The sequence below is a fragment of the Sulfurimonas sp. genome, assembly GCF_047622445.1.
In the GTDB taxonomy this organism is placed as follows: Bacteria; Campylobacterota; Campylobacteria; order Campylobacterales; family Sulfurimonadaceae; genus Sulfurimonas.
Genome location: NZ_JBLHOE010000001.1, coordinates 1 through 57671 on the forward strand (window position 1 = coordinate 1; position 57671 = coordinate 57671).

A 57671-nucleotide genomic window follows, 5' to 3' on the forward strand; every position below is an offset into this window, starting at 1 on the left:
GTCAAATATGAGTTTTGAAACTTATTTCACTGACCTACCTAATGGCATAGAATTTGATGAAAAACCCCAAGAAGTTACCCCTGCACATGAATCTTGTATGTGTTCTTTTTTAGATGATAAAAACCGTACTTTAGATGGAATCATCAACAACCTTATTAAGATGCTTCAGCAAAGAGTTAGTACAGATACAGCAAAACCTGTAGAAGAAGATAATGTAAATGGTTATGTTCGTATGTCCTACATGGAAAAGTACGAGGAACATGAAAGCCTGAGTTTTTCAACAATAGGTAATATTCAGACAGATAAAGGTTCTCTAGATATAAATCTTAATTTTTCAATGAGTAGAAATTTTGTAGTAGAAAATAATATTGATGTATATTCTGCTTTTGATCCACTTGTAATTAATCTTGATGGTGCTATCCCACAGTTACTCGATGATACTTTTTCATTTGATTTAGATAATGATGGAAAGAATGACCAAATATCCAAGCTTGGTTCAGGCAGTGGATTTTTAGCATTGGATAAAAATAAAGATGGTAAAGTAAATCAAGGAAGTGAACTTTTTGGAACCTTAACTGGAAATGGTTTTGGCGAGCTAAGTGCTTATGATGAAGATGCAAATTCTTGGATAGATGAAAACGATTCGATTTTTGATTCTTTACAAATTTGGCTTAAGAACGAAGATAAGAATGAAAAAGAATTAGTAGGTCTTGGTGAAGTAGGAATTGGAGCTATATATTTAAATTCTGAGTCAAGTGAATTTACCTATAAAACAGCGCAAAACCAAACACTTGGAGAGATGAAAAGTTCAGGAATATTTTTACATGAAGATGGAAGAGTTGGAAATGTTTCACAAATTGACTTCGCATCGCTAAAAAATAGGGCTGTAGTCGACAAAGCTCAAGAAGCTACAGAGGACACCCCCTCGAAAGAGCATTTAGCCACACTCCTACAGGCTTAATATATTGTGTGGAAATGGATGTCCACATTGCTAATAGCAAAATCATAAATATTCTAAAATATTTATAGCAAGAAAAATAATTCCAAGAAAAACAAATGAAGAGATAAACACTAAGATTGTAACTAGCTTTGGTTTGCAATTATATAAAGAAGCTAAGTTTACATTTGCAACTGCCAAAGGCATCATTAATTCTATAAAGATAATTCCTTTCACCATCTTATCTAGTTCCAAATTTATCAAGACAAGAAAGGCAATAAGCGGAAGAACTATAAACTTAAAACTTAAAACCCAAACAACTAATGTATAGGAAACCTCTTTAATCTTCGATCCGTAAAGATAAATTCCAAATAAAAATAGCTGCATAGTCATTGAAGCATACGCACCCATCATAAGCATGTTTAAGATAGCACCATCGGGTCTATATCCATAAGAACTAAGCGTAATCGCAAGAATAGCTGCCCAAAGTATAGGAAGTTTAACGATGTTTTTCAAAGACGTTTGTGTATCGAAACTCCCTCGTGAGTAGTAAAACACACCGATGGTGTAAACGACGAATACATTGACCAAATTTATCACAGTAGTGTAGGGGATAGACTCTGTGCCAAATATAGCAATATTAATCGGGATACCTAGGTTTCCAGTATTTCCAATAATTGCAGCTACGGTCGCAATGGAGTACTCTTTTTTATCCTCAAAGAGTAGCTTTGCAACAAATGCTGAGACTATAACAACAAGAAAAACTATTCCAAAGTATATAGATGGAGCAAATAAGAGTGAAATGTTGATAGGTTTAATTAAAAGACCCCAAAAGGTAAGAAAAACTTGTAGGAAATAAACATTTATAAGGGTAATTGTTTTATCATCAATTTGCTCTTTAAAGCTCATTTTAGCAATGAAGCCAAGAAGAATAAAAGTGTAAATACTAAGGACTGAAAAAATTATTGAACTCATGATAAGAATTATAGTGTGAGCTCGATAAGAGAGAACTTTTTATGATACAATAATATCAACATGAAAAAGTTTTTTATTTATTTTACTCTCTCACTTGCTATAGCCGTATCGAGTATCTCTCTTTATATATTTCTACCAAGTACCTTTGAACCTTTTGATAATAAACTACGTGATATGCTCTTTATAAACCGAGGTGTTATTGAGACAACTGGTAATGTTATTATTATTGATATTGATGAAAAATCATTAGCTGAGATTGGACAGTTTCCATGGAGTAGAGATGATTTAGGAACCCTTTTGGTTCATCTTACTAATGCTGGTGTCCTCGCTATTGGTTTTGATATTATGTTCCCTGAACCAGATGGAACAAGTCCGAAGAAAATTATTAATGATCTTGGTATTGCAGATATAGTTCCAGATGATAAAGAAATTGATTTTGATGAAATTTTTGGATCTATAATAGCGCAAACACCAACGATCTTAGGCTATACATTTGACTTTAATAATCATAGTCAGTACAAAGATTTAGAAGCTCCAAATATTCCTGCTATTTTTTTAGAAAAAGGGAAAAAAGCTAGAGAGTATTTACTGCAACCAACCGGTGTCATTAAAAATATTCCTATCATTCAAAATAATTCTTATTCGAGTGGCTTTTTCAATGCAACTCCTGATGCTGATGGAGTTATCAGGAGTGTACCTCTTGCCGCAAGTTACGATATGGGAGTGTATCCATCTTTAGCACTTGAACTTGTTAGGGCGATTAAGGGTGTAAAAAAAGTAAGCGTGCTTTATGATGACCTTGGTGTGAAGAACATTAAGCTAGGAAATATTTCTATACCTACAGATAAATTTGGTCGTATCGCCGTAAATTTTAGAGGGCCTGGTTTTACTTTTAAGTATATTTCTGCGAGTGACATTATTAAAGGAACGTTTGATCAAAAAGATATTCAAAATAAGATAGCGCTCATAGGAACTTCAGCTAGTGGTTTATTGGATTTAAGAAACATCCCTTATGACACTTTGTATCCGGGGGTTGAAGTACACGCAAATGTTATAGACAATATTTTACACGAAGATTTTTTATTTATTCCTCCTGAAGCGATACTTTATAATATAATTCTTATATTTTTTATGTCAATACTCGTGGTAATGAGTGTTGGGTATAGTGGGGCTCTTTTACTTCCATTTATTATAATAACTCTTGGTTTAGGATTTGTCTATGTTATCAACTATATACTTTTTACACAAGGGATGATTTTAAATCTGTTTTATCCTATTTTTACACTTGTGTCCGGAGCACTTCTCTCTGTGATTGTAAACTATTTTTTAGAAACGAGACAGAAGAACCTAATTAAGGGGAAATTTGCTTCAAAAGTTTCACCACAAGTTATGGAAGATATTATCAAAAATGCTGTAAATAGGGATGATGCGTTCATTGCAAAAGAGCATGAGATAACGGTAACATTCTCAGATGTAAGAAACTTTACAAATATCTCTGAGGCGGCAGAAGATGCTCAAGTACTCATCGAATTTTTAAATGAGTATATGGATGAGATGACGACTATTATTATGAACTATGAAGGAACAGTAGATAAATTTATAGGTGATGCAATTATGTCATACTGGAATGCTCCAGTAGTAGTTCAAAATCATGTAGAAAAAGCAGTAGACGCTACACTAGAACAGCTTCATGCAGTTAGTCCTCTTAATGTAAAGGTTAAGCAAGATAAACGTTTTAAAGCTATCTGTAACATGTCCGCAAAGAATGGACTAGAACCACTTGAAATTGGAATAGGGATTAATGTTGGTAAAGCAATTATTGGAGAGATGGGAAGTAGCGGTAGAAGTGACTATACTGCTATTGGTGATCCTATAAACTTGGGTGCGCGTCTTGAATCGTTATGTAAATTCTATAATTCAATGTGCAATATCTCAAGCTATGTAAAGATAAGAATCCCAAATGAAAAATATATTTTTAGATTTTTAGATCTTGTAACTGTAAAAGGGCAGTCTGTACCAGTTGAAATATGGCAGATTCATGATTATGCAGAGCTTCCAGTTAAATACAAAGACTCTCGATTATATGATGGGGCAAAAGAGCAACTCTTAGAAGAATTGGAATATTATCATACTGGAATAGAGGCATACAAAAATGCAAAATTTGAAGAAGCACTTAAAATATTTAAAGAGATAGAAAGTTGGACAAATAAAACAAACAAAAATATATATAAAATATATATCCAAAGGTGTGAGCATTATATAGAAGAACCACCAGTAGATTTTAATGGTGTATTCGCTCATAAAACAAAAGCTTAAAAAAGAGGAACTTAAATGCAAACAGTAAGTAATATAGAAAAAACGATTAAAGAAAATTTAGCAGTGATGGTGTATTTTTCAGCACCAACTTGTAATGTATGCCATTCACTTAAACCGAAGCTACTTGAAGCACTTGATGTAAACTTTAAAGAGTTTAAAATAGAGAGTGTAGATATATCTGTATATGAAGACATTGCACCATATTTTGGAGTTTTTGCTATACCAACAGTCTTAGTATTTTTAGATGGCAAAGAATTTTTGAGAAAATCTCGCCATATGAGTGTTGGTGAAGTTATTTCTGAAATAAAAAGACCGTATGAGATTATGACTTCGTAAAGCTTTTTGGGAGTATAATAGCTGAAACCCAAAAGGATTTTATATGAGTAAACAACATGTTAAAAAAATTGAAAAAATATTTGAACATCCTGTTGCTACAAACGTTGATACAAATAAATTGATGTCAGCACTAGAACACTTTGGCTGTGGAGTTGAGCACAGTAAGACAAATAAGATTAAAATATCTTTTGATGGAAGAGATATCGTTTTAGGATTCCATCATTCAGGAAGTCTTTCTAAAGACGAGGTACTAAAGTTACGTCACTTCCTTGAAGAGATTGGTTTAACACCAGATAGGATACATAATTTTTAATGTATCCTAATTTTGCATAAATGCAATAAGTGAAGCTGTAACTGCAACGTTTAAAGACTCAACACCACGTTTCATTGGAATCGAGAGAGAGTCATTACACAGGGCTTCTACTTCACGACTTACACCATCACTTTCATTTCCTAAAACAAATATACTTTTATTATGGTTCTCGATTGTATAAATTGTATTTTTTGCATGAGAAGACAGAGCATAGATTTTTGTATCATTTAAACTACTAAAAATTTCATCAAGTGTATTACAAAAGTAGATAGGTAATTTAAAAAGTGTTCCAGCACTCGCTTTTATAACAAGTGGCGAAATTTTTGCAGAATCTTTTTTAGGTAAGATAATGCCATCAACATTTCCAGCGGCACAAGACCGGATAATCATTCCAAGATTTTGAGGGTTTTGAATTCCATCAAGGGCAATGAGTTTAAAAGTATCTAAGTTTTTAATTTCATTTACATTTTTGTAAGATTGTGCGATTATATCTATTGCCACACCTTGGTCTTGTTTGGCATTCTTACTAATTCTACTAAGAGATTTCTTTGCGTGATACGTAATCTCTATATTTCTTTGTTTTGCTAAGTCTAAAATGGTTTGTATAGCCCCATCAGTTTTGTTCGAATCTGCCATATGAAGTTTATGTACTTCAATATTTGAGTCTTGTAAAATTTCTATGACTACATTTCGGCCATATAATGTAATTACCTTTTCGAAAAAAGCTTTTTTATCTTTATATTCTTGTGAATCTTCCACTATTGATATCCTTTAATTAATCTACTATATTATAGATGACTTCTGTTTTGTTTTTTGTAACTTTTATTTCTTCTACTTGTAGTGTATCTATTTCTAAAGCCATAAACTCTTCGATAGAAGATATGTTGTGTTTAGCCAATTCTCTTAAAACTTTACCACGATACGCTTTGGCCCAATGACTTACAGCTTTTCCATTTTTTAAAAACTTGAGCGTAGTATATGGTTTTGTGACTTTATAAAATTTATCGTAATATCCAGCTCGTAAATCTAAAATCTCATCTTTAGTCAAATAGAGATCAAGCTGATATGTAAATCTCTCTTTATAGAACTTATCGGGTACTATTTCACCGATGTTGTTACCTTGTTTTACTTTATAATTAGCAATTGTATCGCCGCCCAAAATTGGACCATATAGATTTGAGAAGATTATTGTTTGTGATTTCAAATACTCTTGCGCTTTTGTATCTAGTGTGTTGTACTCGAGATAGTTATATGCGACCCCTTGGTATCTTTGTATAGCACACATAAGCTCAGAAGTATGAATATCATTTATATAAGGCTCACAATCGGAGAATTTTTTAATCCCAAATAGAGTCTTTATTTGATCTTCATCATTTGAGAGCACAATTGAATTGTAGGCATTTAAAATATCATTTCTTGCATCATCTGCACCGAATAAACTTTTGTTTCCTTGCGAACCACCAGAGTTCTTGCCTTCTGATGGCGAAAATAAAATTCTTAGCATTTAGTGATTAAATTAAGGATATGATTGTCCTGGAGCTGCTACTTCTGCCGCTGCCCTTATTGCTGCTTCTACTGCGGCAGCATGAGCTGCAAGACGAGCTGCTTCTTCAGCGGCAAGACGAGCTGCTTCTTCAGCGGCAAGATGAGCTGCTTCTTCAGCGGCAAGACGAGCTGCTTCTTCAGCGGCAAGACGAGCTGCTTCTTCAGCGGCAAGACGAGCTGCTTCTTCAGCGGCAAGACGAGCTGCTTCTTCAGCGGCAAGACGAGCTGCTTCTATCTGCGTCTCAGTAATTTGCTCTATCTCAATATCTTGTGAAATTGCTGCTTCTTGAACAGCAGTCTGTATTATTTCTGAAATACTATCAATTATTGCAGATTCAGATTCTTCTCTTGTATTATCTAGCTGTGTATTATTCTTAGAATTTAGAATTTCTTCTTGATGATTTGTATTTTTTGTAGGATTAGCTTTTCCTTCACTTGTTGCGAAGTTTTGTGTTTGTACTTGTTTCAGGTCCACCGGTGTAAATTCTTTAATCTTCACTTTCCCCTGTGATGTAAGAGTTAAGAGGAAACCTTGATCTACAATATATGTAGTTCCGGCAATTGAAACACTTATGGCTCCATACGTACAAAATACTTGAGATGAGCCATCTTCATTTATAAATACGCTAAAGTTTGTTCCTCTAATCCCAATAGTTACTGTTTTTGTAGCGACAGTAAATTTTTCTGGAGCAATTTTACCAATCTTACCTGTTATAGTCCTCATCGCACCTTTTAGTATACCAAATTTGGCAATAGGCACTTGTGTATCTCCAAAAAGATACTCTTCTATAGAGAAATCACTATTCTTACCTAGACTAATTATAGTCTCATCTTTAAAAATAATCTGAACTTTTGTATTATTTTTTGTTGTTATCCTATCTTTAGATTCTAAAACAGAACCAAGTTTTGCTAAAGTAATAATCCCATCTCTATGGATATTTGCTTCACCTCGTAAAGCGGTAATGTTCGCAACACTTTTGGCAAATAATATTTGACTCAAAAGTATTATTGAAAAAAGTATAATTTTCATTTTATTCTCCTAAAAAGTTTTTACTAAACCAGTAACAGCTGTATACTTTTGGTAACTAAACCTATTCTGGTTGGAATGGACATATTGGTATGTAGTACTAAGTTTAAATCGTAAATTCGGGATAATAATCATAGTTAGCCCTAGTGTTCCGGAACTACCAATATCTTGACGCCTTGAGTTGAATCCAGCGTCGAATTCTTTATATTTTTTAGAACTTATCTGAGCATGTAGGTTAAAACTATACTTTGATGTAAACTGATTTGCATAGCTTGCATCGAATTTCAGTTGATTGTAACTAACATTTGTATTTATACCACGAATTTTTTTTTCAGAAATATATCTAAAATTACCTTGGAGATAAGAACGAGGAGTTAAGATATCTTGTAGCCCATATGCTAGTTCAATACGGTTGGCATCTAAATCAAACTGTGCTTTTTGTGCAAATTCTTTTTTTTGATATTTTATGTACATGAGACTCTTTAGTGTATTTGTATGATTATATTGGAGCTGTGGAGATAAAGATATAGAAGATAAATATTTGCTACTGTTAACTTCGAGTAGATCGAGCCCTAATGCAAGTTCAGCAGTAAATAATGATTCTTTATAAAGTAAGCTTGGTATATAGTTAAAGTATTGAATATTATATTTGTTATTTATAGTGTCACTATAATCTTTAAGGTACATTGATACTGAATTCTTGATAGCAAATCCATTTTTATATCCAATATCATATACATTAGTAATGTTCGCAAAAATTTGAAGAGCTGTGTCAGATATTGCACTACTTTTATTAAAATCATTACCATCGTATGTATAATCATTAAGTGAAGCATAGTTTACATTTGAATCGTAAAGTATATCTCCCTTAAGTGTTGCATAGGTAAAAGACTTTTTTTGAACGTTGGAGACTCTCGCCAAAGCCAATTCTATATCGGTTCTTATATTGGACGGTAAGTTAGGGTTTTTCAATACATCTCTATAAGTGTTTTCAGAATCTTGATACATTTTCAACATAGAGAATGCCCGAGCCATTTCTAATTTATTCTGAATATTTGAAGTGTCATTCATCTCAACTCTTTCAAAAGCAGCTAAAGCATTTTCGTAGTTACCCGTTTCGTAAGCACTTTTTCCAAAATAAAAATTGAACTTTTGATCTGCGAGTTTATATAGATAAATGTTTTTAAAATATCTATAACTCTTCGTAAAATCATTTTTTTTGTAAAATGACAATCCTTTTTGATAAGAATTTTCAATGTCTTTAGGAGTATACACGGAATTGGAAAGTAAATAGACTGGAAGAATGAATAATAATACTAATAAGATTTTCATGGTTAGTCCTAAATATTTAAATGCATATATAGTATATCAAATAAATGGTAAAGAAAATTTTATTTTAATAATTATAAATATATAATGATAAAAAGCATACAATTGGAATCATAATGAAACATGCAAGAAGTTTAAATCCAAATGAAATTTTAGAACTTATATTTATATATTTGACAGAAGTCTCTGCTTTGCGAGATTATGATGATATTTTAGCGGTATTAGCAAATATGGGCAGAGCATTAACATCTTCTGATCGATGTACAGTATGGGTAGTAAGTGATGATAAAAAAACAATATGGACGAAAGTGGCCCATGGTATTGATGCTATAGAGTTACCAATTGATTCAGGGATTGTTGGCTCAGCAATTGTGAATGAAGAAAAAATTATTATAAAAGATGTATATCAAGACAAACGTTTTAATCCAGATATAGATAAAAAAACAGGTTATATTACAAAAAGTATGATGGTAATTCCTATGTTTGATAATGATGATGAAATAATTGGGGCATTTCAGGTTATTAACCATCAAGGGGAAAAAGAAGCTTTTGACGATAATGATATGAAGAGACTTATGCTTGCAAGTACCTATGCAGCTGAAACTTTAGTTGCTGTTAAAATGACACAAGAGATTGAAGACACGCAAAGAGAAGTTGTATTTACCATGGGTGCTATTGGTGAAAGTAGAAGTAAAGAAACTGGAAATCATGTAAAAAGAGTCGCAGAATATTCTAAGATTTTAGCACTTGCATATGGACTTCCAAAAGAAGAAGCAGAATTATTAAAGCAAGCAAGTCCAATGCATGATATTGGAAAAGTTGCAATTCCAGATGCTATTTTAAATAAACCTGGTAGATTTAATGCTCAGGAAAGAGCTATTATGGATACACATGCTGAGCTTGGTTATCAGATGACAAATAACTCAGAGAGACCGCTTTTAAAAGCTGCTTCTATAGTCGCTTATGAGCATCATGAGAAATGGAATGGAACCGGATATCCACAGGGCAAGAGTGGTAAAGATATACATATTTATGGACGTATAACAGCTATAGCTGATGTATTTGATGCATTGGGCTCTGATAGAGTATATAAAAAAGCGTGGGAAGATGAGAAAATTTTAAAACTTTTCAAGGACGGAAGAGGAAAACATTTTGATCCTGACCTTATAGATATATTTTTTGAAAATATTGATGCAATATTTGACGTCCGGGAAACTTTTAAAGATGTGTATGTAGAGGTTAAAGAAGATACAGAAGAAAATGAAAAGAATATTAAAGTTTTAGGTGCATATGGTACAAAAGCAAAAGGCTTTGGTACAAGTTCATTTTATTTAAATGAAAAAAATGTCATAGATGCCGGTAATCTATTAGTAGGTCTTGAAGAAAAATCTGCTAAAATTAATAATATATGGTTAACTCATTCACACTTAGATCATATATCTGATATAGCTTATATCATAGATAATTATTTTGATAATTTGCAAGAACCGATAACTTTATGTGGATTGCCAGCAACATTAGAAGCTATACAAAAACATTTTCTCAATGACATTATATGGCCAGATTTCTCAAAAATTAAATTACTCAATGGTAATGGCATGTGTATACAGTATAAAGAAATTGAATTTGATAAAGAATATACACTCTCAGATACAGAATCAATACGTCCAATTAAAACAGATCATACTGTTCCAAGTTGCGGTTATATATATAGAAAAAATGAAACTGCAATACTTATGACTGCAGACACATATTCTATAGAAAATATAGTTGAAATTTTAAATGAAGATGAATCTATAACATCAGCACTCATAGAATGTTCTTTCCCCTCAAGGATGAAAAGTCTGGCAAAAGAAAGTAAGCACCTGACCCCAAAACTACTTGGAGAAAGATTAAAATCTTTAAAAAGAGATAATATCTCCCTCTATATAAATCATATAAAACCTTTATACTTAGAAGAAATGACACAAGAAATCGAAGAATATTGTGGGCATTTAAATGCAAAAATTGCCAAAGATGGTGAAATTATTAAATTTTAATCAAAAAGCCTTGACATTAAGAATCTTAGAGGCTATAATTCTGGCTCAATTTCGATGCTGACATAGCTCAGTTGGCTAGAGCAGTTGATTTGTAATCAACAGGCCCGGGGTTCGAATCCTCGTGTCAGCACCATTGAAATTTGAATATTAGAAACAGTGTTAGACCAGAAAAGATATAGTTATTATACGATGGTGGGATAGTCAAGTGGCCAACGACGGCAGACTGTAAATCTGCTCCCTATGGGTTCAGAGGTTCGACTCCTCTTCCCACCACCACTTTTGTTTTAGATGCGGGTGTAACTCAGCGGCTAGAGTTCCTGCCTTCCAAGCAGGCTGTCGAGGGTTCGAATCCCTTCACCCGCTCCATCAAAAAAACAAAACTTCTGGAAGCTGAAGTACAATTTTCGTTAATTAACTTCTATATATAGTATATTATATAATTATCTATATAGCTTGCATCTCTACATAAAAATCTAATAATTTATTATCATTGTTAAAAATAAAAATCATGCAATTATTGCTTACATTACATCTCTTTTAGCTGTCGTGGCTCAGGGGTAGAGCACTTGCTTGGTAAGTAAGAGGCCGTGGGTTCAAATCCCACCGTCAGCACCAGTATATAAAAATTTATATACTTTAAGCAATAATTGAATGATTTTTGGATATAATTCCATTTCAATTCACAAATTAAGCTAGGAGAACACTATGGCAAAAGAAAAGTTTCAACGTAATAAACCGCATGTTAACATCGGTACAATTGGACACGTTGACCACGGTAAAACAACATTAACAGCTGCAATTACAGCAGTATTAGCAGTAACTAACGGCGCAGAACTTATGGATTATGATGCAATCGATAATGCTCCAGAAGAAAGAGAACGTGGTATTACTATCGCTACTTCACACGTTGAGTACGAAACTGATGCGCGTCACTATGCACACGTTGACTGTCCAGGTCACGCGGATTATGTTAAAAACATGATTACTGGTGCTGCACAAATGGATGGTGCTATTTTAGTTGTTTCTGCAGCTGATGGTCCTATGCCACAAACTCGTGAGCATATACTTCTTTCTAAGCAAGTTGGTGTTCCTTACCTAGTTGTTTTCATGAATAAAGAAGATATGGTTGATGATGAAGAATTACTTGAACTAGTAGAGATGGAAATCCGTGAACTTCTAGATATGTATGAATTCCCAGGTGATGATACTCCAATTACAATTGGTTCAGCTCTTAAAGCTCTTGAAGAAGCAAAAACTGGTACTCTTGGTGAGTGGTCAGAGAAAATTAAAGCACTTATGACAACTGTTGATGATTATATTCCTGAACCAGTTCGTGAAACTGACAAAGAATTTTTAATGCCAGTTGAAGATGTTTTCTCAATTTCTGGTCGTGGTACAGTTGTTACTGGACGTATCGAGCGTGGAACTGTTAAAATTGGTGAAGAAATTGAAATCATTGGTATCCGTGATACTCAAAAAACTACTGTAACTGGTATAGAAATGTTCCGTAAAGAAATGGACCAAGCACTAGCTGGTGATAACTGTGGTGTTCTTGTTCGTGGTATTGGTAAAGACGATGTTGAACGTGGTCAAGTACTATGTAAGCCAGGTACTATTACTCCTCACACTACATTTACTGCAGAAATCTATGTTCTAAGTAAAGATGAAGGTGGACGTCATACTCCATTCTTTAACGGTTACCGTCCTCAGTTTTACGTTCGTACTACTGATGTTACAGGTGCAATCACATTACCAGAAGGTACTGAGATGGTTATGCCAGGTGATAACGTAAGTATTACTGCTGAGTTAATTCACCCAATTGCAATGGAAAAAGGTACTAATTTCGCTATCCGTGAGGGTGGTAGAACTGTTGGTGCTGGTGTTGTTGCTGAGATCATTAAATAAATCGCTTTTGCGATTTGTTTAATTCTTTAAAGGTAAAAATAATATGAGAGAAGCAATTCACTTAGGTTGTGAGAAATGTACAAGACGTAATTATCACACAACTAAGAATAAGAAAATTCATACTGAAAAATTTTCAGTAAGAAAATACTGTAAGTTCTGTAGAGAACATACAACTCATAAAGAGATGAAACTGTAATCAGTTTCTCTTTTTAGATTAGGGCTTGTCCCTTTTAGGCGTATAGCTCCAATGGTAGAGCACCGGATTCCAAATCCGGGTGTTGCGGGTTCGAGTCCCCCTACGCCTGCCACATTTATTATTAGTAAAGCTTACGAGCTTTATTTATAATCAATGAATTGTCACTCTAGGATAAAGATAAATGAATTTAAACACACATATTAGAAATGCAAAAGCAGAATTAACTAAAGTTATCTTTCCTACAAAAGGTCAGGTTAAGCAAGCATATATTGCTGTAATTATTGTTGTTACAGTTATCGCCGCATTTTTGGCTCTCGTTGATTTATTTATGTCCTCAGTAATGTCAGCAGTTCTAGGTTAAGGGGAAATTATGGCACACCAATGGTATTCGATTCAAACTTACGGAAATGACAGACTAGTGAGAGATGCAATCTTTAACATGATTGAAGAGCATGGATTACAAGAATTTATAGAAGAAGTAATAGTTCCAACTGAAGATGTTATTGAAGTTAAAGATGGCAAGAAAAAAGTAACAGAGCGCTCTTTATATTCAGGATATGTTTTTGCAAAAATTGACTTAAACACTGAAGTACAACACATGGTTCAATCTTTACCAAAAGTATCTGGTTTTATTGGTGAAGCAAATATTCCTACACCGTTAAGTGAGCATGACATTAATGTAATTCTTGATCGTGTTAACAACCGTGCAGCACCAAAACCAAAAGTTTATTTTGAAAGTGGCGAAACTGTTCGTATTACTGAAGGTTCATTTGCAAACTTTACAGCAACAGTAGATGAGTATGATTTAGAACATGGTACATTAAAATTAAATGTATCAATTTTTGGAAGAGCTACTCCTGTAGATATTCCTTATACTCAAGTTGAAAAAATAATCTAGTAAATTTATAGTACGCTAAATTTAGATTTTATTTAAAGTTTAAGTTTAGCGTAGCTAAAAGCGTAGCAAGCTGAACTTTGTTCAAGTTGCATTATTAATATTAAAAGGAAATACAATGGCAAAAAAAGTAATGGACTACATTAAGTTACATATCGATGCTGGTAAAGCAAACCCTGCACCACCAGTTGGACCAGCTCTAGGACAACGTGGTGTTAACATCATGGAATTCACTAAAGCATTTAACGAAAAGACAAAAGATAAAATGGGATTCAAAGTTCCTGTTGTTATTACTGTTTATACTGATAGAAGTTTTACTTTTATTACAAAGCAACCACCTGCATCTGCACTTCTTATGAAAGCAGCAGGAGTTAAAAAAGGTACTGATAATCCTTTAACAACTATCGTTGGTCAAATCACTAAAGCTCAATTGATGGAAGTTGTTGATGCTAAAATTGCTGATTTAAATACTGATGATAAAGATATGGCTGCAAATACTCTATCGGGTACTGCTCGTTCAATGGGTATTAAAGTAGTAGATTAGTCACTACGTTTTAAAAAATCAACACCACAATGATTTAAAATTATGTGGAAGAATTACATAAGGAAATTTGAAAATGAGTAAAAGATATAAATCATTATTAGAAAAGATAGATAGTACAAAAGGCTATACAGTAGCTGAAGCTTCAGCTGTAATGGGCGACTTGAAAAGTGCAAAGTTTGATGAAACTGTTGAAATTGCAATGAATTTAAATGTTGATCCTCGTCACGCTGACCAAATGGTACGTGGTGCATTAGTACTTCCTAATGGAACTGGTAAAACAGTTCGTGTTGCAGTATTTGCAAAAGGCGTTAAAGCTGATGAAGCTAAAGCTGCTGGTGCTGATATCGTTGGTACTGACGATTTAGTAGCAGATATTAAAGCTGGTATATTCAACTTTGATGTTGTTGTTGCTGCTCCTGATTGTATGGGACTTGTTGGACAAATTGGTCGTATTCTAGGGCCAAAAGGTTTAATGCCAAATCCTAAAACTGGTACTGTAACTCCAGATGTTGCAACTGCTGTTAAAAATGTTAAGGGTGGCCAAGTTAACTTTAGAGTTGATAAAAAAGGTAACATCCACGCTGGTATTGGTAAAGCAAGCTTTGGTGCTGAAAAAATTCAAGAGAACCTTACAGCTTTTATTGTTGCTATTAATAAACAAAAGCCAGCTTCTGCAAAAGGTCGTTATATTCAAAATGCTGCTCTTAGTTTAACTATGAGTCCAGCTGTTAAATTTGATCTTGCTGAATTAGCAGATATTAAGTAAATAATTAGTAGTTTTTAGTGTCCTAGCTTTTGTTAGGACATTATAAAGTTACTCACTAATTGAGACTTCTAAAATAACAAAAGATTTATCTTTTGTAGCATTATGGGGTCGTAGGGATGTTTTGTCTCTACCTTTATATGGGCTTCGCTCATTATGAAGTACAACAATGATAACTGCATTTTATGGACTTGAGATATAGGCGTGTTTAATTACACTTAATTTCCTGTTGAAGATTGTCTAAAAGGAGAAAATTTTATGACAAAAACACAAAAAGCTGAAATTATTGAAGTACTTACTACTGAATTTAAAGATGCACAAGCTGTAGTTCTATGTGACTATAAAGGTTTAGGCGTTTCTGATTTAGAAGCATTAAGAGCAATGGCTCGCGCTAAAGATACAAAAGTTCAAGTTGTTAAAAATACTTTAGCAACAATTGCACTTAAAAATGTTGATTTAGAAGGTATCGAGATTAAAGATACAAATATATTTGTTTGGGGTGAAGATTCAGTTGCTACTTCTAAAGTAGTATCTGACTTTGCTAAAAAGAACGAATTATTTGTAATTAAATCTGCTTATATTGATCGTGAAGCTGCTGACGCTGCTAAAGTTGAAGCATTCGCTAAACTTCCAGGACGTGAAGAGTTACTTGGTATGCTTGCTGCTACTTGGATGGCTCCTGTTGCTAACTTTACAATTGGACTTAACGCTCTTAAAGAGAAAAAAGAAGAAGAAGCGGCATAGTCCGATTCTAAAGACTGTCTGATTACCAGACTAATAGGATAATAAATCGCACTTGTGCGATGGACTTTCCGTCGAGGAAAACTTAGCGTTAGCGTAGCTAAAGGAATTATTTCCTTTAGCGTACAATAAAGTAAAAGGTTTCCTTAAATTTTGAAAAAATTAAAGGACATATATTATGGCTATAACTAAAGAAGACGTATTAGAATTTATCTCAGGACTTTCAGTATTAGAACTTTCTGAATTAGTAAAAGAATTTGAAGAAAAATTTGGTGTATCTGCACAACCTGTTGCTGTTGCTGGTGGAGCTGTTGCTGGTGAAGCTGCTGCTGAAAAAACTGAATTTGATGTAGTACTTACTGATGTTGGTGCTAAGAAAATTGGTGTTATTAAAGCTGTTCGTGCTCTTACTGGTCTAGGACTAAAAGAAGCTAAAGAAGCTTGTGAAGGTTTACCATCTACAATCAAAGAAGCTGTAGATAAAGATGCTGCTGAAGAAGCAAAAACTGCTTTAGAAGCAGCTGGTGCAACTGTAGAAGTTAAATAATTTTTAGCTAACACTTTTTCACGAGAGCTTCGGCTCTCATCTTTTGGGCGCTTTTACAATGGGATTTTGTCCTTTTGTAAAAGTGCCCTTATGTCGTTTATAAGCACTATAAAATAATGAGTCCATTTCAAGAGCTCATAAATCTATCTAGAGACGTCTAGATATGATACGTTTAAATTTAAACTTATAAATTTAAACCCCTAATTAACACTTATCGAGGTTGCCTATGTTAAACACTTTATATTCCGGAAATCGTCTTCGTGTAGACTTCTCTAAAACTCCTCAACAAATTGAAGTACCGAATTTACTACAACTACAACAAAGTTCTTATGATAAGTTCTTAATGTTAGAAGACAAAGATAGAGCTGATAGTGGAATTGAAAATGTATTCCAATCTGTCTTTCCTATCCATGATGTTCAAAATAGATTAACTGTTGAGTATATTGGTTCTGAAGTTGGAAAACCAAAATACACAGTCAGAGAATGTATGGAGCGTGGACTTACATACGCTGTATCTCTTAGAATGAAAACTCGTCTTGTACTTTGGGATAGAGATGAAAATACTAAAGAAAAACTTGGTGTAAAAGATATTAAAGAACAAAGTATATTTGTTCGTGATATTCCACTTATGACAGATAGAACTTCATTCATCATTAATGGTGTTGAAAGAGTTGTTGTAAATCAACTTCACCGTTCACCTGGTGTTATTTTTAAAGAAGAAAAATCGACTACTGCTGGAAATAAGCTTATTTATACTGGTCAGATTATTCCAGATCGTGGTTCGTGGTTGTATTTTGAGTATGATCCAAAAGACATTCTTTATATGAGAATTAACAAACGTCGTAAAGTTCCTGTTACAATTATGTTCCGTGCTTTAGGATATTCGAAACAAGATATTTTAAAACTTTTCTATCCAATTCAAACGATTAAAATCTCTGAGAACATGTTCTCAGTTGCATTTAAACAAGCTGACTATATTGGTAGAATTGGATATGACTTATTAGACACAGATTCTAATATCTTAGTAAATGCTGGAAAAAGACTTTCAGTAAAAAAAGCTCAAAAACTTGTTGATGATGGTTTAAAAGAAGTTCAGTATCCTATTGAAATTTTAATTGAGAGATATTTAGCTGAACCTATTATAGATCCAGAAACTGGTGAAATTCTTTTTGATACTATGACTCATATTGACGAAACTAAATTGAAGAAATTAGCTGAAATTGGCGTAAGTGAATTTAAAATTGCAAATGATTTAGCTGATGGTGTTGATAGTTCTGTTCTTAATGCATTTAATGCTGATGCTGATTCTCTTAAACTTCTCAAGCAAACTGAAGAAATTGAAGATGAAAATGATTTGTCTGCAATTCGTATCTATAAAGTAATGAGACCAGGTGAACCAGTTACAAAAGAAGCTGCAAAAGCTTTTGTTAATCAACTGTTCTTTGATCCAGAGAGATATGACTTAACTCGTGTTGGTCGTATGAAAATGAACCATAAATTAGGAATGGATATTCCTGAGTATGTGACGGTTCTTACACATGAAGATATTATTCAATCAGTAAAATATGTTATTAAAGTTAAAAATGGTCAAGGTCACATTGATGATAGAGATCATTTAGGTAATAGACGTATTCGTTCTATTGGTGAACTATTAGGTAATGAATTGCATAATGGTCTTATCAAAATGCAAAAAGCGATTCGTGATAAATTGTCTACGATGAGTGGACCTATGTCTGAGTTAATGCCACATGATTTAATTAACTCAAAAATGATTACTTCTACAATTATGGAATTTTTCTCTGGTGGACAACTTTCTCAGTTTATGGACCAAACAAATCCACTTTCAGAAGTTACTCACAAGCGTCGTTTGTCAGCTCTAGGTGAAGGTGGACTTGTTAAAGAAAGAGCTGGTTTTGAAGTGCGTGATGTTCATCCAACTCACTATGGTAGAATTTGTCCGGTTGAGACTCCAGAGGGTCAAAATATTGGTCTTATCAATACTCTTGCTACATACTCAAAAGTAAATGAACATGGATTTATTGAAGCACCATATAAAATTGTAACAGATGGTGTTGTTAGTGATGAAGTTATATATTTAACTGCTACACAAGAAGAGGGTGTTAAAATTGCTGCTGCTTCAAATAAACTTGATGAAAATGGTCAATTTATAGAAGACTTAGTTACAACAAGAATGGATGGTGAAATCTTACTTCGCCCACCTACTGAATGTCAATATGCTGACCTTTCTTCACATATGGTTGTTGGTGTAGCTGCATCACTTATCCCGTTCTTAGAACATGATGATGCCAATCGTGCACTTATGGGTTCAAATATGCAACGTCAAGCAGTACCACTTTTAAGACCATTCTCTCCTATGGTTGGAACTGGTGTTGAAAAACTTGTTGCTCGTGATGCGTGGGAATGTGTAAAAGCAAAACGTTCTGGTGTGATTGAAAAAGTTGATGGTAAACATATTTATGTGATGGGTGATGATAATGGTGAAATCTATATTGATTACTATCCATTAACTAAAAACCTTAGAACAAATCAAAACACATCTTTTGCACAAAAACCAATTGTTAAAGTTGGTGAGCATGTAGAATCTGGTCAAGTTATTGCTGATGGTCCAAATATGGATCAAGGTGAACTTGCACTTGGTGTAAATGCTATGGTTGCTTTCATGCCTTGGAATGGTTATAACTTTGAGGATGCAATTGTAATTTCAGAGAGACTCATTCGTAAAGATGCATTTACTTCTGTGCATATTTATGAAAAAGAACTTGAAGCACGTGAACTTAAGCATGGAGTTGAAGAGATTACTCGTGATATTCCTAATGTGAGAGACGACGAATTAGCACATCTTGATGAGTCTGGTATAGTAAAAATTGGAACACATGTTGAAGGCGGCATGATTTTAGTTGGTAAAGTTTCTCCAAAAGGTGAAGTGAAGCCAACTCCTGAAGAAAGATTACTTCGTGCAATTTTTGGTGAAAAAGCTGGTCATGTTGTAAATAAATCATTATATTGTGCTCCTTCAATGGAAGGTGTTATCGTTGATGTTAAAATTTTCACGAAAAAAGGTTACGATAAAGATCCTCGTACACTTGAATTAGAAAAAGAAGAGCGTGATTACTTAGAACGTGAGCACTATGATAGACTACTTATGATTGATAAAGAAGAAATGTTAAGAGTTACTAAACTTTTAACAAAAGAGACTTTACAAAACGATATTACAATTGCTGAGACTGACTATAAAGCGGGTGATACCATTAATGGTGGAGATTTAGTAGAAGTAAGTCGTTTTGCTATGAATGCGATTGTTAAATCATTTAGCGAAGATATTCAAGGTGAATATACAAAAACTAAAAACTATTTCCAAAAACAAAAGAGAGTTTTTAGAGATGAGCATGAAGAAAAACTTACTATACTTGAAAAAGACGACATCCTTCCAAACGGTGTTGTAAAGTATGTAAAAATATATATTGCTACTAAACGTCAACTAAAAGTTGGTGATAAAATGGCTGGTCGTCACGGAAATAAAGGTATTGTTTCTATAATCGTTCCTGAAGTTGATATGCCTTATATGGAAGATGGACGTGCAGTTGATGTATGTTTAAATCCACTTGGGGTTCCATCACGTATGAATATCGGTCAGATTTTAGAGATGCATCTTGGTATGGCTGGACGTGAACTAGGTAACCAAATACTTGAGCAGTTTGAAACAAAACAAGCTGATTTTGTAGAAAATATGCGTTCAAAGATGATTGCAATTGCTGATATTGCAGGATTAATGAATGCAGCTAAAGTTATTGGCGATATGGATGATGAAACATTCTTGAAACATGCGAGAGATTGGGCTATTGGTGGTGTTCGTTTTGCTACTCCAATTTTTGAGGGTGTTAATCAGGCTGAGTTTGATAAATTATTTGAACTTGCTAAGATGGATGTTGATGGTAAAACTGTAGTTTATAATGGTCTTACTGGTGAAAAAATTAAAGAGCGTGTTAATGTAGGGTATATGTACATACTTAAACTTCATCACCTTGTTGATGAGAAAATTCACGCACGTTCAACTGGACCATACTCACTTGTTACACAACAACCAGTTGGTGGTAAAGCACTCTTTGGTGGACAAAGATTTGGAGAGATGGAAGTTTGGGCTCTTGAAGCATATGGTGCTTCTGCAGTTCTTAAAGAAATGCTTACTATTAAATCTGATGATGTTGATGGTCGTGTTCGCGCTTATAAAGCAATTACAAAAGGTGAACTAGTACCAGCCTCTGGAATTCCAGAAACACTGTTTGTATTAACAAAAGAACTTCAAGCACTAGCACTTGATGTAGAGATTATGGACGAGGTAGAAGACGATGAGTAAATTAGTACCAGTAGAAGTAACCGAAGACAAAAGACCAAAAGATATTAAACAACTACAATTCCGTCTTGCATCACCTGAAAAGGTAATGTCTTGGAGTCATGGTGAAGTAAAAAAGCCTGAGACTATTAACTACCGTACATTAAAACCTGAGCGTGATGGATTATTTTGTGCAAAAATCTTTGGTCCTGTAAGAGACTATGAGTGTCTTTGTGGTAAATATAAAAAGATGCGTTACAAAGGTGTAGTATGTGAAAAATGTGGTGTTGAAGTAACATCTACAAAAGTAAGACGTACTCGTATGGGTCATATCGAACTTGTAACTCCTGTTGCACACATTTGGTATGTAAGTTCATTACCTTCAAGAATTGGTACTTTACTTGGTATCAAGATGAAAGACCTTGAACGTGTGCTTTATTATGAAGCGTATATTGTTGAGTCTGGTGGTGAAGCATATTATGATGCGGAAGCAAAAACTCCAGTACTTCAGTATGATGTTTTAAACGAAGAGCAATACAGAACTCTTGTTCAAAGATTTGATGCATTAGGTTTCAAAGCTCGTATGGGTGGTGAAGTTATTCGTGATTTACTTGAATCAATTGACTTAGTTGATTTATTCACTAATCTTAAAGAAGCACTTACTCAGACAAAATCAGAAGCTAAAAAGAAAACTATTAATAAGCGTCTTAAAGTTATTGAATCATTCTTAAATTCTGGAAATAATCCTGCATGGATGATGTTAACAGTTTTACCTGTTCTTCCACCAGATTTACGTCCACTTGTTTCACTTGATGGTGGTAAGTTTGCAGTTTCTGATGTTAATGATTTATATCGTCGTGTTATTAATCGTAACCAAAGACTTAAACGTTTAGTTGAACTTGAAGCTCCTGAGATTATTGTACGTAATGAAAAACGTATGTTACAAGAATCTGTTGATGCATTATTTGACAATGGTCGTCGTGCTAATGCTGTTAAGGGTGCTAACAAACGTCCTCTTAAATCATTATCTGAGATTATTAAAGGTAAGCAAGGACGTTTCCGTCAAAACTTACTTGGTAAGCGTGTTGACTTTTCAGGACGTTCTGTAATTGTTGTTGGACCGTCACTTACTATGGATCAGTGTGGTCTACCTAAGAAAATGGCTCTTGAGCTATTTAAGCCGCACTTAATTGCAAAACTAGAAGATAAAGGTTATGCAACTACAGTAAAAGCTGCTAAAAAAATGATTGAAGACAAAACAAACGAAGTTTGGGAATGTCTAGCTGAGATTGTTGATGGTTATCCGATTATGCTTAACCGTGCACCAACTCTTCATAAGCTTTCTATTCAAGCATTCCATCCTATCCTTATTGATGGAAAAGCAATTCAGCTTCACCCATTAGTTTGTGCGGCATTTAATGCCGATTTTGATGGGGATCAAATGGCTGTTCACGTACCTTTATCTACGGCTGCTATTGCTGAATGTAAAGTACTTATGCTTGCGTCTATGAATATTATGCTTCCTGCATCTGGTAAGGCAATTGCTACACCATCTCAGGATATGGTTCTTGGAATCTATTACATCACACTAGAAAAGAATGCAGTAAAGGGTTCTAATAAACTTTTTGCTAATGTTGATGAAATTAACATTGCTCTAGAGCATGATGCACTTGACTTACATGCAAAAATTAGAACACGTGTTGATGGTAGAATTATTCATACTACTGCTGGAAGAATGCTTCTTAAGGCAGTACTACCAGATTTTGTTCCTTCAGAATTATGGAACAGAGTAATGAAGAAAAAATATATCAACGAAATAGTTGATTATGTTCAAAAGCATGGTGGTATTGGTATTACTGCTGGTTTTCTTGATAAACTTAAAGATTTAGGTTTTAAGCATGCGACTGAATCAGGTGTATCAATTTCAGCAGATGATATCCGTATCCCTGCAATGAAAGCTGAAAAAATTGCTGATTCTAAAGCTAGAGTTATTGAGATACAAAAACAATTTGAAGCGGGTCTTCTAACAGAACAAGAAAGATATAATAAAATTATTGATGTTTGGACTGATACAAACAATACTCTTGCTACTGAGATGATGGATCTTGTTCAAAATGATAAAGAAGGTTTTAATTCTATTCATATGATGGCTGATTCTGGTGCTCGTGGTTCTGCTGCACAAATTCGTCAACTTGCTGGTATGCGTGGTCTTATGGCTAAGCCTAGTGGTGATATTATTGAAACTCCAATTATTTCAAACTTTAAAGAAGGACTTAATGTAATTGAGTACTTTATTTCAACTCACGGTGCTCGTAAAGGTCTTGCCGATACAGCACTTAAAACAGCAAATGCGGGTTATCTTACTCGTAAACTTGTTGATGTTGCGCAAAATGTTAAAGTTGTTGAACATGATTGCCATACACATGAAGGTATTGAGATTTCAGATATCTCTGATCAAAATACTTTAATAGAATCTTTGGAAGACAGATTGAATGGTAGAGTTTTAGCTGATGATGTAATTGATCCTATATCAAATGAAATTTTATTTGCTGAGGGTACTTTACTTGATGAAGTGTCTGCAAAAGTTATTTCAGAAGCTGGAATTAAAACAGCGCATATTAGAACGCCTACTACGTGTAAAAGTAAAAATGGTATTTGTGCCTTGTGTTATGGTGTGAATCTTGCTACTGGTCATATAGTTCGTACGGGTGAAGCTGTAGGTATTGTAGCTGCTCAATCAATTGGAGAACCTGGTACTCAGCTTACACTTAGAACATTCCACGTTGGGGGAACTGCATCTTCTACTGCACAAGAACGTCAAGTTGTTGCAGAAAAAGAAGGGTTTATTCGTTACTATAACGTAAAAACGTATAAGTCTAAAGAGGGTAAAAACATTGTAGCTAACCGTCGTAATGCGGCTGTTTTACTTGTTGAACCTAAGATAAAAGCACCATTTAAAGGTAAGCTTGAGATTCAAACTATTCATGATGAAGTTTTAGTAAGTGTAATTGGTAAAGAGACTGTTCGTTATTCTTTACGAAAAAATGAAATTGCTAAACCAAATGAACTTGCTGGTGTTGGTGGACAGATTGATGGTAAGTATTACTTCCCATACGAAACTGGAACTGAAGTAGCAGAAGATGAGTCAATTGTTGAGACTATTAAAGATGGTTGGAATGTACCAAGTCGTGTTCCTTATGCATCAGAACTAGCCGTTGCTGATGGTGCTCCTGTAACGCAAAAAATTCTTGCTAAAGAAGAGGGTACTGTGAAGTACTTTTTACTTAAAGGTGACTTCTTAGAAAGATTTGAAGGTCTTAAAGCTGGATACGAAGTAATTGAAAAAGGTCTTTTCGCTACTGTTGTCGATGTAAACAATCGTGAAGCTGTAAGACATTATATCGCTCGTGGTTCTGTTATTGTTGCAAATGATGATGAAGCTGTTGAAGCAAATACTCTGTTAGCAAAACCAGCATCAGATGAATCAGTTGTAATTGCTGAATGGGATCCATATTCTAATCCTGTTATCTCTGAATCTGATGGTACAGTTGCTTTTGAAGATATTATTGTCGGAACAACTGCTACAGAGCAGTTAGATGAACTTACTGGTAAAACTCGTGTAATGATTAATGATCATATTCCAACAGAATATAAACCAACTGTTGTAATTGCTACAACTGATGGCGAGTTATTGCGTTATGCAGTTAATTCTAAGTCTTCATTATTTGTTGAAGATGGCGCACAGGTTAAAATTGCAGATATTATTGCAAAAACACCAAAAGCACTTCAAAAATCATCAGATATTACAGGGGGTCTTCCTAGAGTATCTGAACTATTTGAGGGACGTCGTCCTAAAGCAACTGCACTTATTTCTGAAATAGATGGTGTAGTTAGTTTTGGTAAGCCACTTCGTGGAAAAGTTAGAATTGTAATTGCATCTGATCAAGGTATCGTTAAAGAGTACTTTGTTGATAAATCGCATGTTGCAGTTGTAAGTCTTGGAGACTTTGTTCATGCTGGAGAGAGATTGACTTCTGGTATCATCTCTTCACACGAACTACTTCGTATTATGGGTGTTAAAGCACTGTATAATTATCTTGTTTCTGAAGTACAACAAGTATACCGTTCTCAAGGTGTTAATATTGCTGATAAGCATATTGAAGTTATTTTTACTCAAATGTTACGTCAGGTAAAGATTGTTAAATCTGGAGACACGAAGTTTATTGAAGGAGATTTAATTTCTAAAGCGAAATTTGCACAAGAGAATGAAAAAATTATTCGTCTTGGTGGTCGTCCTTCAATTGCTGAGCCATTCTTAGTTGGTATCACAAGAGCTGCAGTATCAGCAGATAGTATTATCTCAGCTGCATCATTCCAAGATACTACAAAAGTTCTTACAGAGGCTGCCGTTTCAGCTAAAGTGGACGATTTAAATAACCTGAAAGAAAATGTTATTATTGGTCGTACTATTCCTGTTGGAACTGGTATTTACAAAGATCAAGAAGTTATGTTTCATTCGGATGAAGAAGAAGAATAGATAGTATCCTTCATTCTTACTCTTACGCATAGCGTAGGAGTAATTTTCCCACCTCATTCATTTTTCTTTAATATACCCTTAAAATAAGCTAGCTTTAATTCATTTTTCTGTATTATCTCGTGTCTATAATTCTCTAAAAAATTAGAGGATTAAATTCTACTGGAAAATTTAAGTAAAAAGGAATTGTATGCCTACAATCAATCAATTGATTCGTAAAGAGCGTAAAAGGGTTGTTAAAAAATCTAAATCTGCTGCTCTTTTATCATGTCCACAGCGTCGTGGTGTATGTACTCGTGTTTATACGACTACACCAAAAAAACCTAACTCGGCTTTAAGAAAAGTTGCAAAAGTTAGATTAACATCTGGCTTTGAAGTTATTTCATATATCGGTGGAGAGGGTCATAACCTTCAAGAACACTCAATCGTATTAGTACGTGGTGGTAGAGTAAAAGATTTACCTGGTGTTAAGTATCATATCGTTCGTGGTGCATTAGATACTGCTGGTGTTTCTGGTCGTATGGTTGCTCGTTCTAAATACGGTGCAAAGCGTCCAAAAAAATAATCTAATTAATACGTAACCCGAACTTAGTCCGGTTTACTATGATAGCACTTGGTTCACTACAGCAGTGAGCTCACGAATTAGTTTCGTATAAAGTGTCTGAGAGCTGAATAAATTCATTGAGTATTGATCTTAGGATTAAGAAGTGATGACAGAGAACATATATTCTCTGAGTAAATTTGAAAAACAATTGAAGGAAAAACAATGAGAAGAAGAAAAGCTCCCACTCGTCCAGTTATGCCAGATCCAGTTTATGGAAGCAAAATGCTGACGAAATTTATAAACAAAGTAATGTTAGATGGTAAAAAGTCTATAGCAGAAAAAATTATCTACAGTGCAATGGATATCATTAGCTCTCGTGGTGAAAAAACTGGTATTGATACATTTAATGAAGCTATTGAAAACGTTAAACCAATTATAGAAGTAAAAAGTCGCCGTGTTGGTGGTGCTACTTACCAAGTTCCAGTAGAAGTACGCCCGGTACGTCAACAGTCTTTAGCACTTAGATGGTTAATAGACGCAGCTCGCAAGAGAAATGAAAGAACTATGGCTGAGAGATTAGCTAATGAGTTCATGGATGCATCATCTGATAAAGGTAATGCATTTAAGAAAAAAGAAGATACGTATAAAATGGCAGAAGCTAATAAAGCATTTGCTCACTATCGCTGGTAGAATACTGTTTTCCAACGCTAAGGGAAGTAATTCCCTTAACTGCGTTAACACTTAGCTTTATTTTGAATAAGGTTTAAATTTACAAGTAAATTTTGATGTTAACAACCCTAATATTGACAGCTCTTTTGTAAGTAAATATTTTTTATTTATAAAAGAGCTTATCTCTGAACTAACTAAACAAGGTACTAAACTATGGCAAGAAGTCACAAACTTAATGATGTAAGAAATATCGGTATTGCTGCACATATTGATGCAGGTAAAACAACAACAACAGAAAGAATCCTTTTCTATACTGGTGTTGAACATAAAATCGGTGAAGTTCATGATGGTGCTGCTACTATGGACTGGATGGAACAAGAACAAGAACGTGGTATTACAATTACTTCTGCTGCAACTACTTGTGAGTGGGCTGGTAAGCAGATTAATATTATCGATACTCCGGGACACGTTGATTTTACTATTGAAGTTGAGCGTTCTATGCGTGTACTTGATGGTGCTGTTTCAGTATTTTGTGCTGTTGGTGGTGTTCAACCTCAATCAGAAACAGTTTGGAGACAACGTAACCGTTATAAGGTTCCTTCAATTGTTTTTGTTAATAAAATGGACAGAACTGGTGCAGATTTCTACGAAGTTGAGCGTCAAATTAAAGATCGTCTTAAAGGTAACCCAATGCCTATTCAACTTCCAATTGGTGCGGAAGCTGAATTTGAAGGTGTTGTAGATTTAGTTACTATGAAAGAAATTGTTTGGGATCAAGATGCTGAAATGGGTTCTAACTACCATGTTCAAGATATTCGTGATTCTTTACAAGAGATAGCTGCAGAGTACAAAGAAAAAATGATGGAAACTCTTGCGGAAGTTGATGGTAATGATGACTTCGCTGAGAAATTCTTGGATGGTGGAGATTTCACAGAAGCAGAAGTCGCTGCTGCAATTAAAGCTGCTACACTTGGTATGGCTGTTGTTCCAATGACTCCAGGTACTGCATTTAAAAACAAAGGTGTTCAGACTTTACTTGACGCTGTTGTTGCTTACTTACCTTCACCTGTTGAATCAGAAGCAATTATGGGTACATTAATGGATGATGAAGAAGTAGAAGTAGCTGTTCCTTCAACTGATGAAGGCGATTTTGCTGCACTTGCATTTAAAATTATGACAGATCCATTTGTTGGTGTTCTTACATTTATTCGTGTTTACCGTGGTTCATTAACATCTGGTTCATTCGTTCATAACTCTACTAAAGATAAAAAAGAAAGAATTGGCCGTATCGTTAAGATGCACGCTATTAAACGTGAAGAAGTTAAAGAAATTTATGCTGGTGAAATCGGTGCAGTTGTTGGTCTTAAAGCTACAACTACTGGTGACACTTTATGTCAAGGTGAGGAAAAAGTTGTTCTTGAGAGAATGGACTTCCCGGCACCAGTTATTTCTGTTGCAGTTGAGCCAAAAACGAAAGCTGACCAAGAAAAAATGGGTATTGCTTTATCTAAGCTAGCTGCGGAAGATCCATCTTTTAGAGTTAATACTGATGAAGAAACTGGTCAAACTATTATTTCTGGTATGGGTGAACTACACCTTGAAATTCTTGTTGACCGTATGAGACGTGAGTTCTCAGTTGAAGCTGAAGTTGGTGCTCCACAAGTTTCTTATAGAGAGTCTATTAAAGAGAAAGTTGATCAAGAGTACAAATATGCTAAACAATCTGGTGGTCGTGGTCAATTTGGTCATGTTTATCTTACTGTTAAACCAGGTGAGCCAGATACAGGATTTGTATTTACAAATGCTATTAAAGGTGGATCTGTTCCTAAAGAATTTATTCCAGCTGTTAGAAAAGGTTGTGAAGAAGCAATGTCAAATGGTGTTCTTGCGGGTTATCCAATGGAAGATATTGATGTTACTCTTTATGATGGTTCTTACCATGATGTTGATTCAAATGAGATGGCGTTTAAACTTGCTGCATCAATGGGTTTCAAAGAAGCATGTCGTAAAGCTAAACCTGCAATTCTAGAGCCAATGATGAAAGTTGAAGTTGAAACTCCTGAAGAAAATATGGGTGATGTTATCGGTGACCTTAACAGACGTCGTGGACAAATCAACTCTATGGGTGACCGTGCTGGTAGTAAAATCGTTGATGCTCACGTTCCTCTTTCTGAAATGTTTGGTTATTCAACTGACCTTCGTTCTGCTACTCAAGGACGTGCTACATACTCTATGGAATTTGATCATTATTCTGAAGTTCCAAGAGCTGTTTCTGAAGAAATTCAGAAAAAGAGAAATGGTTAGTCTTTAATCTTTTCTTGATACTCCTTTTGGAGTATCATTCTTTTTTATCCCCTCCAATTATTACTCAATTTACTTATAACAATTTTCTGATATAATTTCATAAAGGACATTAATGAAATTTTTTCTACTTACAAGCCTATTATCTGTTTTATTAATGGCATTAGAAACTGCAAATCCAAAGGTTTATGCAGCTTTAGGAGATGAAGTTTATGTAAATGCAGTACATATAAAAAAGCTGAAAGCTCTTAAACATTATGCGAGTTATGCTGATAAAATTGATAACTACATAGCAAATGTAAAAAAGACAAAAAAACTTGGATATGACGTAGAATCAGGTAATCATTCGAACATCAAGTTAGATTATTTACACCAATTACGTAAACATAAAAACGTAAATGATTATTTTCTTAGAAGTGCACAAAGTACTTTGAAATTAGCTTTAGATACAAAAGATACTTCTTTATTTATTAATATTGTTAATAGTAAGTTAATTGATACAAAACTCAATAGAAAAATAATTATGAATTATTACAAAGTACATAAAAAAGATATTAATCCAGATGGTATTATACAAATATATTTAGATGAAGATAAAGATAAAGCTGAAGCTAGAAGAAACAAAAATAGATGGAAGCAAAAAGCAAAAAAAAATCTTCAAGAAGAAAAAATAGCGAGACTTAGAAAAAATGATAAATTAGATGAAGAAGCATTAGATAAAAAACTCTCAGATGAACTAAAAGCAAAAAAAACAAAGATTAGACAAGAGCAAGAGAAAGAGCTATTTAACTAAGTCCATATATATTCATCTTCCAAAGATGGACGACCTTGCAGCGTAGTATATGGCTTATAATTAGCCTTGTAGCTAAGAGAAGGGCAGTCTTGTACATAATAGCCTAGATAAATCCATTTTTTATTAACTTCTTTAGCATATTGGATTTGTTGCAATAAGGAAAGTTTTCCTAGTGAAAGATGCGAATAGCTTGGATCATAATAAAAATAGATAGAAGATATCCCATCTTCAAGTATATCTATGAGATCAACTCCTATTAATTTTTCTTCATGAAAGTAGAGTACTTCTTTTCCGTATTCTGCATGTCCAGTAACAAAAGAGTTATAGTAATGATCTGCAGTAACATTTTGGAAATTCCAGTCTTTTTTTTCTTGCATAAAACGATGGTATTTATCAAATAAATTTAGATGCTCTTGAGTAAGAGAGGGTGTTTGCATATATATATTTAAATTATTTGCTTTTTTAATAACGCGCTTCTCAGATTTTGAAAAGGAATAATTCACAACATCAATCTTGATACTTTGGCATTCATGACAATCTGCACAAATTGGTCTAAAGTACATTTTACCAAATCTTCGATACCCACGTTCAACTAATTCTTGGGTAGTTTCTGCAGAACAATTGTTAATAATTTTATAATGTGTAGTCTGTTCTTTATTATCAAGATAGGAACATTTATCATTTAGGGAAAATTCTTTAAGTAGATTCATACGCGAATTTTGACATAATTTGCTTAATATAGAAGTAACAGAGCATAAATAAGGTGAATAAAGTATGAATTATTTTTTACAATACAAAATTATTATACTCAGAAGTTTAGGTGCGCTGATGTTAATTATTGGTTTTGCAGTACATTTTTGGACTATCCCAAAAGAAGGCTTAAGTCAAAATGACAAGGCAGCTGCAAGAGTTGCAAGAATGGAAGCTAGTGCAAAAGGGAAAAGTTCAAGTAATTTTAAGTCTCCTAAAAAAGATGATTCAAAATTTTTAGAAAAGCTAAAGGACACACAAACAAAACAAATGCAATATATGACTATTTTAGTAATGGTATTTGGTGTGGGTTTTTTAGGATATAGCTTTATACCTAAAAAAGAAGATACTTAGAGTAGAGAGATATTATTTTTTATAAATGAGGATTCCCCTCATACTTACGCAAGAAATCATATTACGACTTGTTCATTGAAATCAACACTCCCTCTATCATAGCGTCTATATCTCCATCAAGTATTCCAGATATGTTTGAGAGTGCTTCGTTGCTTCTAGTGTCCTTAACTTGTTGATAAGGTTGCATTACATAAGAACGAATCTGATGTCCCCAACCGATTTCACTTTTAGAGATTCCGTCTTGTTCTGCTTTTTGTGCTTCTAGTTCTAATTCATAGAGTCTAGATTTTAACATTTTCATAGCTGTAGCTTTATTCTTATGCTGGCTTCTATCATTTTGACACTGGACTACAACTCCAGTTTCTATGTGAGTAAGGCGAATTGCAGATTCTGTTTTATTAACATGTTGTCCACCTGAACCACTTGCCCTATACGTATCTACCCGTATATCTTTATCTTCAATGACAATATTGATATCATCATCAACTTCTGGTGAAACCATCACAGAAGAAAAAGATGTATGACGTTTTGCATTAGAATCAAACGGTGAAATACGAACAAGACGGTGAATACCATTCTCAACCTTGAGGTATCCATACGCATTTTCGCCTTTAATGATGATAGAAACATCTTTTATACCAGCTTCTTCGCCCTTTTGATAATCAAGTATTTCAACTTTAAAGTCACGTCTCTCCGCCCATCTTTTATACATTCTAAGAAGCATCTCTGCCCAATCTTGCGATTCAGTTCCGCCTGCTCCTGGGTGAATTGAAAGGATTGCATTGTTTGCATCACTCTCTCCACTCAAAAGAACCTCAATCTCCATATCTCTAATTTGTTTTTCTAAACTTGGGGCATCATCATAAAGAGAAGTTATTGATTCTTCATCATTTTCTTCTTTTGCCATCTCGTAAAGTTCATTTGCATCATTTACAGCGTCATTTGCTACGTTATATTTATTTAGTTTTCTTTGGAGTTGTGTTTTTTCTTTTTGAATCTTCGCGGCATAATCTGCATCATTCCAAAAATCTTGATCACTTTCTAAGTTTTCTATCTCGTCTAATCTATTTTGAATTTTTTCAGGTTCAACTACACCTGTAATATTAGCAATCTTAAGTGTTATATTTTTTAAAAGCTCTGTATATTCATAGTTATCCATAATAGTAATCCAATAGTGTATAATTTCAAGATTATATTATATTGGGACTTAAAATGAAGATTATTATCACTCCATTGGACTTAAAAGAGTATTTAAAAACAAATAGAAAAACGATAGGCTTTGTTCCAACTATGGGGGCTTTACATGAAGGACATATCTCTCTAATAAAAGAAGCTCGAAAAAACAATGAGCTTGTTGTAGTTTCCATCTTTGTAAATCCTACACAGTTTTTAGAAGGTGAAGATTTATCAACGTATCCAAGAAAAGATGATGCAGACAAAAAAATATGTGAACTAAGTGGCGTAGATATTTTATTTTTCCCTCATGCTGATGATATTTATGGAAAAGATGAAGTGAGTGTACTCTCTCCTAACGTAAGAGGATATATATTAGAAGGTTATAGTCGTCCTGGACATTTCAATGGAGTACTCACGGTTGTAAATAAACTTTTAAATATTGTTAATCCAACAAATGCATATTTTGGTAAAAAAGATGCGCAACAACTTAACCTAATATCCTTAATGGTAAAGCAACTCTTTATGAATGTAAATATTATTGCTATGGATACTATGCGTGAGAGTGATGGTTTAGCGATGAGTAGCAGAAATGCTTACTTGAGTAAAGAAGAGAGAATTGAGGCTCTGAAAATATCTAGTTCTCTTCAAGTTGCTTTTGGAATGGTAAATCGTGGACTTACTGATACTAAGGTAATAGAAAGTAAAATGAGAGAAACGCTTCATACTTTAGAAGTTTTTTACGTAGCGATAGTGAACCGTGATTTTGAGCAGATACAAACTATAGAGATAGGAAATACTATAGTTTTAGTAGAAGTTAAAGTAGGTACTACGAGATTACTCGACAATATCTGGCTTTAAGTATCCATCTTCGACTAAAATATCAATAGCTTTTTTAAATGTAGGAACAGCAGTTTGAGAAGCAAACTGGCTCTTCTTAGGTTGTACTACAATGGCACCCATGGTCAGGTTTATATATTTATCATTTACAAATCCCATGAAAGCAGTATTGTACTTTCTGACATACTTACCTTTTTCAACTATGTGAGCGGTCCCAGTTTTTCCACCAACTGTTAAGCCTTTTGTGATAGTTTTTGTACCGGTACCTTTAGTAACTGTTTTAACTAAAATCTTTTTCATTTTCGCAGCAGTTGCACTTTGTATGATCTGTATAGCCTCTTCATTTTCTAGTTTTGTTACTGCCCCAAATTCATCAATAAAACTCTCAACTAGCTGAGGCTTTATCATCCGGCCATTATTATTAAACGCACTGTATGCACGCATAAGTTGCATAAGGTTTACACGCATGGAGTAACCATAAGAACTTGTTGCTTTATAAATTTTCTTATTGAGCCGATTAATACTTGGGACTGAGCCTGACTTTTCATAGATTAAATCTGGAGTAGATTTCTCTGTAAAGCCAAAACTTTTTAGTCCCTCATGAAACTCTTGTCCATTAAGTTTTTGAGCAAGTTGTGCAATACCAACATTAGATGAGTGAACGATTACATCTTCAGCAGATAACCAAGCAAATTTATGCTCATCTGTAATAACTTTTTTACCAATTTTATACTTACCATTATGGCCATTTACCAAATCATATGGATTAATCTTTTTTTTATCTAAAAGTAAGGCGAAGGTAATGGGTTTAATTACACTTCCTGGCTCAAAGCTATACTCTATCATACCACTATTTAAAGATGGGTAATCACTTTTTTTGATGGCTTTTGGCAAAAACCTGTTAGAACTAGCCATGGCTAAAACTTTTCCTGTTTGAGAATTCATAACAGCGAGCATAACCTGCTTTGCTCGTAATTCTTTTTTCATAAGTGAACACATTCTTTCAATTTTAATCTGTAAAGCTATTGGTATAGTAAGTTTTATATCCATTCCGTTGAGGTTTGGCTTAGTGAAACTATCTTTGTTGAGAATAATATAAGAGTTTACATCACGTTTACCACGTGAAGACCCATCTTGTCTGGATGAAAGTTCAATATCAAATCTTTTTTCAAGACCTTTTATTCCCTTTATCCGGGTATATCCATCATCTTCTTGCTTATGGGCATAGCCAATAATTGGTGTGAGTACATCCCCATATGGATAGAGCCTAGTCTCGCCACTCTCAATGATACTCAGACCATGCATAGCTCTTAAACCAGTTCTTTCGTTTTTGATTTCTATAAATACTTTGTATCGTCTCAGTTCATAGGCTAATTTTTTAAGATACTGGGCTTGTTTTTCTGGAACAAGGTAGCTAAGAACTACTACTCCTTTTCTTTTATGAAGTCTTTTTTTTACTTCTTTAGCATCAATTCCAGAGTAAATGCTAAAAAGCTCTATAAAAAGTTCTTCTTTTTGTGGGTCTATATAGTAGTTGTTTACAACTGCTTTATAAAGTTTTTTTGTAGTAGCTATGTGAAAACCATCTGCGGAAATGATACTTCCACGTTCAGACTTGGAACTTTTATGAGTATAAAGAGATGGAAGATGACGGGATTTTAAACTTGTAAGAAGCATAACACCAAGAAAGACTAAAAAGCCTAAACCAATGAGGCCATAAAGAAGTAATATTTTTTTGCTTTTGTTTTCGTTTACCATAAGGTTATTATAACTGTGTACGACCTAATTCTTTGTATGCATTAAGTGCTTTATTTCTAATTTCAAGCATTAATTTCATATTTATCTCTGCTTTACCAATCGCCATTGCAGCTTGGTGAAGATCTTTTACTTGTCCAGTTGCTAAATCTGCTACTGCACCTTCACTTTTTACTTGAAGCTCATTTACTTCACCAATAGCAGATTTAAGATGCTCAGCAAATGCTTCACCACCGGTTGTGTTTGATTTTGCCTTTTGATTTAAAAGGTCCGCGGTAGAAGGAGCTTTTAAACCATTAATCATAGTAGTACTCATAATCTACTCTCCTTGACAAGGAGAGTTATCGATACATAATATAAACATTCTTACTCTCCTCCTTATTGCATTAACGATATAGCTGAATTTGCCATATCTTTAGCACTTTGAAATGCAGAAACATTCGCTTGGTATGAACGTGTTGCTTCTACTAGATCGGCCATTTCTATCACAGGATTAATATTTGGGTATGCAACATAACCATTTGTGTCGGCATCTGGATGTTGTGGATCAAATTTTAACTTTGGCTCACTGTCATCACGTGATATTTTATCAACTATTACACTCATTATAGCAGGATTAACTATTTTGCCAAAATCTCCCTCTTTTAAAGGGTCTTGATATTTGGCACTTTTAGTACTGTTTCCTAGAGCTTTGTTATAGACTTCATTAAAATCAATCGCTTTAAAAACAACCTCTTTACGTCTGTATGGTCCACCCTCATCTGTACGAGTAGTCTGTGCATTAGCGATGTTTGAAGAGATTGTATTTACCCGAACTCTTTGAGCTGAGAGTCCATATCCGGAAATATCAAAACTATTTAAGAAGTTACTCATCTTAGTTTACCTTTTGTGAAGCGTCAATTACACTTTTGTAAATGCCACCGGATTTTTTATTTGCTTGGATGAGTGCGTTAAACATAGTTGAGTTTTTACTCATTTCTGTTGTTTCTACATCTAGGTCAACACTATTTCCATCATTTCTAGCCATGTGACCATCTCTAAAAAAAGTTGTAGGTCTGTAGTCAGCTTTTTGAGCTTGGGGTTTTAAATGTTGGTTGTTTGTTTGAGCAAGAGCTAAGGTAGTCTTATCATTCTTTTGTAGGTCAGCTGCTTTTTTTGCAAGCGCATCCTCAAAACTTATGTCTCTTGGTCTATAAAAAGGAGTATCAGCATTAGCAATATTTGAAGCAATCATATCTTGACGGGCTGCTCTGTAGTCAAGAGCATCAGATATAAGACCATGCGTTCTGGATATTGAAAGTGCCATTATGTACTCCTTTTTATATAGTTAAAATTCTAAAAGCAAATATTATTCCATAAAGATTCATTTAAGTTACAAATATAAATATAATGAAACCATATCTACATTAAGCAACAATTTAGATAAGGTGATCCATAATGTGTTTACGGCTACTAGAGTAGTCATATTTTATATAATTAAGGAGTTCTTATGAAAAGAGCTGGTTTTACAATGATCGAATTGATCTTCGTTATCGTTATTTTAGGTATTTTGGCTGCGGTTGCAGTTCCAAAACTTTCAGCAGTTAAAGATGATGCACAACTTGCAAATGCAAATGAAAATTTTTGTCTTAACTTAAAAACTTCAATCTTATCTTACTCAGTTAGACATGGCGATTCAATCGTTGATGTTAATTTAAGTAAATTTGTGGAAATTCCAACTGATTGGACTGGACATACAAACGGACAGCTACCAACAGCAAAAATTAATGCAGTTAGTGCTTCTAGTTTAACAGCCTCTTTATCAAATGCAACAAATAATGTGCATATATTTTTTATTGATGGAAATGGATCAGTTCCATATAGTTGTTTAGTAGGAGATGTTTCATCAAATGCTAAAACAGCTGCTGAAGCAAGAACTCTCATTAATAATGGTAGTAACTACTTATAATAGTTCTTATTTAATTCCCAAGTTTTACTTGGGAATACATCGTGAAAAATTATACCTTCAAAGAACAAACTCCTAAACTTCAAATTTAAATAATCAAATAGATGTTAAAATAATGCATAAAGGATTTTTCATGCGAACATCAAAATACGCTTTTACCATGATAGAACTAGTTTTTGTTATAGTAGTTCTTGGGATTTTAGCGGCTGTAGCTATTCCAAAATTAAGTGGTTTTACTGATGATGCAAATCAAGCACGAGGTATGGCTACGATATCTTCTATAAGATCTGGGATTATAAATGAAAGACAAAGTAATCTTATTAAAGGTATTACTGCTTTTCCTGCGTTCTTAGATGACACAACTACATATAACACAATTGATCTTGAGCTTTTTGATGGTAATGGTACAGGAACAGATGATATCCAAATCTTACAATATCCAGTGTACTCAAAATCAGAATCTGGGGGTTGGATGAAAACAGCCGCTAATAGATATAACTTTTATATGAGTAAGACTACAACTGTACAGTTTGACTATAACACTACAACAGGAAGATTTGATTGTGATTACAGTGATTCTAATTGTAAATTATTAACACGTTAAGTATTATACATAATTGTATTTTTATAAAATAGCTTTCATTGCTTCACCATTAGAACCACTAACGTATGCCTCAGTACTCAAAATAGAATGTGGCACTCTGGTTAGTGTTTTATTAAGAAAAAAAGAGTGCTCTGGTGTTATACTTTTAGAATGTGAAGAACCTGATTTTAAAGTCACAGAGTTTAGTTATGAAAGTAAGTCCTATTATTCTATAAAACAGATAGCATTAGCAAAGTTTATTGCTACATATTATATATGTTCTTTAGGGGATGCTTTTTCTTTGATGGTTCCTTATTCACTAGAATATGCAGATCAATTAGATAACACTGAGGACATTGCTGAATCCAAAATAGAACTTTCTCATAAGCAAAATACAGCATTAGATTATCTTAAAAAACATAAAGTCTCATTACTCTTTGGTGACACAGGAAGTGGTAAAACAGAAGTATATATGAAGTTATTTGAAGAACAGTTGGCTCTTTCAAAACGCTCTGTTTTTCTTATGCCTGAAATCTCTTTAACCCCACAAATGGGTTTACGATTAGAAGAGCATTTTGGCGCGGCAGTTGTAATGTGGCACTCCAAACTTACACCTTTACAAAAGAAAAAAGCGATGGCTAAGATACGAAGTGGTAAAGCATATATCATCGCTGGTCCCCGTTCTGCTTTGTTTTTACCTATAGAAGACTTAGGCCTAATTGTTGTGGATGAAGAACATGACGATAGTTATAAATCGTCTTCTCGACCACGATATAATGCTAGAGATATCGCAATCTATATGGGAAAAATTTATGATGTACCTGTAGTTTTAGGTTCCGCAACGCCGAGTTTAAGTTCCTATGTAAAGTTTCCTCATGTCAGATTAAAGGGTGGCCATTTTTCATCTCAAAAAGAATTTGTGTACGAGAAAAGTGCTGAGAGCTTATCTCCTTTAGTTATGAATGCTCTTGAAGCAACTACAAAAGCAAAAGAACAATCCATAGTCTTCCTTCCTACTCGTGCAAATTTTAAATACCTTATTTGTGGAGATTGCGGACATACATATGAGTGCGCTTTTTGTAGTATTGGGATGAGTATTCACCAAAAAACTCGTTCTATGAAGTGTCACTACTGTAACTTTACGCAAGCTATTCCTCAAGTGTGTTGCGAATGCGGAAGTGCTAATCTTACTAGTTCTCGTCTTGGAACAGCAGAGGCTGTTAAAAATATTTCTGAAGAATTTCCAGATTTAAGGGTGGAACAGTTTGACCGTGATGTTATTACTACACAAGCAAAACTAAAAAAAGCACTCAAGCGTTTTAATGACAATGAAACAGATATTCTCGTTGGAACGCAGATGCTAAGTAAAGGACATGATTACCATGGAGTAACTTTAGCAGTAGTTCTTGGAATGGACAATATGCTAAACATGAGTGATTATCGCTCAAGAGAAAAAGCTTTATCTTCTCTCATCCAAGTTGCGGGACGTAGTGGACGTGCAAAAAATGCTAAAGTTTTAGTACAAAGTTTTAATGAAGACTTTTTTTCTATGTATATAGAAAATTATGAAGGTTTCTTAGAAGAAGAGAAGTTTTTTAGAGAAGGTTTATATCCACCGTTTAAAAAATTATGCAGAGTGTTATTTTCTCATAAAAATGGAGCTAAAGCACAAGAAACAATGCACAAAATGCACGAATATCTTTTACATATGCCAAATATTGAAGTAGTGGGATATGGAAAGTGTGCGATTGAGAGAGTTGCAAATAAATATCGATTCGAGATATTGCTTCGTTCAGATAAAAGTACAGACTTAATTAAAGCTATAACTGCGACTAAAGTACCCTTATGCGAGATAGATATGGATCCTATAGAATTTGGCTAAAAATTAAAAATCTTCACATACTATAAGTATGCTTCCTTGTTTGCGCCTTGAATATATATAAATATTTCTAATTTTACTTACACTTTTATATTGTCAAAAAACCAGTAAAAGGCCATGAGCATTCCTGGTGTTTTTTGGAAAGATTCATCAAACATAAATTTTCTTGCATCATCTATATGAATATAAATAACCTCTATATCTTCTTCTATAAGACCGCCACCATCATTCACTTTCATTGATTCGTTACATATTGCATAGTAGAATGTTTGTTGTGTTCCGGAGATTCCAACACTTGTGTAATGAGTACTGATCTTTTTTAAGTTTTCAAGGGGTATGTCATAACCACATTCTTCTAGGACTTCTTCTTTTGCTATTTGGATATTTGAAGCTTCTTTATCTACTAAACCGGCGCATAATTCATACATCATTCCATCACGTTTATTCGCATTTAAAACAGGTGCACGGAATTGTTTCACGAGGATAAAAGAGCGTTTCTCTTCATGCCATAATAAAATTGCTACACTATCATGAGCTATAACAGTCTCCCAAATTTTTTTCTTGCCACCCAGAGTATAGTTAAGTAGTATTGGCTTGATAAATTTAGGATTTTTTAATTCTGAGATAGAATCTATTTTAGTTAACAACACATTCTTTCTTTTCGTTTGTGTAGTTAAAATAGCACGAATTGTCTATTTTTCTTTGTTTGATATATTTTGTTTCATTTTGTAGGTGAAGGGCTATACTTTGGTTGTAGTTTGTAGAGAGTTTAACAAAGGCTTTTTTTTCCTTGTTTTTAAGTTTTTTTGTCGTTAACTGCACTCTTTTTGCAGGGTTAATTGCACGACCACGTTTTCTAAGTTCAAAGTGTAGATGTGGTCCTGTTGAGCGTCCTGTTGTTCCAACATAGCCAATAGTTTGGCCCTTTTTAACACGTTTGCCTCTTTTTATCCCGCGACGGTAAGATTTTAAGTGTGCATATCTTGTTTCGTAGCCATCTTTATGACGAAGTTTGATGAGTTTTCCATAACTCCCCATTCTCGCTGCATAAGTAACTGTTCCGTTTCCTGCGGCTACAACTGGAGTTCCTCGGCGAGCAGCATAATCCATCCCTAAATGTGCCTTCCATCTTTTTAGAATTGGATGGAATCTTCTTTTAGTAAATCTTGAAGAGATACGAGCATGCTTTACAGGACGAGCGAGTAGGAAGCTTTCAATTTGTGTACCTTTCTCATCATAGTAACGTCCATCGTCATTAAGGTAAATATAATGAGGATTATTATTAGTCTCAACCATTCCGGCCTTTAAAGTAGGCATAGAAAAAGGTTTTCCTAGACGGTACTTTTGCTCATAAATCATCACTAAATCATCGCCTTTGCGTAAAGCAGTAAAGTCAAGTGACGTTCCAAATCCTGTAAGAAATATTGAAACTAGATTGATTGAGCCGGTTTCATTTTTTATATCTATGGACGGATTTGACTTTATTTTGAGTGTAAAAGTATCTGTTCTTGTTTCACTTATAATGGGGATAGCTTCAAATTTATAAGAATCTTCAAATTTATAGATATGGATTTGAAGTTCATCATTGAGAGGAATTAAAACTTGTACAATTTCACCATTTCTATCTTTAAGGTAGTTACAGTGAACTCCAGCACGAATCTCTTCTACAAGTCTTCTGTCATCTACATCAAGCTTATCGAGTAAAGGCTTCCTTGGTAAAGCATTGTTTTGTAAAAAGTCAGAGTATGTTAGGCCATTTTCCCAAAGAAAATCTTCAACGTCTGCGCTGTAAAGAGAGGTGAGTGTCAAAAAAAGTACTAAAAGTCTTAACATATATCTTGAACCTAGAATTAAATATTTAGCAAACTCTATCAAAATTTGCCTTAGTCTGAGATTTGTTTGCTATAATCACATTATAAATTACAACTAACAGGACGAAAATTGATGAAGCAAATTACTTTATTTTTGATTTTTACACTAGGTTTATTTGCGGGAGTTATTAAGGCACCAATTGTGAGTGTTGATAACGTAAATAATGTAGTCACTATCAAGGTAAATAAAATAGATATTGGAGTAAGTGGTTTTCTAGTTCATAGATTATCTCAAAGAACAAGTTCGATTTTAAAAAGCCTTGAAGTAGTGGACTACAATGAAGCAACTGGTATCGCCACTTTAAAAATGGCGAAGTTTGACTCTCTTTTACAAAATTCTCTGCCTACTGGAAATTGGGATGTTGAGGTTGGAGATATTGCAATACTCGCTTATGGATACACAAGAGCACTTTTAATTGCACCAAATGAAGAGATATATTATAGAATCACTAAGGCTACAAAGCAAGTGCATTGGCTTCACCCAGATATTTTTACAACGATACTTTCATTTAATGGGCATCCAACACCTTTAGAATCTGATTTTTTAGCTATGAGTAATGCAACTTCAATAGGGCTGATTTTTTTCTATCTTCACCAAAAATTATTTACAGTTGATGCACAAAGTATGAAGGTTATTAACATTAGTGATGCTGCTTTAAATCAAACAAAAGTTCAGTTACCGTTTTATAGCCGTATTTATGAGATAGATGCTGCATGGTTTGGAGAAGGAAGCGATATACTTGAAGAGTATGAGCCTTATTACTGCAATATGTTAATCCAAAATAATCCAAGTAACAAAGAAATTCAAAGAATTTGTTCAATGAAATCAAATATAACAGAAGAAGGAGAAAGCTCATGGTCGATCAAAAGCATTTACAACAATTTATTTTAATAGTAGGACAAGAGAACGTTTATAGTGATAAAGCACATTTAATAGCATACTCTTATGATGCTACACGCGAGCATTTTGAGCCAGATGCAGTTGTGTTTCCAAGAAATGAAGAAGATGTTAGTAAAATTTTAAAATACTGTAACGAACACCAAGTCATTATTGTTCCTCGTGGTGCTGGTAGTGGTTTTACTGGTGGTGCACTACCAAGTGCTGGTGGTATAGTTCTTGGTTTTGAGAAACACATGAATAAAATTCTAGAAATTGATATGAAAAATATGGTTGCTATAGTACAACCTGGTGTTATCAACATGGACTTACAACGTGCAGTGGAAGAGGTGGGGTTATTTTATCCACCAGATCCAGCATCTCAAGAGTACTCTACATTAGGTGGAAACGTAAGTGAGAATGCTGGTGGTATGCGTGCTGCAAAGTATGGAATTACTAAAGACTATGTAATGGCTACACGTGCAGTTTTACCAAATGGTGATCTCATTAAAGCTGGTAAGAGAACTATTAAAGATGTAGCTGGATATAACATATCTGGTATTTTAATAGCTTCAGAAGGAACATTGGCAGTTTTAACTGAGATTACTTTAAAGCTTATTCCAAAACCTAAGATGACAAAAACAGCTATGGGAATTTTTGATAGTGTCTCAGAGGCAATGGAAGCAGTGTATAAAACAATGGCAAGTGGAATTACTCCAGTTGCAATGGAGTTTTTAGATAATTTAACAATCCGTGCAGTTGAGCAAACTTATAATAAAGGTTTACCTGTTGAAGCTGGTGCTTTACTTGTAACAGATGTTGATGGAAACCTTGAAGATGATTTAAATTTTCAGCTTGCTCAAATTGAAAAAGTTTTCAAAGAAAATGGTTGTACTGAATTTAAAATTGCAAAAGATGATAAAGAAGCAGCTGACCTTTGGTTTGCAAGAAGAAATGCTTCACAGTCTATAACTGTTTACGGAAGTAAAAAACTTAATGAAGATGTTACTGTACCTCGCTCAGCTCTTCCTGAACTTCTTGAAAAGTTTTATGCTATTGCTGAAAAATATGACATTAATATTCCATGTTTTGGTCATACAGGCGATGGAAATGTGCATACAAACGTAATGGTAGACGGTAAAGATCCAGAACAAGTAAAAATTGCATACTTAGCTATAGAAGAAGTTTTTCAGGCTACTATTGACTTAGGTGGAACATTATCTGGTGAACACGGTATTGGTCTTGCAAAAGCTCCTTATATGCATATGGCATTTACAGATGAAGAGATGAACCTTTTCAAGTCTATTAAGATGGCATTTGATCCAAACAATATTCTAAACCCTGCTAAGATGGGTTTAAACTAGGACATAATTGTGAAAGTGGAGCAAGTCGTTAATAAGAAAAATATAAAGCATTTATTTCACCATATAATGCTTTTTATTCAATCTTTTATAGATAAAGAGCTTACTCTTTATGCGGCTTCACTTTCTTTTTATACGATCTTCACCATTATCCCACTTCTTTTGATAATGCTAACTCTTTTAACATCACTCCCAAGCTTTGCAGAGCACTATGAAACGATAAAGGGTTTTATATTTTCTAATCTTATGCCGGTAAACTCAGAAGCTATAATGGAACATATCGATGGATTTTTAGCAAACTCTGCGAAGATGGGAATTATAGGTTTAGCTATGATTTTGGTTGCATCACTTTTATTTTTTAAAAACTTTGAGTATATTGCAAACAAAATCTTTCACGCAGACTCAAGAACACTTTGGGAGTCAGTAACAACATACTGGACTATGCTTACACTTACTCCTATAGCACTTGGAGTATCTTTTTATATTACAGGCTATATTGCTACTTTAATGTCAAATCATGAATATACGGCAGGTCTAAATATTTTACCTCTTGTACCATATATTATTATATGGGGCTTATTCTTTCTCATCTTTCAAATTGGTCCAAATGCTAAAATTAACCCTAAAGCTTCGATGATAAGTTCATTTATCATTGCCATAGTTTTTAGTATTTCTAAGAATGCATTTATATACTATGTATTTTTTAATAAGTCTTACACAACAATGTATGGTTCATTCGCCATAGTGATGTTTTTATTTTTATGGATTTATGTTTCGTGGATTATTTTTATCTATGGACTTAAGTTATGTTACATTATAGATCGCGTATATAAAAATGAAGAGGGCGAAGCTAAGTAAAACATAAAGAAAACTCTTTTTCCAAATACTAAGAAATGAAAGGGTAATAAACAAAGTTATTATCTCCCATGAAAGTCCTACTACTCTTGCATCTGCATTTAATTCTAAAATCCATACTAAAGCATTATCAAGTAAGTTTGCAAAACCAATGAGGTGAAGTACTATGCTTAGTGGATAAAAGAGAGTAAAAATAGATGTCCAAAGAATGGATAATGGGTGATACACGCTAAAGTTTTCAAAGATAAATAATGAGAGCGGTAACATCATGAGGTACACCCAAAAAGGTACTAATATAAATTGCCATACCTTGTTGAGATGTTTAAAGTGAATGAGAAATAAGAAGATATAAAATACTCCAGATACACTGAGCCAAAATCCAAGAGAAAAGAAAAGTCTTGGGCTAAAGCTAAGTATAATAATAGCTGTTAGCAGAAGTGTCCACATCGAAACAATTTTAAATCCTCTATCGTATAAAATAAATCCAATAACTAACATTACATAGGCTCGCAGTAATGACGGGGGAGAATCTAAAAAAAGAAGATAGCCAAGTAAAAGTACACTTATGACAATGAAAGAATCAAGTTTGTAACTTCTGTATGGAAAAAATCTGTTTTGAAAAAATGTATAGGGAATTTTAAATAAGAAAAAAAGTAAGGTTGAAAGTACGCCTAAATGAAAACCACTAATGGCTAAAAGATGAGATACTCCAAGTGTTGAAAATATAGCTTGTAGTTCTCTACTTAAGGGTGAAGCAGTGTATAGTGCTTGGTATACTTTAGTTATATTATTGTTTTCATGTTCTGTGGCTAGATAAGAATTTAACTCTTCTTTGAGTGTAGGAATATATTGGGCATTATTATCTGTGATTTTAGAAAAAACAAAAAAACTACTCATATATTCATAGAAAGTTATTTTACCTGCCCAAATTTCTAATGATATTTTTTGAGATTTGGACTCAGGAAATGATTTTTTAGCAGTTGTATAAAAGCTAAAACCTTTTTCAGACTTGAGTTTTAAAACTTGGTATGTTTTCATTTTCCCATTTTTGCGTATTTTACTTTTTGTATATTGTTTGAGTACTGTAGCTTGTATGAGTTGGGAGTCAAATTTTGTAAGATTTGTATAGTTGTTAAACTCTATAAGAAGAGAGTAACTGAGGATAAATCCGCAGGCTAAGATGAAAAGAAAAAAGTCTCTCTTAGATCCAAAGAGTGAAACTTTTTCTAGCATTTTTAGAGTTGTGGCATTGAGATTGAGGACTCTCCCATATCTACATTTGCTGAGCGTGTATCTACATTTTCATAGACCGTTTCAACTCCTGCTGAGAATTTTGGAGCATCAACAAAACGGGTAAGTTTTTTCTGAAAGACGAGTTTTACATGACCCGTCGGACCATTTCTTTGTTTACCGATGATAATCTCTGCATCTTCTTCTTCTTTTTCTACATACTCTGATATAAACTCTTTACCTTCTGCTTTTGCAGCTTTTTCACGCTCTTTTTCTTCTTTGTAAAGATATACATCGTCACGGTATACAAAAAGGATAATGTCAGCATCTTGCTCAATAGAACCAGACTCACGAATATCGCTTAGCATCGGTCGTTTATCATTTCTTGATTCTACTCCACGGTTAAGCTGAGAAAGAGCGACTACGGGCATCTCAAGTTCACGTGCGAGCATCTTTAGACCACGAGAGATTTCAGATACCTGTATATGTCTATCTTGATTCCCAATACCTTGCATAATTTGAAGATAATCTATTACGGCAATCTCAATTTCAGGGTGTTGGTTTTTTAATTTTCTTAGTTTAGATCGAAGTTGGTTGATATTGAGACTTCCTTGATCATCTACAAAAAGTTTTGCAGAGTTCATGTTGTCTATCGCACCATGAAGTGAAGCCCATTGGTCATCATTCATATCGCCTAAACGAAGTTGTTGTAATGGAATTGAAGTTTGTACCGAAAGTAGTCTGAGCATTAATTGCTCAGCTGGCATCTCTAGGGAGAAAAATGCAACACCTTTGCCTTGGTTTATAAGTGAATTCACCGTATTTAAGATAAACGAAGTTTTTCCCATTGCTGGACGAGCGGCAATAATAACTAAATCTCCTTTACCAAAACCAGTTGTCATTTTATTAAGTTCGTGAAATCCAGTGTCGACACCAACTAAAACGGAGTTTCCACGAGCTTTCATCTCTTTGATGTACTCCATCGTATCATATGTCATTTGTGGCGAATCTTTAAAGTCACTTGTTTGATTGTCTTGTGTTATCTCATAAAGTTTTTTCTCTACAATATCAATAACTTCGGCAGCTGGGAGTTCTTCTTCTACTGTTACTCTTTTTATCTCTGTTGTGAGTGTAAGGAGATGGCGTTTAAGAGATTTATCTTTGATTTCATTTACATAAGCTTTTGTATTTGAGATTGGATTTGCTGAAAGTATTTCAAGCATAACTTGTTCATCAAATTTCTTGATCTTAATGAGTTCTTTTTTTATAAACTCTTCATCTATGGGTTCATCTCTTTGCATAATCGATGTCATAGCTATAAATATCTCTTGATGGGCAGGAAGATAAAAATCATCTTTATTCAGCGCTGTACTTAAATCATCGAATTGTTGTGGTTCAAAAACAATAGAGCTGAGAATAGAACGCTCAAAAGCTAAGTTGTATAAGTTATCTTGCATATAGGTTCGTTCTTATTATTTCAATATTAATCATGGAGTAATTTTAGCATAAATGCTTTAAACAAAAACTTGATGAATTATGATAAACTAAAGTATATATTAACATACGAGGATTACTCTACGTGCCATCAAGTAAAATTAGCCTTAAGCAACAAGAGTTCAATGATGCAATGAAAAAGTATCATAAGATACCGTTTTATCAAAATACCTACAAACTTATTTCAATTATAAATATTACGTTACAAATTATTTTAGTGCCTATTTTATTTTCACTTTCTATATCATATATTTTGATTATCCCGATACTTTTTGTTGCGTATTTTCTCACGGATTTTATAAATGGTTTAGTACATCTCTATATGGATCATAATGATAACTACAGCTCTTTCTTGGGAGTTTTTATCGCTAGTTTTCATCTTCACCATAAAACTCCTGAATATAAAAATAATAATATTTTTGCCATATATTTTAATGAATCAGGTATGAAGTTTTGGTTAGTTATTTATCTCTTAGGTGTTTTGATTTTAGCAATTCTCGGGATTAATCATATTCTCTTAGCTATTTTAATATTAGTTGGAATACTTTCATCTTTTGCAGAAGTGTCACACTACTTATGCCATAATTCAAAGTCTAAATCAGTTAAGTTTTTTCAGGGTATTGGAATTATCCTGTCTATGAAGCATCATAAAAATCATCATAATGAAGATAATAATAGCTACGCATTTTTAAACGGTATGAGTGATTTTATTATAGACAAAATAGCACACACTTTTTACAGCGGATATAAAAATAATTCTGATAAACATTATGAGCATTATCAGGGAGAAGATACTTCGAACCGTACTATTTAAAACTTTCTAATATAAACTTTATGATTACTTGAAACTCAGGCCTTGTTAAATCCCAAAGACCAGTATCTTCATTTTTTTTAGATATAAACGAGTCTTGTGGTTTATGTAAGTCTTTTCCAGATTGAGAATACATAGTGTAAGAGTAGACTTGACCTTTATTTAAAGCTTTTGGATATATCTCATGACCCTTTAGAAGACATTTTTTGTAATCAGAAAAACATCCTACGATATTATTTTCTTGAACTGTGGATAAGAGTAAGGTCTCTAAATTTCCTAAGTCTTTGTTGTTAGGAGTTAAGAAGTAGTTGATTTTTGAAGAATCTATTTTAGATTTTTTTATAGATAGTTCAATGTCTTCTTGTGATTTTTTAAAATCATCATCTGCATCTTCTATAATTGCAATTTTCTCAATTTTTGCATCTTGATCTTTTAAAAATGATAGTTCAATATCTAAGTTACCTTGTCCATTCATATTTACAATCACTAAGTTATGAAAAGTGTATTCTTTTCCATTTTTTTCAAAATCATTAAAATTTTCTATTCTATTATTTTTTAAACAAACATATTTTACAAAAGCTACATCTGTAATACCTTCTACTAGCAGATATTTTTTCATCGTACATCTGCTCCTCTATTGATACCATATGCAAAATTATCATACTGCATAACAATAGGAGTTATATTATTTTTCTCGTCTTTATAGAGTTGAATAGAACTGATGTCTTCATATTTTAATTCTTCACTTGCTTCTATCAATGCTTCAATACTTTCTTTATCATGTGTAGTTACAAAAAGTTGAATTTTTTCTTTCTGTACTATTTCTATAAGAGCTTTCCAAATATCTTTTAGTTTAGAATAATGTATGCCATTTTCTATTTCATCTATGAAGATACTACTTCTTGAGTTTAGACCTTTTGGGTTTGCGAGAAGCGTCGCTAATATCTCAATATATCTATTAGTGCCTTCTCCAAGTTCTGATGATATTAAAGATTGTTTTGGATACTTTAAATTTATTCTTAAAAGAGGTTCATTATTTATTACCTGAGGTTCTATCCACGCTATATTTGGGTCGAGTATTTGTAAATATTCTAAAAAATCTTGCTGAATACCTTGAGTTTGGATTCTGGAATATAATTCAACAAGTGTTTTATTTTTCGGTTTTGATGAATTTATATAACTTTTTGGAATATTTTCTAGATTTATAATTACTGGAGGAATGAGTTCGAGTTTGTCATTTACATAGCTCACTATAAGTCCAAAATAGTCTTGATTAAAATTTTTTAACTTTTTCTTTTCTTCACTATTAAGTAGGGCTTTCTCTTTATATGTTACTGTTATTGTACGATTATTACTTATGGTAGAGAAATTTATTTTTTTTAAATAATTAGTAAATTGATTATCACTAATATCTCTATTTTTGGAAATTACCAAAAAAGGTACAATATTATAATTGGTAAAGATGCCATTATCAAATAGGGAATCTTGAATAAATAAAGCCTCAAGTAAAGCAGTTTTTCCAACATTATTTCCACCACTAATAATATTGATTTGGCTTAAGCCTTCAAGCTTAAAGTTTTGAAAACATTTATAATCTATTATTTCTATATTTTTTAACATTGAAAATCCTATTTAATCTACTTGAGAAGCCATCTCTTCAACTTCACTTATAAATCTATCAACAAGTTCAGATTCATCAAGATTAGCAACCACTTCACCCTTTACCATAACAAGACCTTTACCTTTTCCATAAGCGATAGCTACATCAGCATGTGCTGCTTCACCAATGGCATTTACCACACAACCCATAACTGAAACATTGAGTGGTGTTTTGATATGTGCTGTTCTTCTTTCTATCTCTGCGACCGCCGTAACAAGATCTGCTTCTATACGTCCGCAAGTTGGACAAGAGATGATGTTTAGACCATCAGGCATAGCTCCAGAGTCTTTTAAAATTGCGCGTGCAACATTTATCTCTTCTTCTAGTTCACCCGTGATAGAGACACGCATAGTATCTCCAATACCATCAAGTAAAAGTGTACCAAGTCCGATAGAACTCTTCACCGTTGCATGAAAAAGTGTACCCGCTTCTGTAACACCTAAATGGAATGGGTAGCTATTTTTTGGACGAAGCATTCTGTATGCATCTACTGTTCTTTGTACATCACTTGCTTTAAGAGATATTTTAATATCGGTGAAGCCAAGGTCTTCAAGATACTTTATATTATACTCAGCTGAAGCAACCATACCTTCCGAAGTTTGACCGTATTTGTTTTCAAACTCTTTTTCTAAACTTCCAGCATTTACACCAATACGAATGGGAAGATCACGTGCTTGACATGCTTTTACTATTTCAGCAATCTTTTGTTTATTTCCAATATTTCCAGGATTAAAACGGATACAGTCTACTGATTCAGCTGCAATAAGTGCTAGTTTATAATTGTAGTGAATGTCCGCAACAAGAGGTAAAGAGATTTGTTCTTTTATAGATTTTAATGCAAGTGCATCTTCCATATCTGGAACTGCAACACGAACGATGTCACAACCTGCAAAGTGTAGACGGTTAATCTGTTCAACTGTAGCGGCAACATCATGCGTATTTGAGTACGTCATTGACTGTGTACTAATAGGTGCATCACCACCAACTGCTACATTTCCGACATATATTTTTTTAGTTTGGACTCTATTTATCATAAGAGGATTTTATCTTTTTTGAGATAAAGAAGGGCTTTGATTATTTTAGTGCTTGATAAATCCAATCCCAATTTACTGGGATTGAACTGCAAAGAGTAATTAACGATTTTTTCCATATTGCTTACCTTGAGCGTCTTGGGTACTTGAAGACTCATTATTATGGTCTTGGGCACCATTTTCATTTTGTGGGTACTCTGGATGACAGAAGTTCGTGCCATCTATGCTACCAAGAACACAACACCCATCAGTTACGCCCATGGTTTTGAGACCTTGATCAAAAGCCCAATAGTGAGAATAACTTCCATCTCTTAAAAACTCAAATGTTGTTAAAATATCTGATGCTTGGGAATCTTGAGCTAATTGTATATCTACATCTAAGTCATTAATATCTGTTACTTCAATGATACAACCAACCTCTAAGGCATCTTGAGCTGATTGCACACCTTTAGCTATTAAAGTATCATAAAGTGATTGTATAGCCGAAATATCATAGGTTCCAGCTTGCATGTTTTCTATCATCGTATTTTTATAATTTAGTTCTATTAAATCAATATTTGTAAATTCGATGGGGTCTTGTATATACTTCTGGATTAAGAGTTGTACAGCTTTAATATGGGGGCGTTCACCGTTTGTTGCGATGTTTGTGAATTGTATCATTTCTGGGTATGTTTCATAAAGTTTGTTGTACACATCGTAAGCTAAACGTTCCTCATTACCCATGTAGGAAAGTGTATTTTTAAGTTCTTGCGTTAGTAGTGATTGTGGAGTCAAAATAGCATCTATTATAATTGGAGGTAAGTCATCTATAGCTTCACTTAAAGCATCGTTTAATGCGACTGTATTGTCTAAGTGTTCTGTCGCATCATTTTCATCAATCAAATCGACATCTGCATCTAAGGCATAAAGATTGAGGTTATCTGCATCAAAGCTTTCTTCTCTTATAAAAGAATCTTTAATTTGCTGAGAGATTCTTAATCCATTACTTGGATTTTTATCATCATCACACGACTGGAGTAACACTGCCATAGCAGCTACATCTTTATGTTTCGTATCATTTCTATCAAGACCCAGTAAGTCTTGAGGAAATATCTGTTTGTCAGCAGGCATAGATAGAATTTTTCCAAGTTGTAAACCACCTAATGAAAACGTTACAGGAAGTCTTGCACAGGTAAACGAACCATTAGCATCTGTAACACCATATGAAGCATCCTCACACTTGTAATCAGCATTTTCAACAAAATTATCTACTAGTTGTCCTGATATTTCTGTTGAAGATAGAGGTGTGCTTGCATCGCTACCACCACCTCCACTACAACCTATAAATAAAAGAGATGAGGTTAAAAGTACTGTAGCTAATTGTATTTTATTATGTATCATGATAAATCCTTGATTTTTTATTAGAATTTTATTTTCTTAAGAGTATTGTAATATAAGAGTGTGAGTGAAGTGTTAGCTAGTTTAGAAGTAATAGCCAAGTTCTAAAGAGAGATTGTATTTACCTGCACTATCGCTTAGTCCATAACCAAAGGAAGAAGTGGTAAACCAGTTTTGATCAATGGAATAAAAAGTATGTAGATATAAAGTTTCTAAAGGTGCGATGTTTGTGTATATACTTTGTGTATTACTGTAAGAAAGAGAGTTGTAGAGTTTGATATTTGTGTAAAATCCAAAGCCAGCATTATACGCCTTGGTGTTTTTATATTCTATGTTGTAGTCTTTCACGTCTGCATCATTTATTATTGTGTAGCTATAGCTAGCAAAAATATTTATTTTTTGAAGATTATAGGTGAAGTTGAGATGAGATATATAGTCTGTAGTGTTATGAAAATCTGATTGGTATGTTGGCAAAATAATTCCTGCACCTATATTAATTGACAAATCTTTAAAGGTTTGCACAGTGTAATTAAATGTAAGGTAAGAATCGTTTAATCCACTGTCATTATACGTCAGACTATCGGAGTTAAAGTAGGAACTGGAAAATTCAACTGAAAAGTTTTCATAATAATACTCAAGCACGAGAGTCGTGTAAAAAGTATCACTAAGCTCATCTGTATTGTAATTAGTTTGTGCGTAGCTGGCACCCAAAATAATGTCAAAATGATGTGGGTACTCTAATGATTTTATGGTGCATCCACTGATGTCAACCAAATCACTTATAAGAGTCTTTGGACATTTGTCATCTTTATCCTCAACACCATCTATATCAAAGTCATCATAAGTACATAGAGTTGTTACGTTTAATGTTAAGATTAAGAGATAGGTAAGAGTTTTTAGCATTAATGATGTGGTTTTGAAATCTGTTGTTTTTGTGAGTTTGGAGAACTTGTATACTTCTTGAGGTTTTGCTTTTGAAGTCCTTTTTGCTGCATCATTTGTTCATTATGCATTTGTTTTTGAACAGGTGTTTGCATTGTTTGGACATGAGAACTTTGTGTACTTTTTAATTTACTAAGTGTCTCTTCTCTTTGTACTTGATTCATTTGACTCAACTGCACTTTAAGTTGGTTCATCATAGTAACTCTTTTTTGAGGAGAGGATTCAGACTTCAGTGCTTTGATTTTCTCATCCATAGAAATATCAGCCTGTGTTAATGTAGATAGTGGTAAGAGCAAAAAAATTAATTGTATATATTTCATATTTTTCCTTTATTCTCCAGATTATGACATGAGAGTGTTAGTAGTTTGTGAGTTCAAATGTGAATGTAGTTCCGATGTTTAATTTACTTCGTACATTAATTTTTATTTTGAGTTCATCACATAATTTCTTAACGATATGCAAGCCTATTCCTATACCTCTTTCTTGTTCTTTATAGAATCTTTGAAAAATTTTCGATGGATTTTCAATACCTTTTCCTGTGTCTTGGATAGTAAGTATTTTTGTTTTTTCATCATATGTTATGGTTATCTTACCATTTTTTTTGTTGTACTTTGCCGCATTACTTATAACGTTATCCAAAACTCTACTCAAAGCATTTTTATTGATTTGGAGTCTTGAGTTTTGCATTTCTACGATAAACTTAATATCTGTATAATTATCTTCAATAGCCGTAATTCTTTCATGGATGAGTTCTTTTAAAGAAATATTTTCTTTTTCTTTTTCATAATTGTAAAGATATGCCTTTAGATTTTCTTGTAAGTTTAAAATATTTTGAACACTTTGCTCTATTCTTGAAAGTTTTTCATTTTTACCAAGCTCTCTTTGGAGCATGAAACTGTTGAGTCTGAGTGCTGAAAGTGGTGTGTTGAAGTCATGAAGAATATCTTTTATAAACTCTTGTGTGAGTAAAAGGGCACTACGCAGAGGATAAAGAGCATAGAGTGAAAAAAGTATAGAAAGTATTAATACAATAGATAAAATTATAAAGTATTGTATTTGTGTGGTATTTTTTATCTCATTTGTTTTTACGATGTGTTTTTCTTGTGAAAAATGTAAGCGTAAATAGTAATCATTTGCTTGAGAAACTGGAAAGAAGCCTTCTAATCCATGTTCACTTTTATACAATGTGTATACTTTTTGCGTATCAATACTTACAAAATCAATTGTAAAATCTGGACATTGAAGGCTAAAACTACATACTTTCATTTGTCCAAAAAGTGTATCATCAAGGCGTTTGATATCTTTGTTATAGTTGAGATAAAAAAGAGTAGTAATCAAAATACTAAGCGAAGAGAAAAAGAGTAAAAAACTTTTTAAAAAAGATTCTAATTCGACTTTACTCAAGCGTATATCCAATACTTCTAATATTTTTTATATTTAAGCCAGTTGTTTGTTTTAGTTTTGTTATAGCCGTACGGAGTGCGATGTGTGAAGGTTTTTCTAAGCATTCAAGAAGAATCTCTTTATCAAGTATTTGACCGATGTTATTTATAAATGTATGAAAGAGTTTCTCTTGTACTTCGCCAAATCCTATAATATTCCCATTCCTTTTTAAAATTTTTGTAGAGTTGTTATATTCTAAATCTTTATAAATAATATTTGTATTTTTAGTAATAAGTTTAGCATTGACTCTTATAAGAAGCTCTTGTGGAAAAAATGGTTTTTTAATATAGTCATCAGCCCCAATACTAAAAGCTTTAGTAATGGACTCTAAATCAATTAAAGCGCTTATAAAAATAGCAGGTGTACTATCATTAGCCATACGAAGTGATTCTAAAAGTTCTAAGCCATTGATATCAGGAACATTAATATCGAAAATGTACAAATCAAATTTCTTTTCATAGGAAAGTTCTGCGGCTTCTTTACCATCTTTTGCATGTAATACTTGGTAATCATCATATTCTAAAAGCTCTTTGATGGTTGCAGCTAGGATAGTGTCGTCTTCAAGTAGTAATATTCTTACCATTTTAACCTCTCCAAGTACACTTCTTCAAGAAGTAAAATACTTTTATTCATGATAAATTACCTTCTGAGAATCTATCCAGATTATACACTAAAGTAGACGAAGAAATCTATGTAATATAGTTAGAAAATATTTTTTAACTTTATTTATGCTATTTTATAGGTATAACATTAAAACTTTGATATTATATAATAAATTTTATCCAGGAATGATTATGAAGTTTACTCATATTTTAAGTGCTTTCATTTTTTCTACAGTTACATTAGTTTCAGATGATAATTTCATGTCATTAATAGATGAGATAAGTGATATGGCTACGAAAACTAAACTAAATATAGACTATCAACCTTCAGTTATCTCAGTGTTACATGCTGATAAGCTTAAAAAAATTGGTATTAGGAACTTGCATGAAGCCTTAGCTTTACTTCCTGGAATTGAAACATCTATTTTACACACTGGATGGAAACAAGTTATTTTTCGTGGAGCTTATAATCCCGATACATTTATTTTTGATAAATATAAACTTTATATCGACGGAGTAGATGTTGGAAGTGATTTATACAGTACAAGTTATTATTACCTTGATTTTCCTGTTGAGTTGATTGAGCGTATTGAAGTTCTTCGAGGTTCGGCATCGACAGTGTATGGCACAGGCGCATTTAGTGGGGCTATTAATGTTATAACAAAAAGTTCGCAAGAGAACTCTCCAGATAAGATATTTGCTTCAACTGGAAGTTATGGGTATTACAAAGGTGGATTTGTTAAACATCTTAAGATTGATGAGTGGAATATAGCCTTAGATAGTTATTATCAAGCGAATAATAAAACTATGGATGCAGGGAGTTCATTTGTGTCAGATAGAGAAAATGATTATACTCGCTCAGATTATAAAAGTTTAGAAAATTTTGATGATTTTTCTCTTGGTTTATTTGCACAAAAAAATGATTTTAAGTTAATCGCACGTTATAAGTCTGAAATTACAGATAACTACTATGGTATGGCTGAAGATTTAGAACCTGTAACTGGTGGGTACCAGCATAATAAAAGTGCTGTAATAGAGTTAAGAGACAGGTATGAAATAGATAAAGATTTATATATTGACACTAAGGTAGGACTTAATTATTATTCATTCGAGTTTAATAGTGTAGTTGTTAATGATTATTTTGGTGCCGGTATAAAGGTACATCATAACCCTACATATGAGCAATTAAACTCATATGTAGATGTAAACATTAACGGTCAATTTGTGCAAAATCATGATTGGATGCTTGGAGTTAATGTACAAAAAATAAAGACATTAAAAAATGTATTTGGTACTACATTTCGGCTTGATAAAGGTGATGGTGTCGAAGTTCCAGCTGGTACTGATTCATTGGTTTACTTAGATGGTCAACAAGGTTTTTTAAAAGGTAATAATGATCAGTTAGTAAAATCTATTTATTTTCAAGATATCTATTCTATATCAGAGAATCTTGATCTTTCACTTAATGTGAGATTTGATGATTATGCACTGTTTGATGAGATGTTTAGCTATAGACTCGCAGGTGTATATAGAGTGAATGATAACAATATTTTCAAAGCTATTTATGGTCGTTCGTATAGAGTACCATCATATGTAGAAGCGTTTCAAGCACAGCAGGAAGGATTTAAATATGGGCACCCAGATTTAAGATCAGAACTGATAGATACATACGAACTTGCGTATACTTATAAAGACACAGTTTCAGTTACGAGAGCTAACCTCTTTTATTCAGTTATGCAGGATGTTATTGATTCAGTGCATAATGAACCAGTAACACACTTGGGTGATTATGCAAATCATAGAAAACGTAATGCGAAGGGTGCCGAGATTGAATTTAATTATATGTTTGATCATGGTGTAGAGTTAATGGCAAACTTTTCTTATGTACAAACAGAATTCTTCTCTCCTAATTATTATAATCCAGTTGAATATCAAAGTCCTGAAGTTTCAGAGGTTTTAAGTAAAGGTTATCTACTTTATCCATTGAGTCAAAAACTGAGTCTCAATACAGCTTGGTACTATAGTGGCTCTAAGAATGGGTATAGTCGTGATAATATAGGGGATGAAAGAACAATTAAGGCAACGATGGTTGTTGATGAGACTATGGTATATAGAATTGATGGTGGAACAATGCTCACCTTTAGTGTAAAAAACTTATTTGATGAAACTATTTTATATCCATCTTATGAACAAAAGAATAATGAGATTAAAAGGGAAGGGCGTAACTGGTTGTTAACGTATGAGAAGCAATTTTAAAGATGGTGTAATAGACTTACTTTATACCTTTTAAAAAGGCAAATACAAAAATTATTGATACAATAAGAGAAATGGAAAAAAGAGACATAGTTGTGAAAAAACTAATGTTAGTCAGTTGTTGTGTCGTTTCTGCGGTAGTATTCATATTCAATTCCTATATATAGATAGGAATTATATCATCCATCCCTTTAAAAAAGGGAAAGAGATTAGAATTTATATGTTAGATTTGTGTAAAGGTATCTACCTGGATCGTTAAGTAGCATAGTCTCTCCACCCGCAGCAAGAAGTGTTAAGTCCACATATGTGTTTGATTGTGCAAAAGTTGCATCGAAGATATTATTTACACCAACAGTTAAGCCAAGGTTCTTTCCAAAAGCATGTTTTGCTTTTAAGTTAGCTACAGCCCAGCCAGCAATTTTTTGCTCGCCATTATCCCCATCATAATTATCCCATGCATCAGACATGAGTACTTCAGCAGAAATCGTTGAGTTACTTTGATATTCATATGTTGCACCAAGTTTAGCACGTAATGGAGCCATGTCTGCTAAGTCAGTATCACTTTGGTTCGTTAAAGCACTATTTTTTTGTCCTCTTTTATAGGCAGCAGAAGCATCAACTATTAGGTTGTCAGTAATAAAGAATTCAGATGAAACTTCAAGACCGTATACTTTTGCATCAACATTTTGAAATGTTTTAACAGCTGCATTATTATTATAATAGATATAGTCTTTTAAATCAGAGTAAAAAGTTTTCACTTTAAGTTTCATAGATTCATTGTTTAATTCATATCCGAAATCAATTTCTCTGTTTGTTGTTTGTTCAAGATTGTCATTACTACGTGTTGGTGAAGGCATGTAAAGTTCTCTTGCATCTGGTACACGCGAAGCTTTACCAAAACCTAAGAATATTTTAGAAGTATCATCTAAATGGTATGAAGTCAAAATGTTAGCATTTAATGCACTATAATCTCTTGTTCTATATG

At 33.5% G+C, this 57671-nt stretch carries 53 protein-coding genes and 5 tRNA genes (1 of these 58 running past the window's edge); 34 read left to right on the forward strand and 24 right to left on the reverse strand.

Going from position 1 to position 57671, the window contains the following annotated elements; translation table 11 throughout:
- The coding region (locus ACI9TV_RS00005; RefSeq protein WP_415248704.1) for a hypothetical protein at positions 1 to 961 on the forward strand (961 nt) is incomplete at its 5' end.
- Positions 962 to 1003: 42 nt separating this feature from the next.
- Here the strand turns inward: ACI9TV_RS00005 and ACI9TV_RS00010 are convergent.
- On the reverse strand, positions 1004 to 1912 hold the full coding sequence (locus tag ACI9TV_RS00010; RefSeq protein WP_415248705.1) for an AEC family transporter: 909 nt from the start codon (positions 1910 to 1912) through the stop codon (positions 1004 to 1006).
- 60 nt (positions 1913 to 1972) lie between these two features.
- Between ACI9TV_RS00010 and ACI9TV_RS00015 the strand changes: the two genes are divergently transcribed.
- From ACI9TV_RS00015 to ACI9TV_RS00025, 3 genes are read left to right on the forward strand one after another with little or no spacing between them, the layout of a single operon-like run.
- Positions 1973 to 4228 carry a CHASE2 domain-containing protein gene (locus ACI9TV_RS00015; RefSeq protein WP_415248706.1) on the forward strand — a complete coding sequence of 752 codons (2256 nt, stop codon included), beginning with the start codon at positions 1973 to 1975 and terminating at the stop codon, positions 4226 to 4228.
- A gap of 15 nt (positions 4229 to 4243) precedes the next feature.
- Positions 4244 to 4564 (forward strand): thioredoxin family protein, encoded by a 321-nt coding sequence (locus ACI9TV_RS00020; protein ID WP_415248707.1) that lies wholly within the window; start codon positions 4244 to 4246, stop codon positions 4562 to 4564.
- Between the two features lie 43 nt (positions 4565 to 4607).
- The gene (locus ACI9TV_RS00025) at positions 4608 to 4877 is read left to right on the forward strand and encodes a hypothetical protein (RefSeq protein ID WP_415248708.1); all 270 of its coding nucleotides are present in this window, start codon (positions 4608 to 4610) and stop codon (positions 4875 to 4877) included.
- Positions 4878 to 4883: 6 nt separating this feature from the next.
- Here ACI9TV_RS00025 and ACI9TV_RS00030 read toward each other — a convergent pair whose 3' ends face one another.
- From ACI9TV_RS00030 to ACI9TV_RS00045, 4 genes are read right to left on the reverse strand one after another with little or no spacing between them, the layout of a single operon-like run.
- The gene (locus ACI9TV_RS00030; protein ID WP_415248709.1) at positions 4884 to 5636 is read right to left on the reverse strand and encodes a TrmH family RNA methyltransferase; all 753 of its coding nucleotides are present in this window, start codon (positions 5634 to 5636) and stop codon (positions 4884 to 4886) included.
- A 16-nt stretch (positions 5637 to 5652) separates the two neighbouring features.
- Positions 5653 to 6381, reverse strand: a complete 729-nt coding sequence (locus tag ACI9TV_RS00035; protein WP_415248710.1) for a YaaA family protein — start codon at positions 6379 to 6381, stop codon at positions 5653 to 5655.
- 12 nt (positions 6382 to 6393) lie between these two features.
- A complete protein-coding gene (locus ACI9TV_RS00040; RefSeq protein WP_415248711.1) occupies positions 6394 to 7452 on the reverse strand; it encodes a FecR domain-containing protein in 1059 nt (352 codons plus the stop codon).
- A 9-nt stretch (positions 7453 to 7461) separates the two neighbouring features.
- Positions 7462 to 8781, reverse strand: coding sequence for a tetratricopeptide repeat protein (locus tag ACI9TV_RS00045; protein WP_415248712.1), 1320 nt, complete (start codon positions 8779 to 8781; stop codon positions 7462 to 7464).
- A gap of 113 nt (positions 8782 to 8894) precedes the next feature.
- Here ACI9TV_RS00045 and ACI9TV_RS00050 point away from each other — a divergent pair, with 113 nt between their 5' ends.
- The 20 genes from ACI9TV_RS00050 (at position 8895) to ACI9TV_RS00145 (ending at position 29600) form a co-directional block, all read left to right on the forward strand.
- Positions 8895 to 10817, forward strand: a complete 1923-nt coding sequence (locus tag ACI9TV_RS00050) for an HD domain-containing phosphohydrolase (RefSeq protein ID WP_415248713.1) — start codon at positions 8895 to 8897, stop codon at positions 10815 to 10817.
- A 56-nt stretch (positions 10818 to 10873) separates the two neighbouring features.
- Positions 10874 to 10950 (forward strand) — tRNA-Thr (locus ACI9TV_RS00055).
- A gap of 58 nt (positions 10951 to 11008) precedes the next feature.
- Positions 11009 to 11093, forward strand: a tRNA-Tyr gene (locus ACI9TV_RS00060).
- A gap of 14 nt (positions 11094 to 11107) precedes the next feature.
- Positions 11108 to 11183 (forward strand) — tRNA-Gly (locus ACI9TV_RS00065).
- Positions 11184 to 11357: 174 nt separating this feature from the next.
- Positions 11358 to 11432: transfer RNA gene (locus ACI9TV_RS00070), tRNA-Thr, on the forward strand.
- A gap of 90 nt (positions 11433 to 11522) precedes the next feature.
- Positions 11523 to 12722, forward strand: a complete 1200-nt coding sequence (gene tuf / locus ACI9TV_RS00075; protein WP_415248714.1) for an elongation factor Tu — start codon at positions 11523 to 11525, stop codon at positions 12720 to 12722.
- A gap of 43 nt (positions 12723 to 12765) precedes the next feature.
- Positions 12766 to 12918 (forward strand): 50S ribosomal protein L33, encoded by a 153-nt coding sequence (gene rpmG, locus ACI9TV_RS00080; protein ID WP_008338881.1) that lies wholly within the window; start codon positions 12766 to 12768, stop codon positions 12916 to 12918.
- Between the two features lie 36 nt (positions 12919 to 12954).
- Positions 12955 to 13030: transfer RNA gene (locus ACI9TV_RS00085), tRNA-Trp, on the forward strand.
- 69 nt (positions 13031 to 13099) lie between these two features.
- Positions 13100 to 13279: a preprotein translocase subunit SecE gene (secE, locus tag ACI9TV_RS00090; protein WP_415248715.1), complete on the forward strand. Its 180-nt coding sequence runs from the start codon at positions 13100 to 13102 to the stop codon at positions 13277 to 13279.
- Positions 13280 to 13288: 9 nt separating this feature from the next.
- Complete coding sequence (nusG, locus tag ACI9TV_RS00095; protein ID WP_415248716.1) at positions 13289 to 13816, forward strand: transcription termination/antitermination protein NusG; 528 nt, start codon at positions 13289 to 13291, stop codon at positions 13814 to 13816.
- A 115-nt stretch (positions 13817 to 13931) separates the two neighbouring features.
- The gene (gene rplK / locus ACI9TV_RS00100; RefSeq protein ID WP_415248717.1) at positions 13932 to 14357 is read left to right on the forward strand and encodes a 50S ribosomal protein L11; all 426 of its coding nucleotides are present in this window, start codon (positions 13932 to 13934) and stop codon (positions 14355 to 14357) included.
- A gap of 73 nt (positions 14358 to 14430) precedes the next feature.
- Positions 14431 to 15123 (forward strand): 50S ribosomal protein L1, encoded by a 693-nt coding sequence (gene rplA / locus ACI9TV_RS00105; protein WP_415248718.1) that lies wholly within the window; start codon positions 14431 to 14433, stop codon positions 15121 to 15123.
- Positions 15124 to 15378: 255 nt separating this feature from the next.
- Entirely contained in the window at positions 15379 to 15864 is a 486-nt protein-coding gene (gene rplJ, locus ACI9TV_RS00110; RefSeq protein ID WP_415248719.1) for a 50S ribosomal protein L10, read from the forward strand.
- A 175-nt stretch (positions 15865 to 16039) separates the two neighbouring features.
- Positions 16040 to 16408, forward strand: a complete 369-nt coding sequence (gene rplL / locus ACI9TV_RS00115) for a 50S ribosomal protein L7/L12 (protein ID WP_415248720.1) — start codon at positions 16040 to 16042, stop codon at positions 16406 to 16408.
- 226 nt (positions 16409 to 16634) lie between these two features.
- Positions 16635 to 20783 (forward strand): DNA-directed RNA polymerase subunit beta, encoded by a 4149-nt coding sequence (rpoB, locus tag ACI9TV_RS00120; RefSeq protein ID WP_415248721.1) that lies wholly within the window; start codon positions 16635 to 16637, stop codon positions 20781 to 20783.
- Entirely contained in the window at positions 20776 to 25296 is a 4521-nt protein-coding gene (gene rpoC / locus ACI9TV_RS00125) for a DNA-directed RNA polymerase subunit beta' (RefSeq protein WP_415248722.1), read from the forward strand. The genes rpoB and rpoC overlap by 8 nt, the downstream gene beginning before the upstream one ends.
- 187 nt (positions 25297 to 25483) lie before the next feature.
- Positions 25484 to 25858: a 30S ribosomal protein S12 gene (rpsL, locus tag ACI9TV_RS00130; protein WP_415248723.1), complete on the forward strand. Its 375-nt coding sequence runs from the start codon at positions 25484 to 25486 to the stop codon at positions 25856 to 25858.
- A 201-nt stretch (positions 25859 to 26059) separates the two neighbouring features.
- A complete protein-coding gene (gene rpsG / locus ACI9TV_RS00135) occupies positions 26060 to 26527 on the forward strand; it encodes a 30S ribosomal protein S7 (protein WP_415248724.1) in 468 nt (155 codons plus the stop codon).
- 192 nt (positions 26528 to 26719) lie between these two features.
- Positions 26720 to 28810 (forward strand): elongation factor G, encoded by a 2091-nt coding sequence (gene fusA, locus ACI9TV_RS00140; RefSeq protein WP_415248725.1) that lies wholly within the window; start codon positions 26720 to 26722, stop codon positions 28808 to 28810.
- A 112-nt stretch (positions 28811 to 28922) separates the two neighbouring features.
- On the forward strand, positions 28923 to 29600 hold the full coding sequence (locus ACI9TV_RS00145) for a hypothetical protein (protein WP_415248726.1): 678 nt from the start codon (positions 28923 to 28925) through the stop codon (positions 29598 to 29600).
- On the opposite strand, the gene ACI9TV_RS00150 is transcribed toward ACI9TV_RS00145, so the two are convergent.
- On the reverse strand, positions 29597 to 30310 hold the full coding sequence (locus tag ACI9TV_RS00150; RefSeq protein ID WP_415248727.1) for an arginyltransferase: 714 nt from the start codon (positions 30308 to 30310) through the stop codon (positions 29597 to 29599). The genes ACI9TV_RS00145 and ACI9TV_RS00150 overlap by 4 nt on opposite strands.
- Before the next feature lie 64 nt (positions 30311 to 30374).
- Here ACI9TV_RS00150 and ACI9TV_RS00155 point away from each other — a divergent pair, with 64 nt between their 5' ends.
- Positions 30375 to 30704 carry a hypothetical protein gene (locus tag ACI9TV_RS00155; protein ID WP_415248728.1) on the forward strand — a complete coding sequence of 110 codons (330 nt, stop codon included), beginning with the start codon at positions 30375 to 30377 and terminating at the stop codon, positions 30702 to 30704.
- Between the two features lie 61 nt (positions 30705 to 30765).
- Here ACI9TV_RS00155 and prfB read toward each other — a convergent pair whose 3' ends face one another.
- Entirely contained in the window at positions 30766 to 31863 is a 1098-nt protein-coding gene (prfB, locus tag ACI9TV_RS00160) for a peptide chain release factor 2 (protein ID WP_415248729.1), read from the reverse strand.
- A gap of 53 nt (positions 31864 to 31916) precedes the next feature.
- On the opposite strand from prfB, the gene panC reads away from it, so the two are divergent.
- A complete protein-coding gene (panC, locus tag ACI9TV_RS00165; RefSeq protein WP_415248730.1) occupies positions 31917 to 32738 on the forward strand; it encodes a pantoate--beta-alanine ligase in 822 nt (273 codons plus the stop codon).
- Here panC and ACI9TV_RS00170 read toward each other — a convergent pair.
- From ACI9TV_RS00170 to flgB, 4 genes are all read right to left on the reverse strand, one after another.
- Positions 32715 to 34475 (reverse strand): peptidoglycan D,D-transpeptidase FtsI family protein, encoded by a 1761-nt coding sequence (locus ACI9TV_RS00170; protein WP_415248731.1) that lies wholly within the window; start codon positions 34473 to 34475, stop codon positions 32715 to 32717. The two genes, panC and ACI9TV_RS00170, sit on opposite strands and share 24 nt — an antisense overlap.
- Before the next feature lie 7 nt (positions 34476 to 34482).
- Positions 34483 to 34776 carry a flagellar hook-basal body complex protein FliE gene (gene fliE / locus ACI9TV_RS00175; protein ID WP_415248826.1) on the reverse strand — a complete coding sequence of 98 codons (294 nt, stop codon included), beginning with the start codon at positions 34774 to 34776 and terminating at the stop codon, positions 34483 to 34485.
- 74 nt (positions 34777 to 34850) lie between these two features.
- Positions 34851 to 35345 carry a flagellar basal body rod protein FlgC gene (gene flgC / locus ACI9TV_RS00180; protein ID WP_415248732.1) on the reverse strand — a complete coding sequence of 165 codons (495 nt, stop codon included), beginning with the start codon at positions 35343 to 35345 and terminating at the stop codon, positions 34851 to 34853.
- Position 35346: 1 nt separating this feature from the next.
- Positions 35347 to 35778 carry a flagellar basal body rod protein FlgB gene (gene flgB / locus ACI9TV_RS00185; protein WP_415248733.1) on the reverse strand — a complete coding sequence of 144 codons (432 nt, stop codon included), beginning with the start codon at positions 35776 to 35778 and terminating at the stop codon, positions 35347 to 35349.
- Between the two features lie 183 nt (positions 35779 to 35961).
- Here flgB and ACI9TV_RS00190 point away from each other — a divergent pair, with 183 nt between their 5' ends.
- From ACI9TV_RS00190 to ACI9TV_RS00200, 3 genes are all read left to right on the forward strand, one after another.
- Entirely contained in the window at positions 35962 to 36420 is a 459-nt protein-coding gene (locus tag ACI9TV_RS00190; RefSeq protein ID WP_415248734.1) for a type II secretion system protein, read from the forward strand.
- Between the two features lie 130 nt (positions 36421 to 36550).
- Entirely contained in the window at positions 36551 to 37021 is a 471-nt protein-coding gene (locus ACI9TV_RS00195; RefSeq protein WP_415248735.1) for a type II secretion system protein, read from the forward strand.
- Between the two features lie 13 nt (positions 37022 to 37034).
- Positions 37035 to 38882, forward strand: a complete 1848-nt coding sequence (locus ACI9TV_RS00200) for a primosomal protein N' (RefSeq protein WP_415248736.1) — start codon at positions 37035 to 37037, stop codon at positions 38880 to 38882.
- 77 nt (positions 38883 to 38959) lie between these two features.
- On the opposite strand, the gene ACI9TV_RS00205 is transcribed toward ACI9TV_RS00200, so the two are convergent.
- Both ACI9TV_RS00205 and ACI9TV_RS00210 read right to left on the reverse strand, forming a co-directional pair.
- A complete protein-coding gene (locus ACI9TV_RS00205) occupies positions 38960 to 39526 on the reverse strand; it encodes an NUDIX domain-containing protein (protein ID WP_415248737.1) in 567 nt (188 codons plus the stop codon).
- Positions 39516 to 40712 (reverse strand): peptidoglycan DD-metalloendopeptidase family protein, encoded by a 1197-nt coding sequence (locus ACI9TV_RS00210; RefSeq protein WP_415248738.1) that lies wholly within the window; start codon positions 40710 to 40712, stop codon positions 39516 to 39518. The genes ACI9TV_RS00205 and ACI9TV_RS00210 overlap by 11 nt, the downstream gene beginning before the upstream one ends.
- A 111-nt stretch (positions 40713 to 40823) precedes the next feature.
- Here ACI9TV_RS00210 and ACI9TV_RS00215 point away from each other — a divergent pair, with 111 nt between their 5' ends.
- From ACI9TV_RS00215 to ACI9TV_RS00225, 3 genes are read left to right on the forward strand one after another with little or no spacing between them, the layout of a single operon-like run.
- Positions 40824 to 41642 (forward strand): plasminogen-binding N-terminal domain-containing protein, encoded by an 819-nt coding sequence (locus tag ACI9TV_RS00215; protein ID WP_415248739.1) that lies wholly within the window; start codon positions 40824 to 40826, stop codon positions 41640 to 41642.
- Positions 41606 to 42991 (forward strand): FAD-linked oxidase C-terminal domain-containing protein, encoded by a 1386-nt coding sequence (locus ACI9TV_RS00220; RefSeq protein ID WP_415248740.1) that lies wholly within the window; start codon positions 41606 to 41608, stop codon positions 42989 to 42991. Before ACI9TV_RS00215 ends, ACI9TV_RS00220 begins: the two co-directional genes overlap by 37 nt.
- 9 nt (positions 42992 to 43000) lie before the next feature.
- Positions 43001 to 43846, forward strand: a complete 846-nt coding sequence (locus ACI9TV_RS00225; RefSeq protein ID WP_415248741.1) for a YihY family inner membrane protein — start codon at positions 43001 to 43003, stop codon at positions 43844 to 43846.
- Here the strand turns inward: ACI9TV_RS00225 and ACI9TV_RS00230 are convergent.
- Together ACI9TV_RS00230 and ACI9TV_RS00235 are read right to left on the reverse strand one after the other, a co-directional pair.
- Positions 43793 to 45076: a ComEC/Rec2 family competence protein gene (locus tag ACI9TV_RS00230; protein ID WP_415248742.1), complete on the reverse strand. Its 1284-nt coding sequence runs from the start codon at positions 45074 to 45076 to the stop codon at positions 43793 to 43795. The two genes, ACI9TV_RS00225 and ACI9TV_RS00230, sit on opposite strands and share 54 nt — an antisense overlap.
- A 2-nt stretch (positions 45077 to 45078) precedes the next feature.
- A complete protein-coding gene (locus tag ACI9TV_RS00235; RefSeq protein ID WP_415248743.1) occupies positions 45079 to 46530 on the reverse strand; it encodes a replicative DNA helicase in 1452 nt (483 codons plus the stop codon).
- A gap of 122 nt (positions 46531 to 46652) precedes the next feature.
- Here ACI9TV_RS00235 and ACI9TV_RS00240 point away from each other — a divergent pair, with 122 nt between their 5' ends.
- A complete protein-coding gene (locus ACI9TV_RS00240; protein ID WP_415248744.1) occupies positions 46653 to 47381 on the forward strand; it encodes a fatty acid desaturase CarF family protein in 729 nt (242 codons plus the stop codon).
- Here ACI9TV_RS00240 and ACI9TV_RS00245 read toward each other — a convergent pair.
- The 8 genes from ACI9TV_RS00245 to ACI9TV_RS00280 form a co-directional block, all read right to left on the reverse strand.
- Positions 47374 to 47997, reverse strand: coding sequence for a DUF3226 domain-containing protein (locus ACI9TV_RS00245; protein WP_415248745.1), 624 nt, complete (start codon positions 47995 to 47997; stop codon positions 47374 to 47376). The genes ACI9TV_RS00240 and ACI9TV_RS00245 overlap by 8 nt on opposite strands.
- Positions 47994 to 48998 carry an AAA family ATPase gene (locus ACI9TV_RS00250; RefSeq protein ID WP_415248746.1) on the reverse strand — a complete coding sequence of 335 codons (1005 nt, stop codon included), beginning with the start codon at positions 48996 to 48998 and terminating at the stop codon, positions 47994 to 47996. The genes ACI9TV_RS00245 and ACI9TV_RS00250 overlap by 4 nt, the downstream gene beginning before the upstream one ends.
- A gap of 12 nt (positions 48999 to 49010) precedes the next feature.
- Positions 49011 to 50072 (reverse strand): flavodoxin-dependent (E)-4-hydroxy-3-methylbut-2-enyl-diphosphate synthase, encoded by a 1062-nt coding sequence (ispG, locus tag ACI9TV_RS00255; protein WP_415248747.1) that lies wholly within the window; start codon positions 50070 to 50072, stop codon positions 49011 to 49013.
- Between the two features lie 99 nt (positions 50073 to 50171).
- Positions 50172 to 51449, reverse strand: a complete 1278-nt coding sequence (locus ACI9TV_RS00260) for a DUF2202 domain-containing protein (RefSeq protein ID WP_415248748.1) — start codon at positions 51447 to 51449, stop codon at positions 50172 to 50174.
- 81 nt (positions 51450 to 51530) lie between these two features.
- A complete protein-coding gene (locus tag ACI9TV_RS00265) occupies positions 51531 to 52349 on the reverse strand; it encodes a DUF3187 domain-containing protein (RefSeq protein WP_415248749.1) in 819 nt (272 codons plus the stop codon).
- Entirely contained in the window at positions 52349 to 52708 is a 360-nt protein-coding gene (locus ACI9TV_RS00270) for a hypothetical protein (protein WP_415248750.1), read from the reverse strand. The genes ACI9TV_RS00265 and ACI9TV_RS00270 overlap by 1 nt, the downstream gene beginning before the upstream one ends.
- Positions 52709 to 52745: 37 nt before the next feature.
- Complete coding sequence (locus ACI9TV_RS00275) at positions 52746 to 53792, reverse strand: sensor histidine kinase (RefSeq protein ID WP_415248751.1); 1047 nt, start codon at positions 53790 to 53792, stop codon at positions 52746 to 52748.
- On the reverse strand, positions 53785 to 54414 hold the full coding sequence (locus ACI9TV_RS00280; protein ID WP_415248752.1) for a response regulator transcription factor: 630 nt from the start codon (positions 54412 to 54414) through the stop codon (positions 53785 to 53787). The genes ACI9TV_RS00275 and ACI9TV_RS00280 overlap by 8 nt, the downstream gene beginning before the upstream one ends.
- A 211-nt stretch (positions 54415 to 54625) precedes the next feature.
- Here ACI9TV_RS00280 and ACI9TV_RS00285 point away from each other — a divergent pair, with 211 nt between their 5' ends.
- Complete coding sequence (locus ACI9TV_RS00285) at positions 54626 to 56689, forward strand: TonB-dependent receptor plug domain-containing protein (RefSeq protein ID WP_415248753.1); 2064 nt, start codon at positions 54626 to 54628, stop codon at positions 56687 to 56689.
- Positions 56690 to 56895: 206 nt separating this feature from the next.
- Here the strand turns inward: ACI9TV_RS00285 and ACI9TV_RS00290 are convergent, their stop codons facing one another.
- On the reverse strand, positions 56896 to 57671 hold the final stretch of the coding sequence (locus ACI9TV_RS00290; RefSeq protein ID WP_415248754.1) for a TonB-dependent receptor. 1201 nt of this gene lie beyond the right edge of the window; the window shows 776 of its 1977 coding nt (coding positions 1202-1977); its start codon lies beyond the right edge, outside the window — the gene reads right to left on this strand; the stop codon is at positions 56896 to 56898.

Coding starts and splice junctions, on each gene's coding strand:
- ACI9TV_RS00010 (WP_415248705.1), bottom strand. CDS start 1,912: ATGAGTTCAATAATTTTTTCAGTCCTTAGTATTTACACTTTTATTCTT.
- ACI9TV_RS00015 (WP_415248706.1), top strand. CDS start 1,973: ATGAAAAAGTTTTTTATTTATTTTACTCTCTCACTTGCTATAGCCGTA.
- ACI9TV_RS00020 (WP_415248707.1), top strand. CDS start 4,244: ATGCAAACAGTAAGTAATATAGAAAAAACGATTAAAGAAAATTTAGCA.
- ACI9TV_RS00025 (WP_415248708.1), top strand. CDS start 4,608: ATGAGTAAACAACATGTTAAAAAAATTGAAAAAATATTTGAACATCCT.
- ACI9TV_RS00035 (WP_415248710.1), bottom strand. CDS start 6,381: ATGCTAAGAATTTTATTTTCGCCATCAGAAGGCAAGAACTCTGGTGGT.
- ACI9TV_RS00040 (WP_415248711.1), bottom strand. CDS start 7,452: ATGAAAATTATACTTTTTTCAATAATACTTTTGAGTCAAATATTATTT.
- ACI9TV_RS00045 (WP_415248712.1), bottom strand. CDS start 8,781: ATGAAAATCTTATTAGTATTATTATTCATTCTTCCAGTCTATTTACTT.
- ACI9TV_RS00050 (WP_415248713.1), top strand. CDS start 8,895: ATGAAACATGCAAGAAGTTTAAATCCAAATGAAATTTTAGAACTTATA.
- tuf (WP_415248714.1), top strand. CDS start 11,523: ATGGCAAAAGAAAAGTTTCAACGTAATAAACCGCATGTTAACATCGGT.
- rpmG (WP_008338881.1), top strand. CDS start 12,766: ATGAGAGAAGCAATTCACTTAGGTTGTGAGAAATGTACAAGACGTAAT.
- secE (WP_415248715.1), top strand. CDS start 13,100: ATGAATTTAAACACACATATTAGAAATGCAAAAGCAGAATTAACTAAA.
- nusG (WP_415248716.1), top strand. CDS start 13,289: ATGGCACACCAATGGTATTCGATTCAAACTTACGGAAATGACAGACTA.
- rplK (WP_415248717.1), top strand. CDS start 13,932: ATGGCAAAAAAAGTAATGGACTACATTAAGTTACATATCGATGCTGGT.
- rplA (WP_415248718.1), top strand. CDS start 14,431: ATGAGTAAAAGATATAAATCATTATTAGAAAAGATAGATAGTACAAAA.
- rplJ (WP_415248719.1), top strand. CDS start 15,379: ATGACAAAAACACAAAAAGCTGAAATTATTGAAGTACTTACTACTGAA.
- rplL (WP_415248720.1), top strand. CDS start 16,040: ATGGCTATAACTAAAGAAGACGTATTAGAATTTATCTCAGGACTTTCA.
- rpoB (WP_415248721.1), top strand. CDS start 16,635: ATGTTAAACACTTTATATTCCGGAAATCGTCTTCGTGTAGACTTCTCT.
- rpoC (WP_415248722.1), top strand. CDS start 20,776: ATGAGTAAATTAGTACCAGTAGAAGTAACCGAAGACAAAAGACCAAAA.
- rpsL (WP_415248723.1), top strand. CDS start 25,484: ATGCCTACAATCAATCAATTGATTCGTAAAGAGCGTAAAAGGGTTGTT.
- rpsG (WP_415248724.1), top strand. CDS start 26,060: ATGAGAAGAAGAAAAGCTCCCACTCGTCCAGTTATGCCAGATCCAGTT.
- fusA (WP_415248725.1), top strand. CDS start 26,720: ATGGCAAGAAGTCACAAACTTAATGATGTAAGAAATATCGGTATTGCT.
- ACI9TV_RS00145 (WP_415248726.1), top strand. CDS start 28,923: ATGAAATTTTTTCTACTTACAAGCCTATTATCTGTTTTATTAATGGCA.
- ACI9TV_RS00150 (WP_415248727.1), bottom strand. CDS start 30,310: ATGAATCTACTTAAAGAATTTTCCCTAAATGATAAATGTTCCTATCTT.
- ACI9TV_RS00155 (WP_415248728.1), top strand. CDS start 30,375: ATGAATTATTTTTTACAATACAAAATTATTATACTCAGAAGTTTAGGT.
- prfB (WP_415248729.1), bottom strand. CDS start 31,863: ATGGATAACTATGAATATACAGAGCTTTTAAAAAATATAACACTTAAG.
- panC (WP_415248730.1), top strand. CDS start 31,917: ATGAAGATTATTATCACTCCATTGGACTTAAAAGAGTATTTAAAAACA.
- ACI9TV_RS00170 (WP_415248731.1), bottom strand. CDS start 34,475: ATGGTAAACGAAAACAAAAGCAAAAAAATATTACTTCTTTATGGCCTC.
- fliE (WP_415248826.1), bottom strand. CDS start 34,776: ATGATTAATGGTTTAAAAGCTCCTTCTACCGCGGACCTTTTAAATCAA.
- flgC (WP_415248732.1), bottom strand. CDS start 35,345: ATGAGTAACTTCTTAAATAGTTTTGATATTTCCGGATATGGACTCTCA.
- flgB (WP_415248733.1), bottom strand. CDS start 35,778: ATGGCACTTTCAATATCCAGAACGCATGGTCTTATATCTGATGCTCTT.
- ACI9TV_RS00190 (WP_415248734.1), top strand. CDS start 35,962: ATGAAAAGAGCTGGTTTTACAATGATCGAATTGATCTTCGTTATCGTT.
- ACI9TV_RS00195 (WP_415248735.1), top strand. CDS start 36,551: ATGCGAACATCAAAATACGCTTTTACCATGATAGAACTAGTTTTTGTT.
- ACI9TV_RS00210 (WP_415248738.1), bottom strand. CDS start 40,712: ATGTTAAGACTTTTAGTACTTTTTTTGACACTCACCTCTCTTTACAGC.
- ACI9TV_RS00215 (WP_415248739.1), top strand. CDS start 40,824: ATGAAGCAAATTACTTTATTTTTGATTTTTACACTAGGTTTATTTGCG.
- ACI9TV_RS00220 (WP_415248740.1), top strand. CDS start 41,606: ATGGTCGATCAAAAGCATTTACAACAATTTATTTTAATAGTAGGACAA.
- ACI9TV_RS00230 (WP_415248742.1), bottom strand. CDS start 45,076: ATGCTAGAAAAAGTTTCACTCTTTGGATCTAAGAGAGACTTTTTTCTT.
- ACI9TV_RS00235 (WP_415248743.1), bottom strand. CDS start 46,530: ATGCAAGATAACTTATACAACTTAGCTTTTGAGCGTTCTATTCTCAGC.
- ACI9TV_RS00245 (WP_415248745.1), bottom strand. CDS start 47,997: ATGAAAAAATATCTGCTAGTAGAAGGTATTACAGATGTAGCTTTTGTA.
- ACI9TV_RS00250 (WP_415248746.1), bottom strand. CDS start 48,998: ATGTTAAAAAATATAGAAATAATAGATTATAAATGTTTTCAAAACTTT.
- ispG (WP_415248747.1), bottom strand. CDS start 50,072: ATGATAAATAGAGTCCAAACTAAAAAAATATATGTCGGAAATGTAGCA.
- ACI9TV_RS00260 (WP_415248748.1), bottom strand. CDS start 51,449: ATGATACATAATAAAATACAATTAGCTACAGTACTTTTAACCTCATCT.
- ACI9TV_RS00265 (WP_415248749.1), bottom strand. CDS start 52,349: ATGCTAAAAACTCTTACCTATCTCTTAATCTTAACATTAAACGTAACA.
- ACI9TV_RS00270 (WP_415248750.1), bottom strand. CDS start 52,708: ATGAAATATATACAATTAATTTTTTTGCTCTTACCACTATCTACATTA.
- ACI9TV_RS00280 (WP_415248752.1), bottom strand. CDS start 54,414: ATGGTAAGAATATTACTACTTGAAGACGACACTATCCTAGCTGCAACC.
- ACI9TV_RS00285 (WP_415248753.1), top strand. CDS start 54,626: ATGAAGTTTACTCATATTTTAAGTGCTTTCATTTTTTCTACAGTTACA.